We start from the raw sequence: 54,906 nt of genomic DNA on the forward strand, positions 1-54,906 counted from the left end.
TGCGTTCGAACGTGGGTGAGCCGTTGTCCGCGGCGAGCAGCATCGACGTGCCGTCTGCCCCGCCGCCGTCGTTGTTGTCGTCCTCGGTCGGCACGTCCACGGTGCAGGCACTCGTGGCCAGCAGCACTGCCACCCCGAGGGCCGATCCGAACAGTGGCCAGCGCGACCTGCGTCGGCGTTGCATGGTGGTCTCCTTCGTGTCTTCATCGTCACGTGGCGGGAGGGCACCCAGCCGCCGCGTTCGACTGTATGCGCATACATTTCGGTCCGCAACCCGAAGTGGCCGCCCGCCCCGACCCTGCCGCGGCCATGTGGCCCGGCTGCACTCGACGAACGCGCACTTGCCACGTTCCAACTGCGAGCCGACCCAGGGCAAGTGCGCGCTCGACGGCGCGGACCGGGAGACCCCGGCCCGGGGACCTGGAGGAGCGGTCCGGTCAGGCCGGCCGTCGGTGGGGGCCGCAGCTGTCCCGGAGCAGGACCTCGACGGGCAGGACCCGGGTGGTCGGCTCCGCCATCGGCTCATTCAGCCGGTGCAGCACCTGCGCCACGGCGAGCCGTCCGAGCTCGACCATCGGCTGCCGAACGGTGGTCAGCCGCGGTGTGGACACGTTGCTCGCCTCGATCCCGTCGAACCCGGTCACGACCAGGTCCTGCGGCACCCGCAGCCCGGCTGCCGTGAGCTCGTCGAGGACACCGAGGGCGCTCTGGTCGTTCGCGCAGACGAGTCCGTCGAGGTCCTCGAGCAGTCCCTCGGCGAGCAGTCGCCGGCCGGTCTCGCGGCCACCGGCCCGGGTGAAGTCGGAGCGGGAGATCGGGCGTTCCGGGACGCCGAGCCCGGCGAGCAGCATGGCCTCGGTGAAGCCCTCGAACCGGGTCTGGGCGTCGGGCGAGTCCTCGGGCCCGCCGACGAACTCCAGCCGCGTGAGCCGGTGATCGGCGATCAGGTGGTCGGTGAGCGCGACCATTCCGCCGTGGTTGTTCGCGGTGACGTGGTCGTAGACGTCACCCTCGCGGGGCCCGGCGACCACGACCACCGGGAGCCGGCGGGCGATGTGCCCGAGCTGGTCCGCATCGATCGCCCGGGCCAGGGTGACGAGGCCGTCCACCCGCCCGGCCAGCCCCTCCACGACGTTGTGTGCGGCGGCACCCCGCGGGACCGCGATCATCACCGCGAACCCGTGCCGCCAGGCTTCGATCTCGGTGCCGCGGACCACCTCGGCGATGTAGAGGTCACTGCCGGTGTCCACGTGGGCGTCGGCGTCCACCCGCACCTGGACCGGCGGTCCGCTCTCAAGCCGGCGGGCGTCGATCCGGGCGACGTCGTCGAAGCTGGGGAAGCACACGCCGATGGTGCCGGTGCGGCGGGCGGCCAGGCCGCGGGCGCTGCCCGACGGCACGTAGCCGAGCTCTCGAACGACCTCCCGGACGCGTTCGCGAGTGGTCTCCCGGACGGCGGCGGGGTTGCGGAAGTAGCGCGAGACGGTCGCGATGGACACGCCCGCCATCTCGGCGACGTCGTAGACCGTCGGGGTCTTCTCCACCATCGGGCACCATCACCCCCTCAGCCAGGACACGGGCACCGCGGCCATTTGACGATAGCGCGGTGCCCGGTGCCCTACGTGCCCGACAGCACTCGGCTCAGGTGCGATCCGCCAGCTTGGAGGTGTTCTGGGCGGTCTTGATCGTCGCGACCGCGAACTCCAGACCGACCCGTACCAGGAGCAGGGTGATGAACCCGGGGATCCAGCCGAACAGCAACGTGAGGACGCCGAGGACTGCTCCGGCGCCGCCGTCGTCGTCGTAGAAGCCGCCGTAGGGGTCGAAGTTGAAGGCGGACACCACGGCACCGAGCCAGCCGAGCGCGATGAAGACGATCGCGAGGATGAACAGGACCTTCGCGAAGCGGAGGGTGATGTAGCGGGAGAAGCTCAGGTCGAACAGTGACGCGAAGAAACCTGGCTCACGCTGCTGCGGTGCGCCCCACTGGCCCCCGGCCTGGGTCTGGCCGTACGCCTGTCCCTGGCCGTAGCCCTGGGCCTGACCGTAGGGAGCCGCTTGACCGCCGGGCGCCGCGGGTGGCGTCGGCGGGAACTGCTGGGCGGGCTGACCCGGTTGGGCGGGCTGACCCGGTTGGGCGGGCTGACCCGGCTGGGCGGGCTGACCGTACGGCTGTTGCTGGCCGTAGGACTGCTCGTGGGCGGCTGCGGCCGGTGCCTGCGGCGGCTGCTGGCCGTACGACGGGTCGTGGGCCCCTCCGGCCGCCGACTGCTGGCCGTAGGACTGCTCCTGGGCCCCTCCGGCCGGCGCCTGCGGCGGCTGCTGGCCGCCCGGCCCGGACCGGGCTTCCGGCTCCTGGTCAGGCTGCTCATATCCACTCGGCGGTTGCTGCGACATCTGAGTCCCCATCTGATCGACTGACCGCGGATCGGTTGTGTCGGGTTCTCACGCTAGCCAACCGCTGCTGAGTCCGCCGCTCGAGCCGGGCGATCCCGGACTCAGCGACGCGGCGGCTGCCAGACCACGAGCGCACCCGCGGACGAGCGCACGCGGCGCAACCGGGTGCCGAGCGGCACCGCGACGACGTCGCCGCCGGGGCTGGCGTGGAACACCCGCCGGCCACCGCCGAGGAGTTGGTTGAGACGGGCGACCTCGCCCTCGAGCCGCTCGTTCTCTGCCGCGAGCTCGAGGATCCGCTTGATGCCGGCGAGGTTGATGCCCTCCTCCTGGGAGAGGCGCTGCACCTCGCGCAGCACGTCGACGTCACGCTGGGAGTACCGGCGGCCCCGCCCGCTCGTGCGGCGCGGGACCACCAGCCCCAGTCGGTCGTACTGACGCAACGTCTGCGGGTGCATCCCGGCGGCCTCCGCCGCGATCGAAATCGCCAGCACCGGTGCGTCATACGTCGCGGCCATGACCTATCAGCTCCTGGCTGCTGCGGCGAGCCCGGCCCTCGGGTCGGTACCGTCGCTGGCCGCCGCGAACTGTTCGAGGGCGGCCCGAGCGTCCTTGTTGAGGTTGCGCGGGACGGCGACCTCGAGGGTGACGATCAGGTCACCGGTGCCGTTCTTGGTGGCCACCCCCTTGCCCTTGGCGCGCAGCCGTGCGCCGGACTGGGTGCCCGCCGGGACCTTCAGCTTCACGGAGGAACCGTCCAGCGTGGGCACCGTGATGGTGGCCCCGTTGACGGCCTCCGGGAACGTGATCGGCACCGTGATGGTCAGGTTGCGCCCGTTGATACCGAACACCGGATGCGGCTCGACGCGCACCGTCACCACCAGGTCCCCGGGGCTGCCGCCGTTGATGGAGGCCTGCCCCTTGCCGGCCAGACGGATCTTCTGGCCGTCGGTGACACCCGCGGGGATCCGCACGTTCATCGACCTGCCGCCGTCGATGGTCAGGGACACCGTGGCGCCCTGCACGGCCGTGCGGAACGGCAGCGAGGCGGACGTGGTGATGTCCCCACCCTTCTGCGGGGCTCGGAACCCGGCGCCCGCGCCGCCCGGCATGCCTCCGCCGAACAGGCCTCCGAGGATGTCCTCGAAGCCCCCGCCGGGCATGCCGCCACCGTCGGTCGAGTACCTCACCCGGGTGCCGCCACCAGGAGCTCCCTGGTTGAACATGCCCCCGAAGAGATCCTCGAAGCCGCCGGTGTTCGCGCCCCCGGCGCCGGAGGCGAACCGCGGTCCGCCTCCGGCCATGGCCCGCAGCGCGTCGTACTGCTTGCGCTGCTCGGCGTCGGAGAGCACACCGTAGGCCTCGCCGATCTCCTTGAACTTCGCCTCGGCCTTGGCGTCACCGGGGTTCTGGTCCGGGTGCCAAGTGCGGGCGAGCTTGCGGTAGGCCTTCTTGACCTCGGCGGCGTCGGCATCCTTGGACACGCCGAGCATCTTGTAGAAGTCCTTCTCGAGCCAGTCCTGTCCGGTCATGCCTCACCTCCTCGATCGTGTGCTGTCATTCTGGGCCGGTGACCCCTACCCGCGCGGGGCGGATGACGACGTCACCGGCACGGTAGCCCGGCTGGAGCACGGTGGTGATGGTGTCCACCGTGACGTCCGGGCTCTGGTTGTGCATGAGCGCCTCGTGCACGTTGGGGTCGAACTCCTCCCCCTCCGCACCGAACCGCTCCAGAGCGAACCGGGTGGTCAGCGTGCTCTCGAGCTTGTCCGCGATGGACGCGAACGGACCCTCGAGCGCCTGGTGCTGACGGGCCGCGGCGATGTCGTCGAGGACCGGGATCAGTGCCTCGATGACGGAGTGCGTGCCGCGGGTCTTCTCGACCTCTGCCTCGGCGCGGGACCGCTTGACGAAGTTGTTGAACCGTTGGTCCAGGTTGTACAGGTCCGCCTTGCCGCGGGCCACCTGGTCGGCAAGGTCCAACGCCTCGGCCTTCGCCTTGGCGAGCTCGTCATCGCCCGACGGCGCCGTGTCGCCGTCGGCGACCGGCTCGGCAGGCGAGGCGTCCGCCTGGGCGGCACCGCCGTCGGGCTCGACGGCGGCACCTGCCTCGCTACGGACCTCGCCCGTGTTCGGGTCGAGTCGCCGCTTGTCGCGGATGACCGGTTCGGACTCGTTCTCGGGCGTCACTTCTTCTCGTCCTCGTCCACGATCTCGGCGTCGACGATGTCGTCCTCGTCGGCGGCCGGGGCCGCCTCCTCGGCGGCCGGCGCACCCTCGCCCGGGGCGGGGGCGGCGTCGGGCTGGGCGTAGAGCGCCTCGCCGATCTTCTGGCTCACGGCGGCGAGCTCGGTCTGGGCCGTCTTGACGGCCTCGATGTCCTCACCCGCGAGCGCGGCCTTGAGCTTGTCGACGGCGGCGCGCACCTCGGTGGCGACGTCCTCCGGCAGCTTCTCGGCGTTGTCCGTGAGGAGCTTCTCGGTCGAGTAGGCGAGCTGTTCCGCGGTGTTGCGGGTCTCGGCCTCCTCGCGCCGGGCGGCGTCCTCGGCGGCGTGCGCCTCGGCCTCCTTGATCATCCGGTCGATCTCCTCCTTGGGGAGGGCGGACCCACCGGTGATCGTCATCGACTGCTCGGCGTTCGTGCCGCGGTCCTTGGCGGACACGTGCACGATGCCGTTCGCGTCGATGTCGAAGGTGACCTCGATCTGCGGGACGCCACGAGGCGCCGGGGCGATCCCGGTCAGCTCGAAGGTGCCCAGCGGCTTGTTGTCCTTGACGAAGTCACGCTCGCCCTGGAACACCTGGATGAGCACGCTCGGCTGGTTGTCCTCGGCGGTGGAGAACACCGCGGAGCCCTTGGTCGGGATGGCCGTGTTGCGCTCGATCATGTTGGTCATCACGCCGCCCTTGGTCTCGATGCCGAGGGAGAGTGGGGTGACGTCGATGAGCAGCACGTCGGTGCGCTCACCCTGGAGCACGCCGGCCTGCAGCGCGGCACCGACGGCGACGACCTCGTCCGGGTTGACGCCCTTGTTGGGCTCCTTGCCACCGGTCAGCTCCTTGACCACCTCGGTCACGGCGGGCATCCGGGTGGAACCACCGACGAGCACCACGTGGTCGATCTCGGACAGGCTGATGCCGGCGTCCTTGATGACGTTGTGGAACGGCTCCTTGGTGCGGTCGAGCAGGTCCGAGGTCATCTGCTGGAACTGGGCCCGGGTGAGCTTCTCGTCCAGGTGGATCGGACCGTTCTCGGACATCGACAGGTACTGCAGGGAGATGTTCGTGCTGGTGGCAGAAGAGAGTTCCTTCTTGGCCTGCTCGGCCGCCTCACGCAGGCGCTGGACGGCGATCTTGTCCTTGGCCAGGTCCACGCCGGAGCTGTTCTTGACCTGCGTCACCAGCCAGTCGACGATCCGCTGGTCCCAGTCGTCGCCACCGAGGCGGTTGTCGCCGTTGGTGGCCCGCACCTGGATGGTGGAGAAGCCGTCGTCGTCCTTGCCCACCTCGAGCAGGGACACGTCGAACGTGCCACCACCGAGGTCGAAGACCAGGATGAGCTCGTCCTCCTTGCCCTTCTCCAGGCCGTAGGCGAGCGCGGCCGCGGTGGGCTCGTTGATGATGCGCTGCACATTCAGACCGGCGATCTGCCCGGCGTCCTTGGTGGCCTGGCGCTCGGCGTCGTTGAAGTACGCGGGCACCGTGATCACGGCGTCGGTGACGGGCTCGCCGAGGTAGGCCTCGGCGTCCTTCTTGAGCTTGCCGAGCACCCGCGCGGAGATCTCCTGCGCCGTGTACTGCTTGTCGTCGATGGAGACGGACCAGTCCGTGCCCATGTGGCGCTTCACCGACGCGACCGTGCGGTCTACGTTGGTGACGGCCTGGCGCTTGGCCACCTCGCCGACGAGTACCTCGCCGGTCTTGCTGAACGCCACGACGGAGGGCGTGGTGCGCGCACCCTCGGCGTTGGCGATGACGGTGGGCTCGCCACCCTCCAGAACGGCGACCACGGAGTTGGTGGTGCCCAGGTCGATTCCGACCGATCGTGCCATGTTCGTGTGCTCCTTCCGGGCCGCCCCGGTGGGTGCGACCACATCTGCTTGAGTCTTCCGCACTCAAGTTTCCTCGCCGGTCCGAGGTTGTCAAACCAGGGTGGCAAGACTTGAGTCTGTATGGCTCAACTATGGCAGTCGGCGGAGTATTCCCGTCTGAGGCAGAGTGCCCTCCCCGACCCCACCGCCGACGAGTGGCAGCTGAACGAGGCGGTCGAGGCCCCGCACACCGGTGCCCACATGGGATCACGCATCGGCACGCTCCACACGAGCATCGGCTTCCGGGACCTCGGTCAGGGCAGACCCGCCAGCATGACTCAGCAGCGGAAGCCGCCACGGAGTGCCAATAGAACCCCGCCAGATAACAGCGAGAGCCACAGCACTCGATGCTGAGTTGATCCGAGCGCTGGGTCCGGCGTCGGAGGTCGAGCATGGCCGGTCCACCTCCATGCCCCAGGTCAGGCGTGTGCCGCGGTGACCGATAGTGCGACCATCAACACGGCTTCGGAGGTTCCGGCAAAGGCGCCGTACATCCACCGAACGGTGGAGGCGCGCATCAACCCGAGCCCAGACGCTTCGGTCGATGTGGCGGGCTGCAGTGCGCCCGTAACTTCGCAGGATGACCGCCTTGGAAGTCCGAAACCTGCACAAGCGCTACGGGCAGCACGTTGCCCTCGATGACGTCTCCTTCACCGTTGAAGAGGGGGAGATCTTCGGCATCATCGGGCCCAACGGCGCAGGCAAGACGACAACCGTCGAAAGCATCGCCGGCCTGCGAACGCCCGACTCGGGCTCGATCTCTGTGCTGGGACTCGACCCGATCAAGGACCGGGCTGAGTTGCGTGAGCGACTCGGCGTGCAACTGCAGGAGAGCAGCTTCCCAGACGCGATCAAGGTCGCCGAAGCGCTTGAGCTCTACAGCTCCTTCTACCGGGACCCCACCGATTGGCGCGAACTCATGGGGCTCCTCGGTCTCACCGAGAAGCGCAACACGCAGTACACGGCGCTCTCGGGCGGGCAGAAGCAGCGGCTTTCGATCGCGCTCGCTCTGGTCGGCAATCCGAAGGTAGCGATTCTCGACGAGCTCACGACGGGACTGGACCCGCAGGCGAGGCGCGATACCTGGAGCCTCATCGAGCGGGTCCGGGACACGGGCGTGACGATCCTCCTTGTCACGCACTTCATGGATGAGGCGGAGCGTCTCAGCGACCGGGTCGCCGTCATCGCTGGTGGCCGGGTCGCCGCAGTGGATACGCCGGCAGGGCTGATTGCCCGGGCGAGCGCGGGGCAGCAGGTCCGGTTCCGCGTGAGTCAACCGCTGGACAAGAGTGTCCTGACCGTGCTTCCCGACGTGACCGACGTCGAGATCGCCCAGGGCCGCTGGATCGTCACCGGCAACGGACAGCTTCTGAGCAGCGTCGCAGGGGCTCTCGCCAGGGCGCAGGTCGTGGTGGAGGATCTCCGCGTCGACCAGCGCAACCTCGACGACGCGTTCGTGGCATTCACGGGCCTCGCCCCGGAATCCCCAGAACCCTCAGAGCGGAAGGCCGACTGATGCATGCGCTCAGGAAGATGGTCAAGGTCGAGACGAAACTCTTCCTGCGAGACTCTGCCACCGTCATGTTCGGTGTGCTGTTCCCGACGGGACTCCTACTCGGGCTGGGTGCCATCCCGGCACTCAGAGAGCCGTCGCCGGAAACCGGTGGGCTCCGGGCCATCGACGTCTGGGCTCCGACCGCACTGGTGTTCGGGATGGTGATGATCGCCGTGCAGCACGTCCCGGCAGTGATCGCGACTTATCGTGAGCGCGGCATCCTGCGCAGGCTGTCGACCACTCCTGCGCATCCGCGGAGCGTCCTGCTCGCGCAGATAATTGTCGCGTTCGCCTCCGTGGTCGTCTCCGCGGCACTCATGATCCTCCTCGCGTGGGCGGTGCTGGACATCGCGCCGCCCGAGCGGCCCCTGGAGTTCGTCGTCGCCTTCATCGTCGGCTATGCGGCACTGCTCGGGATCGGCATGATCTCCGCAGCCGTGGTCCGAACTAGCAGTGCCGCGAACCAGATCGGCACCTTCCTGTTCGTTGCGCTGATGTTCTTCGGTGGGGCCTTCCTGCCCCGCGTCCTCATGCCCGACTTGCTGCGCGAGGTCGGCGAATTCATACCGCCCGGGCTGCAGGCTCTCACCACCGCGTGGTCCGCCGAAGCAGGCGAGGTCACCGCCACCGCCGGTGGGCAGCCCTTCTGGCTGCAGATTGCCATAATGGCGGGGATCGCAGTGATCGCGAGCGCGATCGCCGCGAAGCTCTTCCGCTGGGAGTAGGTGACGATGACGCGAGATGCCGGGGCCAGTGAGCGCCGGAGTTCCAGTACGCACGCTTCCGCCATCGCGGAAGAAGCGGAGATCGCGAATCGCTCCCGGTTGGCCTGGAAGAAGGAGCAGTTGCGGGTCTGGGACCTGCTGCAACTGTTCACACCGTGGCTGCTGCTGACGATCTCGACGGCGACCTACTTCTCGCGGGTGCTTCCTGCCTCTGGTGAACGCTTCTGGCCCGGGGGCGCCTCCGCCCTCGGGCTGGTCGCGGCCTCGGGGCTGTGGGTGCTGTTCGGGCAAACGCTGCCCATCAGGCGGAGGACGCTTCGGCCCGTGCCGGCGGGCATCTACTTCGTCGGGCTGCTAGCACTGTGCGTCACCCTTATGACGTACTCCGACGTGTTCCTCGTCTTCACCATCGCGGGCTTCTTCCAGGCGTACTTGCTCAGGCCGTGGCCGTTGGGAGTGCTCGCAGTCCTGGCCACCTCCGTGGCCCTCAACGGCTCGGTGATGCGCGTGTGGGCTGACCCGAGCCCGGAGGTACTCGCGGAGTTCCTACTGATAGTCGCCGTGCAGACCACGGCGATCGGGGTGGGCATCCTGCTGACCGCGCGCAGCGAGCCGGAGGAACGCAAGCGGGAGGAACTCGTCGAGCGCCTCGAGGAGGCACTGCACGAGAACGCCGGGCTCCATGCGCAACTGGTCGCCCAGGCCCGTGAGTCCGGGGCACAGGATGAGCGGCAGCGACTGGCCGGCGAAATCCACGACACGCTTGCCCAGGGTCTCGCCGGCATCATCACGCAACTCCAGGCAGCGCAGCGTTCCGCGAGCGTGCAGAACGAGACCGAAGAGCACGTTGCGCGTGCACTTCGTCTCGCGCGCAGCAGTCTGACCGAGGCCAGACGCTCCGTGCAGGCGCTCGCTCCCCAGGAGCTCGGGCGAGCACACCTCCCCGACGCACTGCGCACGTTGACCGAGCGATGGTCGCAGGACCAGGGGATCAACGCGCGCGTGGACGTCACCGGCACCCGAGAGCCACTGAGCCCGGCGATCGAGGTATCCCTGTTCCGGGTCGCGCAGGAGTCGCTGACCAACGTGGCGAAGCACGCGGAGGCCTCGCGGGTCGGTGTCACGCTGTCGTACACGGGCACCGAGGTGCTGCTGGACGTACGCGATGATGGAGGCGGGTTCGCGAACACGGTTGGCGCCGGCTTCGGCCTGACGAGCATGCGCCAGCGGATCAGAGGGGTGGGCGGTCACGTGGAGGTGCAGAGCGCAGCCGGCGAGGGGACATCCGTCAGTGCGCGCGTACCGGCGATCGCCCCCGTGGGCACGAGGTCACGGAAGGAGACGGGCCGGTGATTCGACTACTGGTTGTCGACGACCATCCGATCGTGAGGGGCGGTCTTCGCGACAGCTTCGCGGACGTCGAGGACATCGTTGTGGTCGGTGAAGCCGGGGACGGCGCCGAGGGCATCGACCGTGCGATGTCGCTGGCAGCCGACGTCGTGCTCATGGACCTTCGGATGCCCGAGATGGACGGCGTCACCGCGACCGCGGCCCTGCGCGAGCAGGGCTCGAGTGCCCGAGTGCTGATCCTGACCACCTTCGACAGCGAGAGCGACGTACTGCCGGCGATCGAGGCGGGTGCGATCGGTTATCTCCTGAAGGATGCTCTGCCCGACGAGCTGATGCGGGCCGTCCGGGCAGCCGCGCGTGGAGAGTCGGTGCTGGCGCCGTCGGTGACGCAGCACCTCATGGGACAGGTTCGCAGGCCCGGCGCCGGCACCCTGACCGATCGAGAGAGGCAGGTGCTGCAACTGGTCGCGAACGGCCGCTCGAACCGAGAGGCAGCCGCAACGTTGTTCATCGGCGAAGCGAGCATCAAGACCCATCTCCAGCACATCTACGACAAGCTCGGCGTTCGTGATCGAGCCGCGGCGGTGGCCGAGGGCTACCGCCGTCGCCTGCTCACGTGACGCCTCGCTACTGGCCACCACACGGCAGGACCGACGCGAACGGCATCGAGATCCGGATGGACGACGACGTTCGCAAGGTCGTGGCAGACCAGCCCGGCCGGCGCATCGTGCAGCTCGAAGTCGAGGGGCCCGATCAGGTGCAGCGTGCCCTGCGACCATCGTCTCGCCCAACTCCTTGAGCCGACCTGTTCTCTGCCGCAACTTCGCGGATTCTGGCTCTCGATTGTGGACCCGCACCGGCGTGGGCCGGAATGATCAACTCCGGGTCGGACTACGCTCACCCGAGCCACCATGGTTTGAGGTCGACCAGCCAGTGATCGGCGCAGCGTGAGTGCACGCTCAAGCGACGACGCGGTGCCAGCGATCAGCAAAGTCGTGTTGAGCCGGCCGGGTAACGAGATCGGTGAGGTGTAGGTGCCGACGCGGTCCCCCACGACGTCCCACTGCGCTCCCACGTTCCCCACCTCGGACCAGTTCGGGCGAGAACCTCACCTCACTCCATCCGGCCTCACGGCCAACGGCTAGCGGGACGCCGCGGCCGGCGGTACGGTCGGAGTGCGCTCAGGGCGCCTCCGGTCCGCGGGCAGGGCACAGCCCACCTGATCTGCAACACCAAGAGCAGCCCCTGGCCTCTTTCGCCCCGACGGCGCGGACATCGGGATCGACGCGAAGGAGGGCGTGATGCCCGAAGCCCGATGGAATCTGCCCGACGATCCGAGCCTGGAGTGGCTCAGGTCCCGGGCCAAGCAACTGCGTCGCGCGTTCGGCGATCCCGACGCTGACGAGCATGCTCTGGCAGTTGAACTCGTCAACGCCTTCGATCCGGGCTCACCGAGCGAGGCCATCCAGCTCTCGCGGGCTCAGCGCGTGCTCGCTCGTGCGTTCGGCTTCCCGGGCTGGTCACGGCTGCGCGAGCATCTCGAGACGCTGGGCACGTTCGGGCGACCGATGGCAGCGACCGGCGAGGACGACAGCCCGGAGGACCGTCTGCTGCGCCTCGGCACACTCAACTACACCCAATGGTCCGACGGCTCCGATGCCCGAGCGATGTTGGCCCAGGATCCAACACTGGCGGTAGGTTCCGCGCACACGATGGCCGCCTGCGGGCGTGCCGAGGAACTCGCAGAGCTGTTGCGCGACGACCCGGCACAGGCCGATCGCCAGGGCGGGCCACACCGCTGGGAGCCGCTCCTGTACGCGTGCTACTCCCGGCTCGGGACCGGCGATGCCGTGCGGACGGTGCAGGTGCTGCTCAACACCGGCGCCGACCCCAACGCCGGGTTCCTGTGGCGCCGATTCGCTTCGCCGTTCACGGCGCTCACCGGTGCGCTCGGAGGCGGTGAGCGCGGCGAGCCGCCCCACCGGGCCGCCGTCGCACTTGCGACGACACTGCTCGCTGCGGGCGCCGACCCGAACGACAACCAGGCGTTCTACAACAGGATGTTCACCCCCGACGACTCCCATCTGCCGCCGTTGCTGTCCCACGGTGCCGGACACCCTCATCCGAGCGTGTGGCGCAACCGTCTCGGCGCGGCCTACCCGACGCCCGAGCAGATGGTCGGTGAGCACCTGCGCAGCGCAGCTGAGCGCGGCTACACCGAACGGGTCCGTCTGCTGCTGGAGCACGGCGTCGACCCCAACACCGTCGGCTACCACCCGAATCTCGGAGACCAGACCGCCTACGAGATCGCGGTGCGCAACGGTCACCGCGAGGCGGTCGGCCTCCTGGCGTCGGCGGGCGGGCGCAGCGACCGACTCGACGACTACGACCTGTTGCTGTCCGCCGCGTTCGCCGGCGACACGCGCGGGGTCGGACCGTTGCCAGATCTACCGGCGAGGAGGCCCGATGCCATGCGTCTGGCCGCCGAGCAGCACGGGATCGCCGCCCTGGCCCTCTTGGTCGACCTCGGGTACGACGTGAGCGCACGCGGCAGGTGCGGCACCACGGCGCTGCACGAGGCCGCCTTCCGCGGCGATTCGGCGACGTGTCGGTGGCTGGTCGACCACGGCGCCGACCGGACCGCCGAGGACGAACGCTTCTCCGGCACGCCATCGGACTGGGCCGCCCACGCCGGGCATGAGGAACTGGCCGAGGAACTCAGCGTTTCGTGAACATGGCGGTGGTCGGGGCGATCGATTCGATCCGCTGCTCCAGCTGATCCCGGTCGGGGGCGTCGCGGTCGGCGCCGGCCGCGCCACGTTGCGGGCTCCCGATCCAGGCAGGATAGGGCTGCTGCTCCAGACCCAAGCAAAAGGAATGTCGATGTCCGCCGCCACCATCATCGTGATCGTCATCACGGTCGTCATGAACACCGCGGTAGTGATCGGGGACATCGTGCAGGCCAAGTTCGTGATCGCGAACTCCAGAGAGGTCGGAGTGCCCGACGCCTGGCTGCCGGCCCTCGCTGTTCTCAAGGGGGCCGGCGCGGCCGGCCTCGTCGTCGGCCTTGCAGGGCTTCCGCTGATCGGGATTCTGGCCGCCTCCGGGCTCACCCTCTTCTACCTCACTGCGCTCATCGCGCATGTTCGTGCTCGCGTCTTCCACAGCATCGCGTTCCCGACACTCTTCTTCGCGTTCGCGCTCGGATCCCTCGTACTCCTCTTGGCGGCCTGATGTGCACCCGGACGGGAACGGCTCTCACCCGCGCGAGGGAGGTCTCTCACACTGCCGGGTGAGGCGACCTCCCGACGCGCGGTAGCAGGCTCATTCAGATGAGCGACAAGGGGCAGGCGTCGGTGGTCGACGATGGGGCGGTGTCGCCGGGCTGGGTGCGCGCTCGCCGCATCGCAGGTTTCGGGGCGGCAGGCACGATGTCCTTGTACCTGGCCGTCAAGGTCGCGTGGGTGATCGGCGCGTTCCTCGGCGCGGTGCCCGGGGCGTTCGACACCAACCCGCGTGAGTGGATCGCCCTCAACGTGATCACCGTCGGGATGGCCGCGTTCGGCGTCGCTCTCGGGCTCGCTTTCGCGCAACCGTGGGGAAGACGTCTCCCGGGCCGGTTGGTGATCGGATTCAGTTGGATCGCGAGCGGGTTCCTCGTGTCGCTGCTGCCGTACTCGGCACTGTCGGCGCTGCTGGGCGCGACCGGGGCGGAATCGGGCAGTGGGAGCGATCCGTTTCCGAGGTGGGAGTCGGCGCTCATCATGATCGGCTTCACCGGCATGGCTGTCGGGCTGCTCGTCGCCGTCCCGGTCTACATGCGCGAACGCTGGCCCCGCGCATTCACGGGCAGATCGGGCGGTGGCGAGGTCGCCTCGGCGAGGTCGCTGGCGTTCACGGTGGCAGCGGCCGCGGTCCCGACGTTGCTCTGGATCTATTGGGCAGCGGGCGGAACACTCGGCCTCAACCCCGACGCGCTCGGCCTGTGGAACCTCGACTCGCGGCTCCTGGTGGGGACGAGCGCGGCCTGGGCCGTCGTCGGCGCATGGAGCGTCTGGGCGCTGTCGGGCCGTGCCCGCGCACGTCTGCCGATGTGGCTGCCGATGACGGCGGGCTTCGTGGCGTCGGGCTCGCTCTTCGCCTGGAACGCATGGCGTGTGCTCTGGCTGCTGGTCCCCATCACCGAGCTCGAGCCGCTGAAGTCGCCGGTCGCGGCCGGGATCGAGCACTCCACGGCCATGGTGGCCGGCTTGGCGATCATGGCGCACCTGTTGCGGGCGTATCGGATCAGTGAGCGCGGCGAGCGTTGATCCGTGACGCGCGGTTCCCCCCCGCCCACCATCACAGATGGGCCTGCTCGTTTCCGAGCGATACTGTGAACATGAACCACGGTGCAGGAGCAGGCCGGTGAAAGCCGTCTCCGTCGCACGGCACCACATCTTCGATCTCAAGTACCGCCTCGGCGACCTGAGACACAGCGCGATCCGCGAGGCCATGGTGGTCCGGGTGCGTCCCTCGGCGTTGCTGGTCCTCGCGCCCCACAGCGTCACCCATCATCGAGGGGGTCGCGAGAAGGCCGCCGAGTTCTGGACCGGCGCCGTTGCAGAGAGCGTCGCAGAGGCGTTCGGTGGCTCATTGATCAGTGCCATCGGCTCCCGGGAGGAGACCGAGACGGCAGCCAGCGACGACGCCTTCAACGAACTCGCCAGGCACGTCGTCGGGGCGACCGGAGCCAGTTGGGTCGTCGACATCCACGGCTTGGCAGCGAGGCATCAGGTCGACATCAACATCGGCACAGCGGGCTGCCGGGGTGACAGCGGCGTCACGCGCTTGGTCCAGTCGCTGGAACGCACCTTCGACGTGTCGGTCGACACGCCCTTCGACGGTTCGCCGGGACTGGCGCGGTCCCTGGCCGACAGCACCGGAGTTCGTGGGGTCCAGCTCGAGCTGGGCACGAGGCTGCGGCGGGATGCGGTCACCTCCGCAGACCTGAATGCGCTGGTCGACGGCCTGGCTCTGCTCGTGGCCGACGGCCGCTGAGTTCTGGACTCCCTCTGCCACGAACGACGTCAGAGCTGCCACCGACTCAACCGTGCGGTGCGCCCGGTTGCACCCCGCCAGGTCATTCGTGGCGGCGTCGGTACAGATCTCGAAGCAGTGCGATCTCCGCTCCGTGGTGGATCTGTTCGTCGAGCAGGATCCGCACCACTTCGCCGGCAGTCATGGGTTCCCCCAGGTGACTTGGACGTGGCTCGCCGAGGTCGTCGTCATGCGCACCATCGAGCCACGTCATCAGCGGCTCCCGGCTGGCTCTCCAGTCAGCGAGTGCCTCGACGGCGGTTCCGTGAACAGGCAGGTCGGGAAAGTCTCGGATCCCGGCTCCGAAGGCATGCTCGGTGTAGATCCAGTTGTCGGCGGTGATGTGGACCAGCCGCCACCCGATCGTGGTCACCGGATGAGGCTGTGGCGGGCTGAACTCGTACTGGTAGGTCCACCCGCCCGGATGCTCGGGATCGGCGATCAGGTTCCACGAGTCGGGCACGGGCTCCCACAGCAGCTCGGCATCTGAGAGGCCGACACAGCGTTGCTCCAGCCTGTCAGCGGAGAGCTCCCACGCCCGCCGTAGCAACCGCACGCCGACCTGCCCTCGAGGCTCCACAAGCACCATGGTCTCGATGCGAGCCCCAGGGAAGCAACCAGTGCGTCGTTCGGGTAGGTGGACCTCTGAGTGTGTTCCGACCCGTCGGCGCCGGCAGGCTTATGCACTCGCAAATCGCGGACGTCGCGCCTAGCCTCCCAATGCTCGGCCGATCCGTCGCTGCGATCAGGGAGTTGCCCGAATGACACTGCTCGAGTCCTACACGAGCGACCAGACGGCGCAGGTCCAGCGCGCGCTCTCCGCGTGGTTCCCCGCAGGGACGCATCCCGGAGGCTTCGGTTGGGAATCGGCCACCGATCAGTTGCCGTCCGCCGTCTGCGTCGCTCGCGATGGTCAGGGGCGGGTCGTTGGCTGGGCCGGGCTCGCCGACGGTGAGGGTCGCATCGAGTGCGGACCCGACGACGCGAGCAGCGCCGCGGTGCTGGCGGACTGGTTGGTCGAGAATGCGGGCGGCACCAAGGTGAGCGTTCCGGTGTACCACGCGCGCCCACTGGTCCGCGGTGCACTCACGGCGCGCGGCTTCACGGACGACGCGAACGCCGGTGCCATCGCAGGGTTGGTCCACCCCGCAGGCGACGTGGACGTCGACGTGCCGGACGGCTACCGGATCCGGGCGATGGATCCTGATGAGGACGCCGCCCGTGTGCAGGCACATCGGCGCGCCTGGAAGCCCGCGCGAATGCCCTATCCGGAGGAGATCCGCAGCGGGATTGATCCCGAGGATGAGAGCCGCTTCACCGAGCAGGCATTCTCGGTCATGAAGCGAACCTGGCTGTACGACCGGGAACTCGACCTGGTCATCGAAGCGCCCGATCGCTCACTGGCGGGGTGTTGCACGGTCTGGTTCGATCCCGAGACCGGTTGGGCGGAGATCGAACCGCTGGGAATCGTTCCGGATCACCGCCGGCACGGACTGGCCACGGCGCTGGCCCTCGAGACGTGCCGTCTGGTCGCCGCCCGCGGCGGCCACACCGTCTTCATCAACAGCGCGCCCCTGCCGTACTACCCGGCTCCGTGGGAGACGTACCTGCGAGCCGGCTTCAGCCCACTGGATCGCGGGACTCACCTGACCACGGGTACTGCGTGACGCCGGGCTACGACGAGCTCACGGGAGTCACCCTCGCGCCGACAGGACGCTCCGAGGTTCATCCGTGGTCCGGTGCCAAGCGATAGGTGCGCTTGGACCCGTAACTGGTGAACCCGAGCCGGGCGAGGATCGGCGCGGAGGTGTCCACCAGCGCGTTCACCAGGGCGAGGGTGCAACCGAGGTCCGCAGCGACCGCCAGGCGCGCGGCCGTGGCCGCCCGGTAGGCGTCGCGACGGCGGACCTCTGGAGCGGTGCAGGTTCCCCACAGCCGCGCCACCTCGCCGGCACGCGTGACACCGCCGGTCGCCGCCGGCACGTCGTCGACGTACGCGACGACCTGGAATCCGGTGCGCCGGTCGAGCGGCTTCGTTGCCTCCCGCACCTGCTCGCGCAGCTCCTCGTCCGTCGGCGGGGTGCCGCCCCAGACCCGCGTGGCAACTGCGGTGGCGTCGCGGACGGTCTGCTCGGAGTCGACGAGGGCGCATCGCACCGATGGGTCTACGGCTGTCGGTGGCACAGGTAGGGCCCGTGCCTGGATCTCGGTGGCATCGTGCAACGTGGCGCGGCGTCCGATGAGGAACTCCTTGAGCTCACCCTGGTCATCGGTCACGGTCCACGCGATGGATGCTGCGTCGTGTTCAGCTGCAAGCTCCTCGACCCTGTGCCAGGTGCCCTCGAGATCGGTGCCGGTGGACCATGTCACCGAGACCGAACGAGCCGGCGTCACGACGGCAGTCAGCCGCCCGGGGATCTCGACGAGCTCCGACCCCGGAGGTGCCCACGCCCACTCCTGCGATGCGCGCCTGACCTGTTCGCGTGACCACGTCATTGCCACAGTCTGCAGGTCGCGGGCGAATCCGGGTGATCGAAGATCCCGGCGGCGTCACCGGGCGGGTCCCGATGCGACGCCGAGCAGCATGCTCAACGGCGCGGGCGGCGTGTCATGGCGCTGCTGAAGATCCACCCGGCGGAGGCCGCAGCTTCCGCACCTCACGTAGACGACATGCCCCGACGAGGTCGGGTGCCGCGACTCCGTCGACCAGGCGTGTTCGTGCTCGGCAGTTGCGACTGGGCGATGCGATGGGGATCGGGTCTGGCTGGTGGTCATGAGATCCACCATGGTGTAATGGTCTTATGCATCTCAACCCTTACGGCGAGTATGCGGTCCTGCTCGCGGCCTCCCTCGCCAACGAATGGCCCGCCGACCGCCGCGGGATCGAGGCGAGGACCCGCGCGTTCGGCATGACGATGGCGTTTCCCGAAGCACCGGACGACCACGACGGCGTGCGGAGCGTCATCGACGACTGGCTACGCGTCGTCGACGCCGCCGATCCGGATCGGCGTGCGGAGCTGCTGAACGCGGAGATGGCCGCGGCCGCGGCCTATCCGCGGCTCACCGACCACGACGACGAGGGGTGGCACCTGCACTACCGGGACGACCCCCAGTCCCTCCCCTCGGTCCTGCGAGCCGTGATCAGCGTCGGAACCTCGCTCCACCTCGTCACCCGCGGGATGCACCGGCTCGGGCGGTGCGCGTCCGAACCCTGCACGGCAGTCGTGGTCGACATCACCCGCAACGGGCGGCAGCGCTACTGCTCCGTGCGCTGCGCCAACCGTGCCGCCGTGCGAAGGCACCGCGAGCGAACCCTCGCCCCCTGAAGGACCGGGTCGGCGCCGTCGGCCCCCCGGATCGCGGCAGTCGACGGTCGGGACGTGGTGGTGGAGCATGGCCGATGACGGATCACGCTCGACCGGGGGCGTCGGTCCACCCCGGAGGGAGACCTCGCATGACGGATGAGCACATCGCACTGAGCCCCGCCCAGGTCCTGCAGGTGAGGCATCATTCGGCCGAGGCCCTCGAGCTGGAGTCGATCTGGCAGCCTGGCGAGCCGCCGCCACGGCACTGGCACCCGCACCAGCGGGAGGAGTTCGAGGTACTGGAGGGCGAACTCACCGTGGAGCTCGGTCGGGCCGAGCCCCGGGTACTCGGAGTCGGTCAGAAGGTCACGATCTCGCCCCGCACGCCGCACCGGATGTGGAACGCCGGACCTGGCCAGGCGCGCGCGAGCTGGCGGATCACGCCACCGCAGCGCACGCTCGAGCAGTTCCGGTTCATGGCTCAGGGGACGGCACTGCCGCGGGCGGTGCGGATGCTCTGGGCGTTCCGACACGAGTTCCGTATCGGCCCGGCACTCTGACCGGCCCACCGTGCGGTCAGGCGGTCAGGCGCCGTTCGACCTCCGCCAGGACGGACGCGACGCACTCCTCGGGCGAGGTCGACTCGACGTCGAGGAGGAGGTCACGTTCGAGGCCGGGCAGTTCGCCCTCGAAGTGCCGGTAGACGCGCTCGAGGAAGTCCCGGTCCTTGCTCACCCCGCGCGTGGGATCGCCCTGGGCACGCTCCCAGGAGCGCCGCACCTCCGCGACGAGGACCACCGTGACCACCGCCGTCTGGGCGGGCACTTCTGCGAGCACCCGCGCCACCTCCGCCCGGGACGACGTGCCCTCGTCGACCACGACGTCCAGCGGCACCCGGACCCAGTGGCCGACCAACCGCGCGTGGATCTCATGCGCCCAGTCCCAGTCCGGCAGGGTGGGCAACGCCATCTCGGCGACGGTGTCCAGATCGACGAGCGCCACGGTCCGGCCCTGCTCCCGCAGGCGCTTCGTGACCGCGTGCGCGAGCGTGGACTTCCCGGCCGCGATGGGTCCGCTGATGAGGACAAGTACCTTCGCCGCGTCTTCGGTCACGCGGCCATCCTGCCGGTCCGGGTGGCGGCCACCCCAGGGAATTCATTCGCGAGCGAGCGAGCGGCGGGTCACCGCCTGCGCACGAGCGCCCGTACCGAGATCACGACGCCGGCAGCGGTCCAGGCCAGGAGCACCGCGAGGTCGCGCAGGCTCGCACCGAACACGTCGGAGGCAAGCCCGGCGCGGAGCAGATCGGCCGCGGGCCGGACCGGCAGGATGTCGTGCACGGCCTGGAACCACTCCGGCAACTGGCCGACGCCGAACGTGACCGGCGAGAACAGCAGCACGAAGAACACGAGCACCTGGCTGACCAACTGCGCCAGCATCGGAGGCAGGCTCACCGCGATCGCATAACCCACCGCCGTCGCCATGAGCGTGACCAGGAGCGTGGCGGCGATGAGCACGGGCCAGTCGAACGAGAGGGCGATGTCGTAGCGCAGCGTCGCGACAAGCACGCCTACGGCGACGCTGGGCAGGCCGATGAGCAGCCATACGGTGAGGTCGGCCGCGAGTAGCAGCGGCCGGGCGACGGGCAGCCCGCGCATGTAGGTGAACGTTCCATCGGTGCGGGACCGGGAGACTCCCTGGGGCACCATGACCAGCCCGATCGTGAGCAGCAGCACGGTTGGGGCGCCGGTCGAGAGGAACAGCGCGGTCGCGGCATCGATGTTCGGGATGAGGAATCCGAACCCGACGACGATCCCGGCGGCCAGCATGGCCTGGACGACGATGATCAGCGGCAGCATCGCGCCGATCTGCGCAAGCGTCCAGCGCAACAGCGTGAGGTAGGTGGTGGCGAGGCTGACCTGCACGGGCGCTGGCGGCCTCGGGTTGGCCCGATCGGCGACGGCGTGCTCAGACATGGGCGGCCTCGGTCCCGGTCGATACCGGCTCGGCGTCGTCGACGTCGCTCGAGGTCAGGGCAAGGTAGGCGTCCTCGAGCGTTGCCGGGCCGAGGGCGTATCCGTCGATCAGCTCCCGTTCGCGCAGCGTCGCCGCCCACAGGACGGCCGCGGCGGCGGCGTCCGTCGGAACGGTGTGCAGCACCCGGCGACCGGAGCGAACGGTGCGGCGGGTCGGGAACGGCAACGGTCCGCCGTCGGCGGCCTCGAGGTCGACGGCGTCCGGTGCGTACTGAAGCTCGAGGCACAGGTCGCTGCCGGTCGTGCCGCGCAACCGTGCGGGCGAGCCCGCGGCGACGACCTCTCCTCGGTGCAGGACGACGAGATCGTCGACGATCCGTTCCGCCTCCGCGACGTTATGGGTCACCAGCAGCACGCCGGCACCGGCGTCACCGCGGCGACGCACCGCCTGCCACAGCAACCGACGGCGTGCGGCGTCGATGTCGTTCGTGGGCTCGTCGAGGATCACCAATGGTGTGGGCGCGGCGACGGCCATCGCGAAGGCGGTGAGGCGTCGGATCCCGCCGGAGAGCCCCCGGCCCTCCGGCAGCGCTCGACGGTCGAGCCATTCGCCGATGTCGAGTTCCTCGGCGAGACTCTCCGCGGCCGCACGTGCCGCGGTCGGGGACAGGCCACGGATCCGCCCGGACATCTCGATGGCCGATCGAGGCGTGAGCCCGTCGATCGGTGCCTGGCTCTGGGGCTGGAGGGCCACGGACCGGCGGGCGGTCGCGGGCTCAGCCACCGCATCGACGCCACCGACCCTGATGCTGCCGGCGTCGGGCCTCAGGAGGCCGACCACCTGGGAGACGAGCGTCGTCTTCCCGGCGCCGTTGTGACCGAGCAGCCCGACCACGGCGCCCGGCCGCACGCGCAAGGACACGTCGTCATTGGCCACCACGGCACCGAAGCGCCGGGTCAGGCCGTCGACCCGCAGGACATCGTCGTTCATGGCGCCACTTCCTTGGATACCGTCGGTATTGGAATACTGACGGTATCTGCGTACCGTCGGTACGTCAATCGTCGGATCCCGCCTAGCATGGGCCGATGACCACCGCCCCCCGCTCCCGCCGCGACCAGCAGCAGCAGACCCGGGACGCGCTCGTGGTCGCCGCCCGGGGCGCCTTCGCCGAGCAGGGCTATCACGGCGCGAACCTCGAGACGATCGCGCGAGATGCGGGCTTCTCCAAGGGCGCCGTGTATTCCAACTTCGACGGCAAGGCGGACCTGTTCCTCGCGGTCATCGACGCCAATATCGAGGTGGCGTTCGCCGAGGGAGGCTGGAACGTCGGTGAGCACCACCAGGCATTCGAGGGCGGCCCCGAGGAGTCACACGGCGAGGAGGCCTCGGAACTGATCGCGGGATTCGCACTTGCCACCCTCGAGTTCATCGCGACCGCCGCCCGGGACACGCGCCTGCGCGAGCAGATGGGCAAGCGCATGACGATCCTCGTCGAGGGCTACACCACCGTCGCGGCGCAGTCCCGATCCGAGCGCGACCCGTTGCAGTCCAACGAGCTGGGAGCGCTCCTGGCCGCCCTGGACGAGGGTGCGGCACTGCTGTCCCTCGGCGGCAGTCACGCGATCGACCAGCGTGCCCTGCGCATCGGAATGCGCCGACTCCTCACGCCCGGACCGATCGAGGAGTCGACCGCGGGAGTCGGCGAACCGGCGCTGCACGACGACGCGCTGCGGCAACGGTTCGCCGATGCGATCAGGGCGGGGCACGCCGGTCCCGATGCAGCCGACGAACGTTGAATGATTTACGGATTGGCGACGTTACGTTAATGCCGTAGGGCTTTCGCATTGCGGCTGTGAGGTTAATGCAGGAATTGGACTTAGGCAGTACTGCCTTGCTATACACCGTGGCATTTCGGGTTTACCTTGAGGTTATTCCTGGTTCGAACCTCGCCCCAAGGAGAACGTCATGACCTCGCTCGCCGATCTCCCCTCCGTCACCGAGTGCACGGTGGCAGGCTGCTCCTACAACCACGACGGCTGCCACGCCGCGGCGGTGACGATCGGTGGCACCGGCGTCGACGCGCAGTGCGCCACCTTCATCCCACTCACCACGAAGGGTGGGCTGTCCACGGTGCTCGCCGCAGTGGGCGCCTGCCAGCGCGTGGACTGCGTGCACAACGTCGACCTCGAGTGCAGCGCCCCCGCCGTCCGGATCGGCGCCGGCACCGACCTGGCCGACTGCCTCACCTTCGAGCCGCGCACCTGAGGCACGCGCACGGCCCCCGTGGCCCAGCGCTTCTGTGTGCCCTCCGGCGACCTTCCCACTGTCTCACCGGCGTGACAGCCTTGCACCGAGTCGCTGCCCCATGCGCGCGACCGGACGAGGGGAAGACCGATGCTGAGAGCACTCAACCCGGCGAGCGTGCCGGTGTCGCCGTTCTACGCCCAGGGCATCGAAGTCACTGGGCCACAGAAGCTGGTATTCGTCTCGGGCCAGGTCGGCGTCGACGCGCAGGGGCGGACCGCCGAGGGCATCGCCGCACAGGCAGCCCAGGCGGTCGCCAACCTGGGCGCCGTACTGGCCGAGGCGGGCCTCGGCCCTGAGTCGATCACCAAGATCACGATCTACCTGACCGATCCCGCGAACGTGGAACCGTTCATGGCCGCGGCCGGACCGACCCTCCCGCCCGACCCGCCCGCGACGACCCTGCTCATCGTCCAGGGTCTGGCCGCGCCGGACCTGCTCGTCGAGATCGAGGCCATCGCGGTCGGCTGAACGGTGCTGCCGGCACCTGTCCATCGGGCCGACGCTCGATCGTCATGGGTGTGTCACCACCCACGAGGAAACGAGAGACCAATGCGATACACGATCCTGCTGCACTACTCGGAAGAGACCGACGAGACGCTCGGCGAGGAGGTCATGACCGAGGGCCGACGGGCGTTCTCCGCCTACGCCCTGGCACTGCACCAGGCCGGGGTCCTGCTCTCCGGCGAGGTGTTGCAGCCATCCACCAGCACCACGACGCTGACCACCGTCGACGGTGAGCTCCGGATCCAGGACGGCCCGTTCGCCGACACGAAGGACCAGCTCGGTGGCACGTTCGTCATCGACGTGCCAGATCTCGACGCCGCACTCGAGTGGGCTCGGCAGGCCCCGGGCGTCGCCTGGGGCGCCGTCGAGGTCCGCCCGGGCGCGACCTACGTGCGCGACGGCGGGTGGGAACCGAACGCGTGAACACGACCGAGGCGCGGGCGGCCGCCGAGCGCGCCGCCCGCACCTCCTACGGCCGGCTGGTCGCGATCCTGGCGGCACCCACCGGGGACCTCATGCTCGCCGAGGACGCCCTGTCCGACGCGCTCGAGCGTGCCCTGCGGACGTGGCCCGAGCACGGTGTGCCCGCCAACCCGGACGGCTGGCTCCTTGCCGTCGCCCGCAATCGCCAGCGCGACGTGTGGAAGTCGGCCGCCCACCGCACCAGGGCACCGCTCCCGGCCGACCCGGGTGACACCGCGCCGCTGACGTCGCCGCTGGACGCCCTCGACCCCGACGCCATCGGCGAGCGCCGACTGGCACTGCTGTTCGTGTGCGCGCACCCGGCCATCGACGCGGCGGCCCGCACCCCACTCATGCTGCAGGTGGTGCTCGGCCTCGACGCCGCCAGGATCGCGCGGGCGTACGGGGTGGGCGCGGCGGCGATGGCCAAGCGTCTGGTCCGGGCCAAGCGCCGGATCGCCGACACCCGGATCCCGTTCGCCGTTCCGGGACGCGGTGACCTGGCGCAGCGGCTGCCCGGCGTCCTCGAGGCCGTGTACGGCAGTTATGCGGTCACGCTCACCGGCGGTCCGGAGGAGGCGCCACTGCGGTCCCCGGACTCCCTGGCCGGCGAGGCCCACTACCTCGCCGTCACGCTCGCCACGCTGCTCCCGGACGAACCCGAGGTGCTCGGCCTGGCCGCGCTGATCTCGCTGTCGCTGGCCCGGTCGCCGACTCGGCGGGCGGACTTCGTCCCGCTCGCCGAGCAGGACCCGGCAGCCTGGGACACGGACCTGATCGCCGACGGAGAGGCGTACCTCCGGCGGGCGTCGGCCACCGACCGGCTCGGACGGTTCCAGCTCGAGGCAGCGGTCCAGGCCGTGCACTGCGACCGGCGCCGCACCGGAGTGACGGACTGGCAGGCGCTGCGCACCCTCTACTCGGCGCTCGTGCTGCTCGCGCCGACCCTCGGCGCGCAGGTGGCACTCGCGGCAACGGTCGGCCGCCTGGACGGCCCCGAGGCCGGCCTCGCTGCGCTGCCCGATGGCGCCGACCTCTTCCAGCCCGCCTGGGCGACTCGCGCACACCTGCTCGGCGCAGCCGGGCGCGGCGAGGAGGCCGCGGTGGCGTTCGACCGGGCGGCCGCACTCACCGTCGACCCTGGGACCCGGCGCCACCTCAACGATCGGGCCGCCGAGTTCCGAGGTCCACGCTGACGAGTCCGGCACGGCAGCTCCGGCGGATTCCGCGATCGAGGCCGGCACAGCGTGGCCCGCACTCCCCGAAGGCCACGGTTGCGACTCGGTACCGTGGACCGATGACGACCGAGACCCGCTACGTCCGGCCGCCGCGGGAGACCCTCGACGCGCTGCTCGAGGAGGGATTCCGCGCCGCCGGCGAGAGCGCGCGCCCTCCGGACGCGACCTGGATCGAGGTCGGCTCGAGCACCCTCGTCGTGCTCGCCGGCCGCACCGCCCTGCGCGTCGCGCGCCAGCCGTCCGTTGCCGGCGAGCTGCGCCGGGCCCAGGCCCTCGTCGACGCCCTGCCGGCCCTGCCGTTCGCGGTGCCGGAGTCCACCGGCGAACCCGTGACCATCGACGGTTTCCAGGCCATCCCGACGCTGCTGGTCGAGGGCGAGCCGCATCCGCCGAACGAGGGCGACCCGGAGCCGATCCGAGACCTGCTGGAGGCCGTGCACTCCCTCGACCCCGGACCGCTCCGACCGCACCTGGCGCAGCCGCGATCGTTCATGGGCGGCGCCGACTGGGAGCAGGTGCTGCGCGATCGCGTCGTGGAGTTGCTGAGCCCGAACCTGCAGGACGAGGCCCGACGGCGCATCGATGCCCTTGCAGGTCTCGAGCCTCCGTCGGTGGTCGTCAACCACGGCGACCTCGCCGGCTCGAACGTGCTCTGGCACGACGGCCGGGTCAGCGGGGTCCTCGACTGGGACCTGACCGCCCTGGACGACCCTGCCGAGGACCTGTCCAGCCTCGCGTCCTGGCATGGCTGGGCGCTCGCGCCAGCACTCGCCGATCCCGCCACCGTTGCGCGCGCGGAGGTGTTCCGGCGGTCTGTCGGGTTGCAGCAGGTCGCCTTCAGCGTGCTGCACGACCGCCCGGCGGACGAGGTGGCCCGGGTCGTGGCGCGCGCCGAGCGGCACCTGGCCGCGTGAGCCCACTGGGCCGGCGGACCCGAGCGGCCCGCTCAGCCACCGAACGGCGGCAGCTCGAGGTCGGCCAGCCGGCGCGGGTCGGCGAGCACGTCGATGGCCACGACCAGCCCGTCCCGGACCGTGAACGCCATCACGAACTGCGGCGTCCCGTGCGGTGCGACCACCACCCCGGCGGCGCCGTTGACGAGGATCGGATGCACGAACGGTGAGAGCCGCGACGCGGTGAAGGCCTGCCGCGATACGGCAGCCGGCCCGTGCAGCGTCATCGACATCTGCGGACGGGACCGGCCGCCGTCGGACCGGAGCACGACGTCGGGGTGCAGCACGGCCACCAGCGCGTCGAGGTCACCGTCGCGGGACGCCGCGAAGAAAGCGTCCACGACCGCGCGCTGCGCCCGCACGTCCGGGTCGGGCTCGGTGGCCGAGGCGGCCACGCGCCGGCGTCCCCGGCTCGCGAGCTGCCGCGTCGCGGCCGACGAACGTTCGAGCATCGGGGCGATCTCGTCGAACGGTACGGCGAACATGTCGTGCAGCACGAACGCCAGCCGCTCGGCCGGCGGCAGCGTCTCCAGCACGACCATCAGCGCGAGGCCCACCGAGTCGGCCAGCACCGCCTCCTGCTCCGGGTCCGCTCCGGCCGCCGGCCCGAGCAGCGGATCCGGCACGAGAACGGCGTCATCGAGCCCGTCCTCGCGACGGTTCGTCCGCGCCCGGAGCCGGTTCAGGCAGGTGCGCACCACCACCGTGGTGAGCCAGCCCGCCGGGTTCTCGACCCCGGCCAGGCCCGCCCGCTCGGCGCGCAGCCAGGCGTCCTGCAGCGCATCGTCCGCCTCGGCGAGTGAGCCGAGCATCCGGTACGCGACCGCGCGCAGTCGCGGTCGCTCCCGTTCGAACAGCCCGGTGAGGTCGTCGCCGCCGTCCATGTCACATCCCTTCGTCCGTGCGTGTCACAGAAGTGACCCGCCGCGCCGGCCCGGTGTGACGGCGTCCGAATCCACCACGACCCACAGGAGACCATCATGACCTCCCCGATCCTGCTCACCGGCGGCACCGGCACCCTCGGCCGCCTCGTCCTGGCCCGGCTGCGCGCCGCCGACCACGATGTGCGTGTGCTCAGCCGTAGGCCGCATGACGACGAGCCGGGCGTCACCTACGTGCTCGGTGACGTCGCGACCGGCGACGGCCTCGAGGCAGCGTTCGAGGGCGTCCACACGGTGCTCCACCTGGCCGGCGGACCCAAGGGGGACGCCGCCGCCGCGCAGGTGGTCACGGAGCACGCACGACGTGCCCGGGTCGGTCACCTGGTCGCGATCTCGGTCGTCGGTGCCGACGCGATGCCGCTGCGGTACTTCCGGGAGAAGGCCGGGCTGGAGCGCGCCGTCGCCGCGGCCGAGGTCCCGTGGACGGTGCTGCGCGCGGCCCAGTTCCACGATTTCGTGCTGACGCTGGCGCGGTCCTTGGCGAAGCTGCCGGTCGCACCGGTTCCCCGGATGCGGCTGCAGTCCGTCGATGCGGACGAGGTCGCCCACCGGCTGGTGGACCTCGCCCTCGCAGGTCCGGCCGGCCCGGTGCCCGACCTCGTCGGCCCGGCGGTCTACGACGCGCCCGACGCGGTCCGGGCCTACCTTCGGGCCCGGGGCTCGCGACGCCCGGTCCTCCCCTTCGGGCTGCCGGGCAAGGTCGGCCGCGCCTACCGCGACGGCGCCAATCTCGCGGTCGAGCCGGTCATGCACGGCGAGCGCAGCTGGGCCGACTTCCTCGAGGATCGGGGCGGAGCCGACGCCGTGCCGCAGCCGCCGATCGCCGCGGCCTGACGTCAGAAGTCGATCCGCATGACGACCCGCCGCGGGCTCGGCTCACCGATCGCGACGAGTCCCGCCGCGGCGAACGCTGCGATGGTACCGACGTGCAGGTCCTGCTCGATCGTGCCCGCGGTCCTGGTCGGGTAGCCCTCGAGGGCGCGGGCGCCACGCTCTCGCGCATGGTCGACGGCGGCCCGCACCAGGGCATGGCTGATCCCCCTGCGACGGTGGCCGGCTCGGGTGAAGACGCAGGTCACGGCCCAGATCCCCGCATCGGCGCGATCCTCGTCACGCCCGGTCCACGGCACCCGCGCGACGCGGACCAGCCCGTCGTAGTGGGGGCGTGGTTCGACCGCGCACCACCCGACGGGTTCACCGTCGTCATAGGCGACGAGTCCGCTGGTGGTCTCCGAGCCGGGATTCTCGCACTCGGTCTGCTCCCGCAGCCGGGCCGCGCGCTCGGCGACCGGGAAGTTGGCGAACGCCTCGCCGCGGGCGAGCTTGTACCGCTGGCACTGGCACCGCGATCCTTCGCCGCGGGTACCGAGGATCGCCGCCAGGTCATCCCAGGTTGCCTCGTTCGCGGGCACGATCCGAAGGTCCGTGACCGCTTGGACGGTCCGTGGCATCGCACCGCTCCCCTCGTCAGGACTCGGCCCGCACGCCCGAACCGCTTCCGGCGAGCCTACGCGGGCAGCCGGTACACCGATACGTGGGACCGGGACTCGGCCGTGAACTCCGCACCGGCGAAGTCCGCGTGCCGGCTCTCCAGCGCGAACCCGGCGAGCCGGGCCATCAGGTCCAGCTCCGCTGGCCAGATGTAGCGGTGCGGGCTGCGGCCCAGCGTGGCCTCGCGACCGTCCCCGAACCGGAAGTGGTGGGAGACCACCCGCTGGTTCAACACGTCGTAGGTGTCCAGGCCCACGTAGCCGTCGTCGGCCTGCCACAGCGTGCCCGGGGCACCCGGCGGGAGCTTGCGCAGTTCGGGCACCCACAGCTCGATGACGAACGCACCGCCCGGCCGCAGGTGACGGGCCGCATTCGCGAAGCAGGCGACCTGCTCGTCCTGCGTGAGCAGGTTCGAGATCGTGTTGAACACGAGATAGACGAGACCGTAGTCGCCCAGGCCGGCGTCCGCCGTCGCCATGTCCCCGACGACCACGGGGAGCTCGGCCTCGCCGACCTTGGTGCGCAGCTGCGCGACCATCGGCTCCGAGAACTCGATGCCGGTGACCGGCACGTGCTCGGCCAGCGGGATCGCGACCCGGCCGGTGCCGATCGCGAACTCCAGGGCACGTCCGCCGTCGGCCAGCGCCGCGAGCCGCTCGACGGTGGGGCCGAGCACCTCCGGGGCGAACATGCCCTCGCCGGGGGTGTCGTAGTCGGCGGCCGCGGTCGCGTCCCAGAGCTCGGACTGGGTCAGGTCCTCGATGCGGGTCATGACCGCGATGCTCGTCGCAAGGTCCCTACGGCGTCCAACGGTTTTCGAGTGGGGTCACCGCCGGCGGATCCTGGTCACGCTCGCGGCACGGTTGGGCCACAACTTGGCAACAGCCGTTCCCCGCAGCCCGTTCGGCCCGTACGGTCCCGGTCATGACGCGACTGCGGTGGGGCCTCGCATTCCTTCTCGGCACGCTGCTCGTGGCCGGGTGCTCGAACGCCGGATCGGGATCCGGATCGGAGGGTGCAGGCGGCGATGCCGGCCACCTGTCGGGCGGCGACGGCGGCAGTGTCGCCGAGCAGGAGGCGGCCGACCGCGACATCAGCGGCGACACCCAGCGGCAGATCATCACCACCGGGTCCGCGACCGTGGTGGTCGAGGACCCGGCGGAGGCCGCGGACCGGGTGGCCCTGCTCGCCGAGACGGCCGGCGGCCGGGTGGACCAGCGTTCGGAGCGGGCCGCCGGATCCGACGGGCCGGACTCCCTCGGCTCGGCGCACCTGACCATCCGGGTGCCGGCCGACGAGGTCAACGCGCTGATCGACGAGCTGGACGAGCTCGGCGAGGTCCACGACCTGAACCAGAGCGCCCAGGACGTCACTCAGGTCGCGGTGGATCTGGACGCCCGGATCCTGGCGCTGCAGGCCTCCACCGACCGGTTGCTGCAGATCATGGCGGACGCCGCGGACAGCGGTGACCTGCTCGCGGCCGAGTCGGCGCTGAGCGAGCGGCAGGCGGAGCTCGAGTCGCTGCAGGCCGAGCGCGCGTATCTCGCCGATCAGGTCTCGATGTCCACGCTGGACGTCAACCTGGAAGCGCAGTACGAGCCGACCATCGAGACCGGGGGCTTCCTCGGCGGCCTCGAGACCGGCTGGCGAGCGCTGGTCACGTTCGCGAGCGGACTGCTGGTGTTCCTCGGTGTGATCGCACCTTGGCTGCTCATCGTGGGCGTGCCGGTGGCCGCCATCGTGTGGGTGACCCGGCGGCGGCGCCGGCGGGCGTCCGCGACCACCCCCACCCCCGGGAGCCCGGCGCCCACCGACGGCGAGGCTGCCCCCGATCTGACCTGACGCCGATGTGACACGGCCGGACCGGCGTGGTTGGGTCGCGATATGAACGAACGTCCCCGCGCCGTCGTCGCCGGCGGATCCGGCTTCATCGGTACCGCCCTGATCGCCGACCTGCGCCGCCGCGGCTACGACGTGGACCGGATCGGGCGGTCCGGACCGGACGCCCGCTGGGGCGATCAGGCCGAGATCAACGCGCTCGTCGACGGTGCGGACCTGCTCGTGAATCTCGCCGGCAAGAGCGTCGGCTGCCGCTACCACGACCGGAACCGCAACGAGATCTACCGGTCCCGGATCGAGACCACGCTGGCCCTGCACCGTGCCGTCGGGCGCGCCGCGCAACCGCCCCGACTGTGGCTGAACGCGAGCACCGGGACGATCTACCGGCACGCGATGGACCGGCCGCAGACCGAGGCCGCGGGCGAGCTCGGTGGCGGGTTCTCGGTGGACGTGGCCCGCAACTGGGAGCGTGTGTTCAGCCACGGCGACCTGCCCCGGACCCGCCGAGTGGCGTTACGGATGGCGATCGTCCTCGGCGACGACGGGGCGCTGCCGATGCTGCGCACCGCCGCACGGTTCGGGCTCGGCGGGCCGGAATACGACGGCTGGTGGCTGCCCCATCGCCGCTACCGCGGGATCGGGCCGCACCCCACCACGTCGAGGGGGGTCGATCACCACACAGGTGGGCGGCAGCGGTTCAGCTGGATCCACATCGACGACGTGCTCGCGGCCGTCGAGTTCATCGACACCCGTGCGGACCTCGAAGGTCCGGTGAACCTGGCCGTCCCGGCGACGAGCGACAACACCACGCTGATGGCAGGGCTGCGCCGGGCGGTCGGCGCCCGCGTCGGGCTGCCGGCGCCGCGATGGCTCCTCGAGATCGGGATGCTCGTGCTGCGGCAGGAGTCCGAGCTCGTGCTCAAGAGCCGGTGGGTCGCCCCCGAGAAGCTCCTCGCCGCCGGGTTCGAGTTCCGGCACACCGACCTCGAGGCGGCCCTGCGCGACCTCGCGTGAGCGGGGTCGCGGTGAGCGACGCCGTCGTCGCCCGGCAGCGAGGCGGGTGGTCGCCGTTCACCGTCGCATGCGGCTGCCCTCAGCGCGGCGGCTGGTCGAGCCCCGTGATCAGCCGCTGGTTCGCGGCGATCGTGCGCTCCAGGTCCGCGAACGCGGCTCGCACCTGCGGGGAGTCCGGGTCGTCCCAGGCGATCTCGTCCCGGGCGGCCGCCTCGGCCTGGATACGGCGCATGTGGTCGCGGGCCTGCGCGGTCTGGTCCGCCTGAGGCCCGGCGGCGCCGAGCGCTGACTGGATGTTCAGGGCTGCGGTGGCGGCGTCCCGGTCGGCGCGCAGGTCGTGCAGTTGTGCGGTGGCGTGGTGCAGCTGCGACTCGAGCAGGTCCAGGCGCTGCTCGAGGTGGGTGACCTGGTCGTCCAGGGTCGCGAACCGCGTGCGCAGCGCGTCCCGGCGACGCTCGGCGTCGATCGCGTCGGTCAGGTGTCGCCTGCCGATCTCGTCCTGCCCGTCCGCGACGGCCCGGCGGGCCCGCTCGGTCGCGGCCCGCGCCTCGTCCTCGGCGCGTCCCGCCTGCAGTTCCGTGCGGCGGCGGCTCACGCTCAGGTCGACGAGCGAGCGCCGCGCGGTGGCGAGCAACGCCTGCTGCTCGGACAGGTGGGCCGCGAGCCGCTCGGCTGGGTCCCCCTTGGGGGTACCCGCGCGGCGCACCCGCACCAGGCGCACCAGCCGCGTACGGATCCTGCTCTCAGCCACGGCCACCGGTCCCCGGATCGGGCAGGGCGTCACGATCGGCGCGTCGGTCCCAGGTGCGCAGGGCCTCACCCTCGATCTGCAGCCGCTCGGCGGCGGCCCCCAACTCGGCAGCGGCGCTGTGGTTGCCCATCGCGGACTCCCGCACCGCGGTGGCGAGCCGCCGGTACTCACCGACCTCGCCCGAGATCCGTTCGGTGAGACGGGCCCGCAGCGCCGGGTCCGGCTCGCGCTCGACGAGTCTGAGCCGCTCGTCCAGGCCGGCGGCGACCGTCTCCAGGTGCTCGGCGATCGCGGGCAGCTCCCCGACCGGGCGACCCTGCGCGCCGGCGGCCGTGAGCGCCCGGGTGGTCGCCTCCCGCTCCCGCGCGATCGCCAACTGAAGGCGTGCGCCCTGGCGACCTGCGCCGTCGGACACCACGCTGCGAGCGCCGAGCAGGCCGCGGTCCACCCCGCGACGCAGCGCCTTCGAGCGGCGCACCCGGCGAACCACCAGCCAGAACGCGGTCCCCACGGCCGCGACGCCCACGGCGGCGGTGCCCGCGAGCACCGCGAGGGTCGTCACCACGAATTCGGTGGCAGCGGTGATCGTCTCGGCGGGCATCTGCTCTCACCTCGATCTCGGCCGCTGGGGTGGGGATTCCACTCTACGACGCCGCGGCGGGCCACCCGAAGGCGATTCGTTTCCAACCACGTCCGACCCGCGCCGAGAAGCGGCCAGGATCTGACCTGTTCGGCTCCTAACGTTGTCCTCATCAGCCACCGATGAAGGAGCAGCACATGTTGCGCGGACTCACCACGATCACCTACCTCGCCGACGACGTCGCGGCGGCGGCCCGCTGGTACGCGGAACTGCTCGGGACCGCGCCCTACTTCACCCGCCCCGAGACCGGCGACCCGGCCTACGTCGAGTTCCGGATCGGCGACTACAGCCACGAGCTCGGAATCATGTCCGCCGCATACTCCCCACACCCGCACGGCGAGCCCGCCGGCGCCACCGCGTACTGGGCCGTGGATGACCTCGACGCCGCCGTGGCCCGGGCCCTCGCACTCGGTGCCACGGCCCACGAACCGATCACGACCCGCGGCGACGGCTTCGTGACGGCCTCCGTGGTCGACCCGTTCGGCAACATCCTCGGGCTCATGTTCAACCAGCACTACCTGGACGTGCTCGCCCAGCGCGACCGGACCGACTGACCCCGCCTCGGCGCGAGTGCACCATCAGGCCGGGGCGAGCGCGTGGGCGCGGCCGTCGATGATCTCGACCACCCGGTCGGCGTGGGCGAGGTGGTCCCGGTCGTGGGTCACCATCACGGTGGCCAGGCCGCGTTCGGTCGTGAGCCGGCGCAGCAGGTCAAGGATCGCCGCGCCCCGCTCGGAGTCCAGGGCGCTCGTGGGCTCGTCGACGAGCAGCACGGATGGTTCGTTCATCAGCCCGCGCGCGATCGTGACGCGCTGGCGCTGGCCGCCGGAGAGCTGGTGTGGGCGGCGGCCGGCCTGGGCGGCGAGCCCGACGGCGTCCAGTAGTTCCAGCGCCCGCTCGCCTGCCGCCGTGGGTGACTCACCGGCGAGGTGGGTCATCACCGTGAGCTGCTCGAGCGCGGTGAGGGAGGCGAGCAGGTTCGCGGACTGGAACACGATCCCGATCCGGTCCCGGCGCACCCGGGTGCGCTGCTTCCGATTCAGGCCGACCAGGTCGGTGCCGTCGAGCAGCACCTGCCCGGAGTCGGGGGTGATCAGCGTGGCGGCGACGGCGAGCAGGCTGGACTTGCCGGACCCGGACGGGCCGACGACGGCGGTGAGCTCGCCAGGTTCGGCGTGCAGGGTGACGTGGTCGAGCGCGGTGAGGCGGCCGTCGCCGTCGGGGTAGGTGAGGGTGACGTCGTTGAGGTGCATGGTCATGACAGGTGCTCCGGTTCCGGTGGGTTGGCGATGGTGGTGATGGGGCGGGTGCGCCGCTGCCTACCTGGCGGCGCCGAGGGCGGTGAGGGGATCCACGGTCGCGATCCGGCGCAGCGAGGCGGCCGCCCCGACGAGGCCGAGCACCACCAGCAGCGCCGCGGGCAGCAGGACCGTGGCCGGATCCAGCACGAACGGCACCGCGGTGGCGGCGAGCGCGCCGAGTCCCGCGGCGAGGGCCGCGCCGAGGCCGGTCCCGAACAGCAGCAGGACGAACGCCTGCCCGACGGCGTCGCGCACCAGGTACCCGGTGGAGGCGCCGACCGCCTTGAGGATCGCGATCTCGGGGCTGCGCTGCACGGTCCAGACCGTGAAGAACGCGCCGATCACGAGCGCCGAGATGGCGAGCAGCAGGCCGCGCATGAGCTGCAGGGACCCGTTCTCCGAGGAGTAGGAGCCGATCGCGTTCAGGGAGTCGGCCACGGTGACGGTCTCGGTGCCGAGGGCGGCGTCGGCGGCGGCGAGGTCGGCGGTGCCGGCCCTGATCGCGAGCACGGTCGCGGCGTCCGGTGCGGTCCCGGTCATCGGCCGGTCCGCGTCCGAGATCCAGGCGACGGGCGCGTGGGAGTAGGAGTCCCGCCCGGCGACGGCCGCCACCTCGAGGTCGACGCCGCCCACGGTGACGGTGTCCCCGGCGACCACACCGAGGTCCTCTGCGGCCTGCTCGGCGAGCACCACCTCGCCGCTGCGCACGGCGACGGGCGGCAGCGTGGAGGCGTCGGCGACGGCGAAGAACGCCACGCCCGTGGTGCGCGCGCCGGACTCGGCGCGGGTCATGCCGAGCGTGAGCGGTTCGACCGCGTCCACGCCGGCCACGTCCGCCCAGTCCGCCTGGGTCTGCGCGGGGATCGCGGAGTCGGAGAACGAGATGTCCTGGTCCGCCGCCGGTGCGGCGAACACCAGGTGATCGGCGTCCAGGTCCGCGACGGCCGAGATGTTCTCGCGGCCGAGACCGGCGGTCAGCCCGGACAACAGCACGACGAGCAGGGTGATGAGGGTGACGACGGCGCCCATCAGGGCGAATCGTCCCTTCGCGAACTTCAGGTCCCTGAGGGCTACGAACACGGGGAATCTCCAAGGTATGGCTGGGTGGTGGCGAGCGGCCACGGGTGATCCGGCACGGCCGGTGCCGCCTCGTCGGCGACCTCACTCAGCGTCTCTCCCGGGCCGGGTGCGCCACATCGCTCGCCGGATGGCTTCCCGGACGGCGAAGGTCGGAGCGAGCGATCCAACGTTCGATGGATGCCGGACGAACCCATGCTCCGTACGCTGGGACGGTCATGACGACCGCTCACCGCACCCCCGGGCCCGCCAGCGGCGCGGCGACCCCCGTGCCGTGGCTGCTCCAGCTGTGCCTGCACCTGCTCGTCGCGGTGCTGCTGATCCTCGCCGCCGTGCGGGCGTTCAACTCCGACGGCGGAGCACCTGTCGCGGTGATGGTCGTCGCCATCGTGGTGGGCCTGGTGTACGCGGCCGGTCCGCTGACGTCCGCCGTGCAGCCGGGCACCAGGGCCGCCGGCCTCTGGCTCGGTGCGCTGCTCGTGACCTGGCTGGTGCTGCTGTGGCTCACCCCGGATGCGATCTGGCTGGCGTTCGCGTGGTTCTTCCTGCTGTTGCACCTGCTGTCCTGGCGCACCGGGCTGGTCATGGTGGCGCTGACGGCCGTCGCCGCGGTGGCCGGGTTCGCCTGGCACCAGCCGGCGTTCACTCCGGCGATGGCGATCGGCCCGTTCCTCGGTGCGGCGGTCGCGGTGGCCACCGTGTGGGGGTTCCAGCAGCTGAGCACCGAGTCCGAGCGGCGCCGGGCCCTGATCGCCGAACTCCTGCAGACGCGCGCCGAACTCGCCGCCGCCGAGCGGGAGCAGGGTGTCCTCGCCGAGCGCGAGCGCCTGGCGCGGGAGATCCACGACACCCTGGCCCAGGGCCTGTCCAGCATCCAGTTGCTGCTGCTCGCGTCCGGGCGGCGTCTCGCCGATCACCCCGAGCTGGCGGACGTGGCCGCGCATGTGGAGCAGGCCCGCAGCACCGCCCAGGAGAACCTCGGTGAGGCCCGGCGCCTGGTCGCGGCGCTCGCCCCGGCGGACCTGCAGGGCGGCTCGCTGATCGGGGCGCTGCGCCGGCTGTGCGCCACCACCACCGAGCGCGCCGGACTCCCGGTGGCGTTCCGCCTGGAGGGTGGCCCGGTCGCACTGCCGACACCGGTCGAGGTGGCACTGTTGCGGATCGCGCAGTCCGCCCTGGCCAACACCACCCGGCACGCCGGGGCGACCCGCGCCGCCGTGACGCTGACCGTGATGGACCAGCAGGTCGCCCTCGACGTCGTGGACGACGGCGTCGGTTTCGATGCCGCGGCCCTCACCTCGCCGGGTGCGGACCGCCCGACGCCGGGTCCCGACGGAGGGTTCGGCCTGGCCTCGATGCGTTCGCGGGCCGTCGAGCTCGGTGGCACCCTGACGGTGGAGTCCACCCCGGGGCACGGCACCGCCCTGGCCGTGACGTTCCCGATCGGGACGGAGCGGACCGACCCGGCCACCGCCGTCGGGCCAGAGGACCTACCGACCACCACCGAACCCGCCAACCCGGCCATCGCCGTCGCGCCCGGTGCCGACCACCCGATCGAACGGCCACGCTCGTGATCTCGATCCTGCTCGCGGACGACCATCCCGTGGTGCGCGCCGGCCTCAAGGCCGTCCTGGAGACCGAGCCGGACCTACGCGTGGTGGCGCAGGCGGGCACGGCCGACGAGGCGGTGCGCGCCGCCGTGGATCTCACGTCGTCCGAACCGTCCGGGCTGGACGTCGTGCTGATGGACCTGCAGTTCGGCAACGTGACGACCGAGATGGCCGGGGTCGCAGCCACCGCGCGGATCGCGGCGCTGCCCCGGGCACCCCGGGTCCTCATCCTGACCACCTATGACACCGACGCGGACATCCTTGCGGCCGTCGAGGCGGGGGCGTCGGGGTACCTGCTCAAGGACGCCCCGCCCGAGGAGCTGCTCGCGGCCGTGCGGGCGGCGGCAGCGGGGCAGTCGGCACTCGCGCCGGCCGTCGCACTCCGGTTGATGGACCGGATGCGGGCTCCGGACCGGTCGCTGTCGCGGCGGGAGACCGAGGTCCTCACCCTGGTGGCCGCCGGTCGCTCGAACCAGCAGATCGCCCGGGAGCTGTTCATCTCCGAGGCGACGGTGAAGTCCCACCTGGTGCACATCTTCACCAAGCTCGGTGTGGACTCGCGGACCGCGGCGACCGCGGCGGCGCGCAGCCTGGGGCTGATCAGGCGGTGATCACTGCGCCAACGGGTCGTACCCGACGTTCAGCCACAGGTGCCGTGGGATCTGCTCGATGAACCCGTAGAGCAGGTTGAGATAGGGGTCGGTGTTCTCGGACCGCTGCGCGCCGTAGCTCCAGAGGATGAGGTCGCGACCCTCGATCGTGATGTTCCGGCCGACGGCGTCCGGCTGCAGCAGTCGATGCATCATCCGGGGATGGATCAGGTCGAACGGGAACTGGCCCGGCGGGCCCTGGATCCGCCAGACCTCGTTGAAGGCCGCGGACTCGAACTCGATGTCCTGACCGCCGAAGAACTTCGCGATCGAGGTGCCCGCGCCGTCCGGGCTCAGTTGGATCCAAGGCAGGGGCACCGGCAGCTGCAGGGCGACCACGTGGTGGGTGTGCGTGGTGCTGCTCTTGCCGTTGCTGGTGACGTAGGTGTACGTGAAACTCAGTGCCTGCCGGCCGTGGAAGTCGCCGGTGAAGACCTCCGAGGCGCGTCGGGATCCTCCTCGCCCGAACGGCGGGCTCTGCCACCGTCGCTCCAGGCCGTCCACCCGCGGCGTGTACTGCCAGCCGCGAGCCGCGGCCCACTGGCGGTTCGCGGCATGGCGCCGCTTGTTCGCGCGGTGCACCAGCACAACGACGAGGACGATCAGCGCCATCGGAACCACGAAGACCAGCGAGACGATCCCGCCGGCGAAGATCGCCCCTAGATCCATGCGCTGTCTCCCCTGCCTCTGGTCGTGATGATCGTGTTTCCGGGCCGGTCAGCCGGCGAGCGGATCGTGCCCCACGTTGAGCCACAGGTGCCGTGGGACCCGTTCGACGATGCCGTACAGCAGGTTCAGGTAGGAGTCGATGTACTCGATCCGCTGCCTGCCGTTCGCCCACAGATAGATGTCCTGGCCCTCGACGGTGATCGCCTTGCCGACGGCGTCCCCCTCGAGCAGTCGCTCCATCATCCGGGGGTGGATCAGGTCGTAGGCGAACCGGGAGGAGGCGGTCTTCACCCGCCACGCGTCGTTGAAGGCCGCGGACTCGAACTCGATGTCCTGGCCGCCGAAGAACTTCGCGATCGCCGCGCCGGCCCCTTCCGGGGTCAGCTGTACCCAGGGCAGCTCCGCCGGCAGATGCAGCGACACCACGTGGAAGGGGTGGGTGCTCCTGCTCTTCCCGCTGCCTGTCGTGTAGGTGTAGTTGAAGCTGAGGGCCTGCTCGCCCTGGAATACCCCGGTGAGCACCTCACTCGCGCGTCGGGAGCTGCCCTGCCGGAACGGCGGGCTCTGCCACCTGTTCACGAGGGCGGGGACGGTCGCGGTGTAGGACCAGCCGCGTCCGGCGGCCCAGGCCCGCAGCGCCTCCTGGCGCTTCTTGTTCGCACGCCAGCCGAAGATGGCCACGACCGCGAAGATCACGACGAAGACGATCCAGAACCCGCCCTGGAAGAAGCCTGAGTCCCCTGACATCCGGATCCCTCCTGTTCGCGGTCGTCGGCCGGTGCCGACAAACGTCCAGCAGCGTAACAACGAAAGTTCCGTCGGCCGGCGCGCGAACCGGGGCAGAACTCCCCAGCGGCCGCGTCCCGCCGGCCACCGGTGGAGCACGTAAATGTCTGGCGCACCGGGCGGGAGGAGGTTCACCCTCAAGTCATGGACACCATCGCCACCACGTTCCGGATCAGCGAGGCACCGACGCCCGCTCGTTCCGACGAGACCCCCGACTGGCGGGTTCGCGGCGCCGTCGCCGTGAGCGCCGCAGGTGTGCTCGAGATCCTGGGCAACACCGACCTGGCCGACACGGCCGAGACCATCACCGCCTCGCGCGCCAACCAGAAGACCGCCGAGAAGCACCTGCTCGTCGGCCTCGACGCAGATGCCCCCGACGGCGACCCCGACTCCGTCCTCGGCGTCGCGTGGGTGTACCTGCCGCTGAAGGACAACACCCACATGGCCTTCATCGAGGTCGAGGTCCTCGCCAGGGCGCGTCGGCACGGCCTCGGCGCCCAGCTCTGGGATGCCGCCGTGGTGATCGCGCGCGGTGCGGGACGCACCAAGGCCATGGCCGACGCGGGCATCACCACCGAGCCCGACGCCGATTCCCCGGATGCGCTGGTCCCGCCGACCGGAACCGGCCGCTTCGACAGCACCACCCCCGGCGCCCGGTTCGCACTGTCCCGCGGCTTCACGCTGGAGCAGGTGGAGCGCCACTCGCAGGTGCAGCTGCCGGTGGATCCCGAGACCCTGGTGCGGTACCGGCGGGAGTCGCAGGCGAAGGCGGGGTCGGATTACGACCTGGTCACCTGGCAGGGGCCGGTGCCGCCGGAGTGGGTCGAGCAGTACTGCGTGCTGCAGACCCGGATGAGCACCGACGCACCGTCCGCCGGTCTCGACCTGCAGGAGGAGGTGTGGGACGCCGAGCGGGTCGCCAACCTCGACCAGACGCGTGCGGCGATGGGCAAGATGACCTACGCCACGGCCGCCCGGCACATCCCCACCGGCACCCTCGCCGGCTACACCGAGATCGACACGGCACCCGGCAAGCCGGACGTGCTCTACCAGGAGAACACCCTGGTACTGGCCGAGCACCGCGGCAAGCGGCTGGGCATGTTGGTCAAGGCCGCGAACCTCGAGGTGATCGCCCGCGAGGTGCCGGACGCCCGCCGGGTGCACACCTGGAACGCCGAGGAGAACAACTACATGCTCGACATCAACGTGGCCCTCGGCTTCCGCCAGGCCAGCGTCTGGGCCGCCTGGCAGCTCACCCTCTGAGCCGCCCCGCCCGGCTCGGCCCGCCCGGATCCGCACCAGACACGCCTCCCCGGCACCCGCTGACGTAGCACCCGCCACGTCGAAATCGGACGGTCACGATGTTCGATCTCGACGTGGCGGGTGCTATGTCGACGGACGGGCCGGGCTCCTCGCGGGAATCGCCAGCCGGCGGCCCGGCCGTCACACCGCGGCCGGGCGTACCTCGACGAGGGTCTTCCACGGGTCGTCGAACCTGAGCACGGCGCCATCGTGGCGGCGGTCGATGCCCTGCGCGGCGAGGCGGGCGGCGAGCGCGTCCAGGTCGTCGGCGGTCGGCACCTCGATGCTGACCTGGCCGAGGCCGAGCGAGGCGGCGCGCGGGCCGGCGCCGGCGCTGTTCCAGGTGTTCATGCCGATGTGGTGGTGGTAGCCGCCGGCGGACACGAACAGTGCCTGGGCGCCGTACCGGGCCATCACGTCGAAGCCGAGGACGCCGACGTAGAACTGCTCCGCCACCTCGATGTCGCCCACCTGCAGGTGCACGTGGCCGATGTTGGCGACGGCGAGCTCCGGCTTGGTCAGCGCCTGGTCGGTGAGGTGGGTGCGCAGGTAGGAGTTCGGGTCGAGCGGCAGGGTGGCCATCTGCACGCCACCTCCGGTGGTGCGCGTCCACGCCTCACGCGGGCGGTCCCAGTACAGCTCGACGCCGTTGCCCTCGGGGTCGTCGAAGTAGAACGCCTCGGAGACGAGGTGGTCGGAGGATCCCGTGAAGCTGCGCGGAGCGAACCGGGCGGTGCTGTTCACGGAGCCGGCGAGCCCGGCCTGGGTGTCGAACAGGATGGCGGTGTGGAACAGGCCCGCGTCACGACGGTTGAACTCGGGCAGGTCCTTCTCCTGGCGCAGGTGCATGATCGGCGTGGTGCCGCGGCCGAGAATGGCGCTCGGGCCCTCGTGCGTGATCACGTCGAGGCCGACGCCGGTCGAGTAATAGGCGATCATCGCGTCCAGGTCGCGGACCATGAGGTCGACGACGCCCATGGCGGTGTCCTGCGCGAGCTGATCGTGGTGGGCGATCGTGGTCATGTCTCCGGCTCCTTTAGTTGAGTCTTCAAGTATCTTACTCCGGAGAACGTCGGAGCGCCACAGGTATTCCCGTGAGCCCCGCCACGACCGGTACGCCGAGCACGGCCACGTGCGGACCGGCACGACGCCCACCTAGTCACTTGACCGTCGATCCAGTCCTGAAGAACCGGCTACCTCGACGCCTAGGTGACTGCCTCGACGAGGTCACCACCGACAGCGCCGGCGCCGGCTGACCGGGAACCGCTGGGAGGCGCCGCGCTCAGAGCTCGACGATGCCGGCCGGGTCCAGTCGAAGCCGCACCAGGTCGCCGGTGCCGATCGCGGCGATGCCCGCGGCGACGGCGCGCTGCTCGCCCCAGTCCGGCAGGTCCACCGTCACGGTGGTGCGCCCGCGCGAGAACCCGACGGCGGTGACTCGCCCGGTCAGGCGACCGTCGCCGGCCGAGCCGGACGCTTCCACGGAAGCGCCCGCGCCATCCGCCATCCCGACCACCTCGAGCGCCTGCGGCCCGAGCCCGAGCCGTCCGCCACCGCGGGCCGGCACCACCCGGTACCCGAGGAACGCGGCGACGTCGGCGTCCGCGGGTTCGGCCCACAACTCGGCGGGACTGCCCACCTGGACGAGTTCCCCGGCCCGCATGACCGCGACCCGGTCCGCGACGGTGAACGCCTCGTCGTGGTCGTGCGTGACGTACAGGGACGTCGTCCCGGCGCGGCGGAGGATGTCGTGCAGGTCGCTGGCGAGGCGCTCGCGCAGCGACCGGTCCAGCGCCGAGAGCGGCTCGTCCAGGAGCAGCAGCCGCGGGCGGGGCGCGAGCGAGCGAGCCAGCGCGACCCGCTGCTGCTCGCCACCGGACAGCGTCGCCACCGGGCGCCGCTGGTACCCCGCGAGGCCGACGAGCTCCAACAGCTCGTCCACCCGGTCCCGGCGCTCGGCGGCAGGGATCCGGGCCATCTCGAGCCCGTAGGCGACGTTGCCGGCGACGTCCCGGTGCGCGAACAGCTGCCCGTCCTGGAACATCAGCCCGAACCCGCGCCGGTGCACCGGGACGTCGCGCAGGTCGGCTCCGTCCCACGCGACCCGGCCGGCGGTGAGCGGCTCGAGCCCGGCGACGGCACGCAGCAGCGAGGACTTGCCACACCCGGACGGTCCGAGCAGGGCGACCACCTCACCGACCGCCACGTCGAGATCCACGCCGGCGACCGCCGTCGTACCGGCGTAGCTGACCACGGCCCCGGCGACGCTCAGACCACTCATCAGAACTCCCCCGTCCCTTCGCGGCGCAACCGTTCGGCCACGCCCATGATGGTCGCGGTGAGCACGGCCAGCACCACGGACGCGGCGAGCGCCATGCCGTAGTTCTCCGGGCCCGGCCGCCCGATCAGCCGGAAGATCACCACGGGCAGGGTGGGCCGGTCCGGGCGGGACAGGAACGACGTGGCCCCGAACTCACCGAGGGAGACGGCGAACGCGAACCCGATGGCAAGCCCGAGGGAGCGGATCAGGAACGGTCCGTCCACGGTGAGCAGGACCCGCCACGGCGCCGCACCGAGCACCCCGGCGGCCTCGCGCAGGTGCGGGTCGATGGCGCGCAGCACCGGCAGCACGGTCCGCACCACGAGCGGGATGGCCACCACGGCCTGCGCGATCGGGATCAGGACCGCCGAGCTGCGCAGGTCCAGCGGTGGGTGGTTCAGTGTGATCAGGAACCCGAACCCGACCGTCACGGCCGAGACGCCGAGCGGCAGCATGAACACGGCGTCGAGCCACCACACCGCGCGCCGCCCGAGCGGGTTGCGGGGCCGGCGCGAGACCACGAGCGCCACGAGCGTGCCCATCACCACGGCGAGCACGGTGGCGTCGACGGCGATCCGCAGCGAGTTCGCCGCGGCCTCCCAGACCGTGACGGTCAGCGCGTTGTCCCCACCGGCGGTCCCGAGCGCCGTGTAGTTGCCAAGGCTCCACCCGTCCGGGGTGCGCAGGGAGCGCACGAGCAGGTTCCCGAGCGGGAGTGCGAGCAGCACGATGACGACGGCGCAGGTCACCACCGTGGGAAGGAGGTCACCCCCGGGGCGGCCCCGGTTCCACAGGCGCAGCCGCTGCGCGGTCTGCTCGTCGGCGGGCCGGCCCTGCAGGTCGAGCGCACGTTCGCGGCGCGCGCGGGCACGCGAGAACAGGGCGAGGGACACCCCGACCACCACGAGCTGGACCACGGACAGCACGGCGGCGGTGCGCAGGTCCAGGAACTGCGTGGTCTGGATCCAGATCTCGGTCTCGATGGTGCCGTACCGGGTGCCGCCGAGGACCATGACCACCCCGAACGCGGTGGCGCAGAACAGGAACACCACGGACGCGGCAGAGACGATGGCCGGTGTCAGCGCGGGCAGGGTCACCGTCAGGAACGCCCGCCACGGTGGGGCGCCGAGGGCGCGGGCGGCCTGCTCGGTGCGCGGGTCGAGGCGCTCCCACAGACCGCCGACGGTGCGCACCACCACCGTGTAGTTGAAGAACACGAGCGCCAGGACGATCGCGGTGAACGTGCCGTCCAGGTGCAGGAAGCCGAGCGGACCGCCCTCGGTGAGCAGGGACCGGAACGCGACGCCGACCACCACCGTCGGCAGCACGAACGGCACCGTCACGAACGCCCGCACCAGCGCCCGGCCGCGGAACGTGCGCCGGTACAGCAGGTACGCGCCGGGCAGCCCGAGCAGCACCGCGAGCGCGGTGCCGAGCAGGGCCTGGACCAGGGTGAGCCGGATGATCCGCCAGGTCCTGGGGCGGGCGAAGACCTCCGCGAACCCGGAGAGGTCGAGGGCGCCGTCGGTGGTGAAGCCGCGCGCGACCAGCGTCGCGACCGGCCACGCGAAGAACACGGCGAGGAACGCGAGCGGGATCGCGCCCGCCACCACCCAGGCGACGGCGCTGCGCCGTCGGGCCATGCCGGCCCGGCCCCGGGTGCGCACCACCGTGTTCCCCGTGTCCTTCACGCGGCCGGACATCGACGCGATCCTCAGCCGATCACCGTGTCGGTCCAGGTCTGGATCCAGGCATCCCGGTTCGCGGCGATGTCCTCGGGTGCGACCTCGAACGGCTCGGGCGCGAGCGGTGCGAACGTGGTCCAGGACTCGGGCAGCTCGACGCGGTCGTCCACCGGGTAGACGTACATCTGGCCGGGAATGTCGGCCTGCACCGCCTCCGTGAGCAGGAAGTCGATGAACGCCCTTGCCCCCTCGGGGTTCTCGGCCCCGGCGAGCACCCCGGCGTACTCGACCTGCCGGAAGCAGGTGTCCAGGAGCGCCCCGGTGGGGGCGGAGTCCGCACCCTCGGCCACCTCGAACGCCGGCGACGTCGAGTAGGAGAGCACGATCGGGTAGGCGCCGGCGCCGGTGGACCCGGAGAAGTCCACCGAGTATGCGTCCGACCAGCCCTGCACCACCTTGAGGCCGTTCGCGGACAGGTCCGCCCAGTAGTCGACCCAGCCGTCCTCGCCGAACGCGCCGACGGTGGCGAGCAGGAACGCGAGCCCGGGCGAGGAGGTGGCCGGGTTGGGCACCACGGTCAGGCCCCGGTACTCGGGGGCGAGCAGGTCCTCGAGCGTGGCCGGTTCGGCGATGCCGTGCTCGGTGAACCAGGTGTGGTCCACGTTCAGGCACACGTCGCCTACGTCGATCGGGGTGAGCGAGCCGGCGTCGTCGGCGAGGTACTGCTCGGCGCTGCCGGGTAGGTCCGCGGGTGTGTACGGCTCGAACACCTCGGCGTCGATCGCCCTGCTCGCGAAGGAGTTGTCGACGCCGAACGCGACGTCGCCGAGCGGGGAGTCCTTGGTGAGGATCAGCTGGTTCACGAGGGCGCCGCCGTCGCCGGGGGCGCTGAACTCGAGGGTGTAGCCGGAGTCGGCCTCAAACGCCGTGATCAGGTCCTCGGAGAGGCTGAACGAGTCGTGGGTGACGACCCGCACGACACCGCCGCCGTCGGCGCTCGGGTCGGCTCCGCCGTCGTCCCCGCCGCCGCCGGCGAGCGAACATCCGGCGAGCGCGATCGCGGCGAGGGCGGTCAGCCCCGTCGCGGCGCGACGGCGCCTCACCGTCGCGGGCCGCGGGCCGCGGGATCTACGTGCATGGTGGAACATGTGCGTCCTCCTCAACTGGAATTGAGAAGGGGTCCAAGCGGTGCGTGAACACCACATGGGAGAGGAACTCGACTCCCTTCGCCGGTGCTAGCCGGAGCAGGTTCGAGGGTCTGCGGCGGACCGCACTCTCAGCGCCGGTGGCGCTCCCCTGTCGTTATGGCCCAACGGTACACCGCGCCCGGGTCACCGGTGCCCGGGCGCCGACTCACCGGGCGGAAGCCGGTCCGCGCCGGATAGGGTGACCAGAGCCGATCCGCAATCACCAGGAGTGCTCATGAACGCCCAGAAGATCGTGACCACCGTCGCCGCCATCGCTGCCGGGTTCGCGGCCAACAAGCTCATCTCCCTGGTGTGGAAGGGCGTCACCGGGCACGAGCCACCGACCGGTGACGCGGACGACGGCGAGATCAGCCTCGGCGAGCTGGTCGTGTTCGCGGCGGTCAGCGGCGCCATCGTCGCGTTCGCGCGCACGTTCGCCACCCGGACCGCAGGCAAGTGGATGGCACGCGGGGACATCGAGAAGGCCTGAGCCCCTGCGCTGTGCGGCCCGCTCTCAGCGGTCCGCGTCCTCCCGGGCGGCCCGCAGGTCGTCGGTGAGCTCGTCGACCACGAGCAGGTCGGAGCGCACCTTGCCGGTGCGGTAGCCGGCCCGGCCCACCATGTGCGCCGACACCGGCGCGGTGATCAGCTGGAACAGCACCACGAGGGTGAGCTTCCAGGTCACCTGTGAGGTGCCGAGCGCCAGGGCAAGGCCGGTCATCATGAGCACCAGGCCGAGCACCTGGGGCTTGGTCGCGGCGTGCATCCGGGCGAGCAGGTCGGGGAACCGGGTCACGCCGATGGCGGCGATCAGGGTGAGCAGGCTGCCCAGGACCAGGAACACCGAGGAGGCGACCATGGCAATGTCCGACCAGTTCACGACTCCTCCTCCAGCTCGGCCCGCACCTTGGCATCGGCCTCGGCGATCTCCTCGGGGGTGAGGATGTGCCGCTCCGCTTCGGGCTCCGCGGCCGCGAATCGGGCCAGCGTCACCGACCCGACGAACCCGACGAGCGCGAGCACCATGAGGACGGGCACCAGGTCCACCCGGCCGGACCAGGCGGACAGGATCGTCAGGCAGCCGATGATCGCGGCCACCATGACGTCGATCGCGACGATGCGGTCGAGCATGCTCGGCCCACGCTCGACCCGGCTCATGGCAAGGATGGCCGCCGCCGTCAGCAGCACCCCGCACGTGATCAGCACACCCACGCTCATCGGGTCACCGTCCCTTCACCATCGGTCGGGCGGGCATGGTCGACGGCGGGGGTTGCGTTCGGCCCGTCGCCGCGGCCACGCTTCCACGGCCGGGGCGGCAGGCCCGCCGCGGCGATGTCGGCGTCCGTCGCGAGCGCGTAGAGCACGCGCCGCTCCTGGGCGAGGACGTCGGCCTTCGCCTTCTCGACCCCGCCCGCGGCCGGCACGTCCAGGACGTGCACGTACAGGGTGCCGGAGAGCCGGTGGGCCTCCACGATGATGGAGCCGGGCACGAGCGAACACAGCACCGCGGTCAGGGTCAGGAACAGGTCGGAATGCCCACGCAGCGGCACCCGGATCACGGCGCCGTGCGGGTCGTGACCGAATCGCAGGGCCTGCCGGGCCACCTGCACCGAGGCCAGCACGACGTCGACCGCGAACTTCCCGAGCAGGATCGTGGTGCCGATGACGGAGACCCGGCCCTCGAAGCCGATCCGGGGCATCGGCATGACCGTCATGACGAACAGCCCGATGACCGCACCGGCAAGCACGTTCGCCAGGCTCAGCTCGCCCCAGAACAGCACCCAGAGGATCGTCAGCCACAGCACCATCGGGAGCTTCTCGAGCCACTTGCGTGGTCCGCCCGCCCTCATCCGTCGTCACCCCCGGCCGCGTCGGAGTCACCTTCGCCCCGGTCACCACGGACCAGAACCGAGTCGATGTAGGGGGTCTGCGCCTGCAGGTCCCGGGCCGCGGCGTCGGTGTAGCTGTACAGCGGGCCTCCGATCACGGCGAACAGCACACCGAGGGTGGCCAGGACGGCGGCGGGCCCGAACATCGAGCGGGGCGTGGTGCCCTCGGGGAGTTCCTCGGGGGCCTCCTGCCAGAACGCCTTGTTCCAGGCCTTGACCACCGCGTACAGGGTCAGCAGGGAGGTGAGCAGACCACCGGCGACCGTCGCCAGGGCCAGCGGCGTCCCGAGTTCCAGACCGGCCTGGAGCAGGCCGACCTTGCCGAGGAAGCCTGACATCGGCGGGATGCCGGCCAGGTTCATGGCGGGCACGAAGAACAGGATCGCGAGCGCCGGAGCGAGTTTGCCCAGGCTGCCGAGTTTCTCCAGCGAGGTGCTGCCGCCGCGCCGCTCGATCAGGCCCGCGACCAGGAACAGGGCGGTCTGCACGGTGATGTGGTGGGCGACGTAGAAGATGGCCGAGGACAGCCCGGTCTGGTTCGCCAGTGAGATCCCGAAGATCATGTAGCCGATGTGACTGACCAGGGTGAAGGACAACAGACGTTTGATGTCGTCCTGGGCCACTGCGCCGATGATGCCGACGAGCATGGTCAGCAGGGCAGCCCACATCAGCACCATGTCCAGGGCGCCGTCGGTGAACAGCAGGGTCTGCATTCGGATGATCGCGTACACACCGACCTTGGTCAGCAACCCGGCGAAGACCGCCGTGACCGGTGCCGGCGCCGTCGGGTAGGAGTCCGGCAGCCAGGCCGAGAGCGGGAACACCGCCGCCTTGATCGCGAAGCCCATCAGCAGCATCACCTGCAGGACCAGTCGCACCCCGGGGTCGATGTCGAGCAGCCGCTCGGACAGCTGGGCGAGGTTCAGGGTCCCGGTGGCCGCGTAGATCATCGCGATGGAGATGAGGAACAGGACCGAGGACAGCAGCGAGACGATCACGTAGATCGACCCGGCCCGGATCCGTTCGCCGGTGCCGCCGAGGGTCAGCAGCACGAACGAGGCCGCGAGCAGGATCTCGAAGCCGACGTAGAGGTTGAACAGGTCCCCGGACAGGAACGCGTTGGCGACCCCGGCGGCGAGGACGAGATACGTCGGGTGGTAGATGGCGACCGGGGCGCCCTCGTTGCCGTCGGCGACGCCCTGCGCGAGCGAGTACAGGAGCACGCAGAGCAGCACGATGGCCGAGACGAGCAGCATCAGGACGGACAGCCGGTCTCCGACGAGCGCGATCCCGACCGGGGCCGACCAGCCGCCGACGTTGACCACCTGCGGACCCTGGGTGTGGGTGACGAAGATGAGGCCGACGGCCACGGCGAGGACGAGGCTGAGGGCGGCCACGGAGATCGCGCCCTGCACCCGGGGCCGGCGGGACATGGCCAGGGCCAGGCCCGCGGCGATCAGCGGGATCACCACGGGCAGCGGAACGAGCCAGTTCATGATCGTCGTCCCGTCACGTCGTCGTCCTCGGCGCCCAGCTGTGGCCCGTGGCCGGTGATCAGGGGGACCTCCTCGGTCTCGTCGCGCGCCTCGGCGGCCTCGATGGCCAGGTTGGTGCCGACGTCGTCGGCCCGCTTGTCCACCGCGCCCCGCTCGGCGCGGCGCGCGATCCGGCGGTCCTCGAGGTCGTCCTGCACCTCGTCGTGGCCGTGCAGCTGCCAGCTCCGGTAGGCCATCGCGAGCACGAACGCGGTCAGGCCGAGGTTGATGACGATCGCGGTGAGGACCATGGCCTGCGGCAACGGGTCGGCCATGTCCTCGGCGGGGCCGCTGCCCACCAGCGGCGGCCCACCGGCAGCTCCCCCGGCGATCAGCATCAGCACGTTCACGCCGTTGCTGATCAGGGTGACCCCGATGATCACGCGGGACAGGCTGCGTTCGAGGAGCAGGTACACACCGGTGCCGACCAGCACCCCGACCACGATCGCGAGCGTGACGTTGGGCGTCATGTCGATCACGGTGCACCTCCTCCGGCAAGAGCATCCTCGAGCGGCTGGGCGTCGTCGGCAGTGGAGCGCGGGGAGTCGTGTGCGACGTCCGGCACCGCCCGGCCCTCCGCCTCGCCCTGGCGGTCCACCTCGGCGCCGAGCGAGCGCAGGATGTCCAGCATCAGGCCGACGACGACGAGGAACACGCCGATGTCGAAGAACAGCGTGGTGACCAGGTGCACGTCTCCGAGGTAGCCGAGGGGGATGTCGATCACGACGGACTGCAGCACGACGCCACCGAAGGCGAGCGGCACCGCCCCGGCGCCGGCGGACAGGAACAGGCCGCTGCCCAGGAGCAGACCGGGTAGCACCGGAGCGGCTTCGCCGAGCTCGTACCGGCCGCCGGCCAGGTACCGCACCGTGAGTGCGATGCCGGCCACCAGGCCGGCCACGAACCCGCCGCCGGGGGAGTTGTGCCCGGCGAACAGCAGGTAGACGGCGAACACGAGCATGGTGTGGAAGATCAGCCGGGTGGCGACCTCGAAGATCACCGACCGGCGGTGCGGTGCAAGCGCAACACCGGCGCTGATCCAGCGCCGGTTCCGGGTGCTGCGCAACGGGATCGTGCGGCCCTGCCGCACCAGCGCGTCGTCGCCCGGGGAGTCGCTGGCCCACACCGAGCCGCGGTCCATGTCATGGTCACGGATCCGCTCGACCCGGCCCGCGCGGGCCCTCAGGAAGACCAGGGAGGCCACTCCGGTCGCCGCCACCAGCAGCACGGAGATCTCGCCCATCGTGTCCCAGGCGCGGATGTCCACGAGGGTGACGTTGACGATGTTCCTGCCGTAGCCGTAGTTGTAGGCCTCCTCGGGGAACAGCTCGGCGATGGTGTCGGTGACCCGCGCGTTCGGGATCACCAGCGCCACGAACGTGACGGTCAGCCCGACCATGATCGCCAGGATGGCGCGCCACCACCGGCTCGCCTTCAGCGGCCGGTTCGAGTAGTAGGCCGGCAGCCGGCGCAGCACCAGGATGAACACCACCAGGGTGATGGTCTCCACGAGCGCCTGCGTCAGGGCGAGGTCCGGTGCGCCGTGCAGCGCGAACAGCAGGACCACGCCGTAACCGGTGATGCCGAGCAGCACCACGGCCTTCAGCCGGCGGCGGGCCCGGGCGGTCAGGAACGCCGCCACCGCGATCACGACGGCGACGCCTGCCTGGACCGGGTAGTCCCAGGGCTTCACCGCGCCGATGCGCAGGCCCCCGGCGTAGGCGGACGTCCAGATCATCACGACGGTGGTGAGCAGGATCAGGGCCAGGTACACGGGCAGCGAACCACGCTGGGTGATGGACGTCACGGCGACGGACATGCTGTCCAGCCGGCGCATCGTGCCCCGGTAGGTCCGGTCCGCGTCCGGTCCGACCGAGACCACGTCCTGGACCCGCTCGACGCCCCGACGAGCCAGCATCAGGAGCACCCCGCCGACGATGATCACACCGGTCAGCAGCAGTGGGATCCCGAAGCCGGCCCAGAGGGTCAGGTGCCCGGGTTCGCCCCGGGGGTAGGTGTCCGCGTAGGGCGCGAGCAGGGTCTCCCCGGCCACCGGGAACAGGCCGGCGACGAGGCCGGCGAAGGCGAGCACGTTGGGCGCGATGTAGAGGCCGGTCGCCTCCTTGTCCACCGGGGTGTCCTCGACGCCCTTCTTCCGGGCGAACGCGCCCCAGAGGAAGCGCATCCCGTAGGCGAACGTGAGGATGGACCCGATCACGACGATCACGAGCAGTGCGAACGTCATCGGATCGTCGCTGTGGACGAGCGCCTCGAGGGCCGCCTCCTTGCCGACGTACCCGGCGAAGGGTGGCAACCCCACCATCGAGAACGTGGCGAGCACGCCGGGCACGGTGGCCCACGGCAGGTGCTTGGCGAGCCCGGAGAGCTGGCGCAGATCACGGGTGCCGGCGGCGGCGTCGATGACGCCGACGGTCAGGAACAGCGCCGCCTTGAACATGGCGTGCGCCCCGATGAGGGCGAGCCCGGCGAGCGCGATGGCCCGATCGGCCTGCCCGACCAGGAGGATCAGGAAGCCGAGCTGGCTGACGGTGCCGAACGCGAGCAGCAGCTTCAGGTCGTGCTGCCGCAGCGCGCGGTAGCCGCCGAGGATCATCGTCGCGCCACCGGTGAGCAGGATCATCCACTGCCAGACCGGCACCTCGGCGAATCCCGGGGCGAACCTGGCCACCAGGTACACACCGGCCTTCACCATCGCGGCGGCGTGCAGGTAGGCGCTCACGGGTGTGGGCGCGGCCATCGCACCCGGGAGCCAGAAGTGGAACGGCACGAGCGCCGACTTGCTGATCGCACCCACCAGGACCATCACGATCCCGGCGGTCACCAGGGCGCTGCCATCCAGCGGCGGGTTCGCGATCAGCTCCGAGATCACGTAGGAGCCGCCCTCGGCCTCACCGAGGATGAGGAAGCCGAACAGCATCGCGAGGCCACCGAGGGTGGTCACGATGATCGCCTGCATCGCTGCGCGGCGAGCGCCCTTGCGGTCGAAGTAGTGCCCGATCAGCAGGTAGGAGAACACCGTGGTGAGCTCCCAGAACACGTACAGCACGAGCGTGTTGTCCGTGGTGACGAGCCCGAGCATGGCCCCGGCGAACGCGACGAACACGCCGGCGAACCGGCCCAGGAGCTTCGCCCCGGACGCGAAGTACCAGGCGCAGTAGCCGAGCACGATCGCGCCGACACCGCCGACGAGGATCACCATCAGCCAGGACAGGACGTCCAGCCGGAACGCCAGCGACATGTCCAGCGCCGGGATCCACGAGGCATCCAGCGTCGGACCCCGCCCGTCCAGCACGGCCCCCGTGTTGGCCACCGCCCACACCGCCGCCGACCCGGGCACCAACGCCAGCGGCAGGAACCCCTTGCGACCGAACCGCCGCATGATGGCAGGCGCAGCCACGGCGGCGAGAAGGTGCAAAGCGAGTAGCTGCAGCACGTCCGCTCCTGATCAGTGGGCGTGGTCAGATTGTCAGGTCGAGCAAGGGGTCGCGGCGACGGGTCGCCTCTGGTGAACCGATGTGTGTTTAGGTGAGGACAAAGAAGGTACGGCCACGCACGCCGCCTCTGATTCGAGCGGCGTGATGGTGGGTGGGGACGGTTCGGATACTACCAAGGCGATGGACCCGTTCCGCGCGGCGTCCACGATCTGGGGAGCGCCCGGACCTGCTCGGCTCACGGGTCGACGAGGAACCCGTCGTCGTCGGTGGTCTCGCCGCCGATGGCGTCCAGCAGGGCACGCGCGGCACCTTCCACGAGCGCCGTGGCGCGCTCCCGGGCCGCCAGGGCGGGGGCGTCGAGCGGCGCGGAGTGGTGGGCCTCCGGCTCCGCCGGGAACCACCGCAGGTCGTAGCGGATCACTCCGGAGCGAGCCCAGTCCAGGCCCTCCAGCACGAGCGGCACGGACACCTCCGCCTCCACCTCGACGGCGATCGTGCCGCCGTCGGGCAGTGCGTGGACGGCGCCGTAGGCCTCGGTGGCGGGCTCGGCCGCGAGCGCGTGCGCGTCGAACGCGTCCGCCTCGGCGTGGATCCAGGCCCGCTCGCCCTCGTCCAGGTCCTCGGTGCCGGCGGGCGCGGGCGGCGTGGGTCGGGTCGGCGGCGCCGCGGCGGGCCGCGCGCCCGGGTCCGGGTCCGAGTCCGGGGCGAGATGAAGCGCCACTCCGGGCAGCGCCGGGGCGAGCACGTGAACCAGCGCGTCGGGGTGCAGCCACACCTCGGAGTGCACGGCCAGGTCCACGCCGGGTTCGGGGGTGATCAGGGCGCCGGTCCCGGCAACCCGCACCGCTCCCCCGAGCCGGCGCGCGGCCGCCTGCGCGAACTCGACGACCGCGAGCTCGTGCCCCTCGGGCGGCCCGTCCGCGAACGCGTCAAGGATCCCGCCGAGACCACGCAGGCCCTCGGGCACCGGGTCGCCCCGCTGGGCGGGGACCGTGATCGCGTAGGCCTGGGTGATCTCGGGACCGACTCCGAGGGCGGCCGGGTCCGGCACGGCCCAGGGGCCCTCGACGGCGGCCTGCGGCGTGAGCGCGAGGACGGTCGCGTTCACGCGGCCGGCCTCGGGGAAGCGGCTCAGCACGAGGGCCTCGACCTCGTCGTCGGTGACGTCCGCGCCGAGCAGCAACAGGTGCTTCGACCGGGCGAGGCCGGCGTCGAGAACTCGGGCTCCGCCGTCGGGCATCGTGCTACTGCCCCACGTCGGTGCGGTGGAAGTTCAGGTGCGAACGGGACGCCGTCGGGCCCCGTTGGCCCTGGTAGCGCGAGCCCTGGGCACCGGACCCGTACGGATGCTCGGCCGGGCTGGACAGCCGGAAGTAGCACATCTGGCCGATCTTCATGCCGGGCCAGAGCAGGATCGGCAGGGTCGCCACGTTGGAGAGCTCGAGGGTGACGTGGCCGGAGAACCCGGGGTCGATGAACCCCGCGGTGGAGTGCGTGAGCAGCCCGAGCCGGCCGAGGCTGGACTTGCCCTCGAGGCGGGCCGCGACGTCGTCGGGCAGGCTGATCAGCTCGTACGTGGAGCCGAGCACGAACTCACCGGGGTGCAGCACGAACGGGTCGCCGGCCGCGGCTTCGACCATCCGGGTGAGCTCGGGCTGGTCCTGGGCGGGGTCGATGACCGGGTACTTGTGATTGTCGAACAGCCGGAAGTAGCGGTCCAGGCGGACGTCGACGCTTGAGGGTTGGATCATCGACTCGTCGAACGGTTCCAGGCCGATCCGCCCGGTGGTCAGTTCGGCGCGGATGTCACGATCGGAGAGCAGCACGCGCCCACGGTAGCGCGCCGGGGTGAAGCCCGACCCCAGCACCGGGTATGCTGGGCCGCGCGTTCGGGTCAGCCGGACGCATGCGGGTGTAGTTCAGTGGTAGAACTTCAGCTTCCCAAGCTGATAGCGCGAGTTCGATTCTCGTCACCCGCTCGCAAGGAGATGGCCGCCCGACGAAGTCGAGGCGGCCTTTCTCATGCGAGCGCGGTGCCGAGGATCGGGAGGAGGAGCGCCCGGCGGGGCACGAGCCGGTCGTCATCCCGCCCTCCCCGCGCTCGGTTCGCGGCCCGCTCAGATCCGGCATCGCTGGCCTTGACCTCAATGACGGTTGAGGATCTAGGGTCCGGGTCATGACACCTGTTGACGCGAGAACCAGCCCGTCCATGGACGGGAATGCCTTCGGGCGTCAGGGATTCGGTGCGATGAGGTTGCGCGAGGACACGGCCGCCGATCCTGATCGGGACCCGGTGGCCGTGGTCCATGCCGCGCTTGACGCCGGCGTCACGATGGTGGACACCGCCGACGCCTACCAGAATGAGGAACTGATCGGCCGGACGATTCGAGGCCGTCGTGGTGAGGTGCTGCTGGCCAGCAAGTTCGGGCTGGTCTGGGGCGCCGGCATCGCCGGCAGCTTCGAGGTGCGTGCCGACCCGGCTTACGTACAGCAGGCATGCGAGGCCAGCCTGCGACGGCTCGACGTCGAGGTGATCGACCTCTACTACCTGCACCATCGCAGCGACACGATCCCGATCGAGGACACCGTCGGGGCCATGTCCGATCTGGTCACCCAGGGAAAGATCCGCGCCCTCGGCCTGTCCAACGTGACGGCCGAAGACCTGCGCCGCGCGCACGCGGTCCACCCGATCGCGGCTCTCCAGGAGCAATGGTCGGTGCTGCAGCGCGACGTCGAGACGCAGTTGGTGCCGGCCGCGGCCGACCTCGGGACCGTTGTCGTGGCGCACTCCCCGAACGGTCACGGTCTCATGCACCAGGTG

The 54,906-nt window shown here is 70.9% G+C and carries 59 protein-coding genes, 1 tRNA gene and 1 riboswitch (2 of these 61 running past the window's edge); of the genes, 27 read left to right on the forward strand and 33 right to left on the reverse strand.

The window, feature by feature from the left end; translation table 11 throughout:
- The 7 genes from GKS42_RS24035 to dnaK all read right to left on the reverse strand — a co-directional run.
- On the reverse strand, positions 1–184 hold the start of the coding sequence (locus GKS42_RS24035) for an ABC transporter substrate-binding protein (protein ID WP_154796126.1). Its footprint begins 1,481 nt before the window's first position; the window shows 184 of its 1,665 coding nt (coding positions 1–184); it begins with the start codon at positions 182–184; its stop codon lies off the left edge, out of view.
- Positions 185–437: 253 nt separating this feature from the next.
- Positions 438–1,547, reverse strand: coding sequence for a LacI family DNA-binding transcriptional regulator (locus GKS42_RS24040; protein ID WP_154796127.1), 1,110 nt, complete (start codon positions 1,545–1,547; stop codon positions 438–440).
- A 94-nt stretch (positions 1,548–1,641) separates the two neighbouring features.
- The gene (locus GKS42_RS24045) at positions 1,642–2,397 is read right to left on the reverse strand and encodes a DUF4282 domain-containing protein (protein ID WP_154796128.1); all 756 of its coding nucleotides are present in this window, start codon (positions 2,395–2,397) and stop codon (positions 1,642–1,644) included.
- 101 nt (positions 2,398–2,498) lie between these two features.
- Positions 2,499–2,915 (reverse strand): heat shock protein transcriptional repressor HspR, encoded by a 417-nt coding sequence (locus GKS42_RS24050; protein ID WP_154796129.1) that lies wholly within the window; start codon positions 2,913–2,915, stop codon positions 2,499–2,501.
- Positions 2,916–2,921: 6 nt separating this feature from the next.
- Complete coding sequence (locus GKS42_RS24055; protein ID WP_154796130.1) at positions 2,922–3,929, reverse strand: DnaJ C-terminal domain-containing protein; 1,008 nt, start codon at positions 3,927–3,929, stop codon at positions 2,922–2,924.
- A 25-nt stretch (positions 3,930–3,954) separates the two neighbouring features.
- Complete coding sequence (locus GKS42_RS24060) at positions 3,955–4,587, reverse strand: nucleotide exchange factor GrpE (RefSeq protein WP_232847827.1); 633 nt, start codon at positions 4,585–4,587, stop codon at positions 3,955–3,957.
- Positions 4,584–6,449, reverse strand: a complete 1,866-nt coding sequence (gene dnaK, locus GKS42_RS24065; protein ID WP_154796131.1) for a molecular chaperone DnaK — start codon at positions 6,447–6,449, stop codon at positions 4,584–4,586. The genes GKS42_RS24060 and dnaK overlap by 4 nt, the downstream gene beginning before the upstream one ends.
- A 619-nt stretch (positions 6,450–7,068) precedes the next feature.
- Between dnaK and GKS42_RS24070 the strand changes: the two genes are divergently transcribed.
- The 8 genes from GKS42_RS24070 (at position 7,069) to GKS42_RS24105 (ending at position 15,158) form a co-directional block, all read left to right on the forward strand.
- A complete protein-coding gene (locus GKS42_RS24070) occupies positions 7,069–8,004 on the forward strand; it encodes an ABC transporter ATP-binding protein (protein WP_154796132.1) in 936 nt (311 codons plus the stop codon).
- Positions 8,004–8,768 (forward strand): ABC transporter permease, encoded by a 765-nt coding sequence (locus tag GKS42_RS24075; RefSeq protein WP_210769260.1) that lies wholly within the window; start codon positions 8,004–8,006, stop codon positions 8,766–8,768. The genes GKS42_RS24070 and GKS42_RS24075 overlap by 1 nt, the downstream gene beginning before the upstream one ends.
- Positions 8,769–8,867: 99 nt before the next feature.
- Complete coding sequence (locus GKS42_RS24080) at positions 8,868–10,121, forward strand: sensor histidine kinase (RefSeq protein ID WP_210769261.1); 1,254 nt, start codon at positions 8,868–8,870, stop codon at positions 10,119–10,121.
- Complete coding sequence (locus GKS42_RS24085) at positions 10,118–10,738, forward strand: response regulator (protein WP_154796133.1); 621 nt, start codon at positions 10,118–10,120, stop codon at positions 10,736–10,738. Before GKS42_RS24080 ends, GKS42_RS24085 begins: the two co-directional genes overlap by 4 nt.
- 681 nt (positions 10,739–11,419) lie before the next feature.
- The gene (locus GKS42_RS24090) at positions 11,420–12,850 is read left to right on the forward strand and encodes an ankyrin repeat domain-containing protein (RefSeq protein ID WP_154796134.1); all 1,431 of its coding nucleotides are present in this window, start codon (positions 11,420–11,422) and stop codon (positions 12,848–12,850) included.
- 151 nt (positions 12,851–13,001) lie between these two features.
- Positions 13,002–13,352, forward strand: coding sequence for a DoxX family protein (locus tag GKS42_RS24095; RefSeq protein WP_154796135.1), 351 nt, complete (start codon positions 13,002–13,004; stop codon positions 13,350–13,352).
- 98 nt (positions 13,353–13,450) lie between these two features.
- A complete protein-coding gene (locus tag GKS42_RS24100) occupies positions 13,451–14,428 on the forward strand; it encodes a hypothetical protein (RefSeq protein ID WP_154796136.1) in 978 nt (325 codons plus the stop codon).
- Positions 14,429–14,465: 37 nt separating this feature from the next.
- Positions 14,466–15,158, forward strand: a complete 693-nt coding sequence (locus GKS42_RS24105; protein ID WP_154796137.1) for a hypothetical protein — start codon at positions 14,466–14,468, stop codon at positions 15,156–15,158.
- Between the two features lie 82 nt (positions 15,159–15,240).
- Here GKS42_RS24105 and GKS42_RS24110 read toward each other — a convergent pair whose 3' ends face one another.
- Positions 15,241–15,786, reverse strand: a complete 546-nt coding sequence (locus GKS42_RS24110; protein ID WP_154796138.1) for a DinB family protein — start codon at positions 15,784–15,786, stop codon at positions 15,241–15,243.
- Positions 15,787–15,958: 172 nt separating this feature from the next.
- Here GKS42_RS24110 and GKS42_RS24115 point away from each other — a divergent pair, with 172 nt between their 5' ends.
- Complete coding sequence (locus GKS42_RS24115; RefSeq protein ID WP_154796139.1) at positions 15,959–16,864, forward strand: GNAT family N-acetyltransferase; 906 nt, start codon at positions 15,959–15,961, stop codon at positions 16,862–16,864.
- A 58-nt stretch (positions 16,865–16,922) separates the two neighbouring features.
- Here the strand turns inward: GKS42_RS24115 and GKS42_RS24120 are convergent, their stop codons facing one another.
- On the reverse strand, positions 16,923–17,693 hold the full coding sequence (locus GKS42_RS24120) for a hypothetical protein (RefSeq protein ID WP_154796140.1): 771 nt from the start codon (positions 17,691–17,693) through the stop codon (positions 16,923–16,925).
- Positions 17,694–17,998: 305 nt separating this feature from the next.
- On the opposite strand from GKS42_RS24120, the gene GKS42_RS24125 reads away from it, so the two are divergent.
- Positions 17,999–18,523 (forward strand): CGNR zinc finger domain-containing protein, encoded by a 525-nt coding sequence (locus GKS42_RS24125; RefSeq protein WP_154796141.1) that lies wholly within the window; start codon positions 17,999–18,001, stop codon positions 18,521–18,523.
- A gap of 128 nt (positions 18,524–18,651) precedes the next feature.
- A complete protein-coding gene (locus GKS42_RS24130) occupies positions 18,652–19,062 on the forward strand; it encodes a cupin domain-containing protein (RefSeq protein ID WP_168217973.1) in 411 nt (136 codons plus the stop codon).
- A 16-nt stretch (positions 19,063–19,078) separates the two neighbouring features.
- Here the strand turns inward: GKS42_RS24130 and GKS42_RS24135 are convergent, their stop codons facing one another.
- The 3 genes from GKS42_RS24135 to GKS42_RS24145 all read right to left on the reverse strand — a co-directional run bounded on the left by GKS42_RS24135 (position 19,079) and on the right by GKS42_RS24145 (position 21,469).
- Entirely contained in the window at positions 19,079–19,615 is a 537-nt protein-coding gene (locus tag GKS42_RS24135; RefSeq protein WP_154796143.1) for an AAA family ATPase, read from the reverse strand.
- A gap of 68 nt (positions 19,616–19,683) precedes the next feature.
- Positions 19,684–20,478, reverse strand: a complete 795-nt coding sequence (locus tag GKS42_RS24140) for an ABC transporter permease (RefSeq protein WP_154796144.1) — start codon at positions 20,476–20,478, stop codon at positions 19,684–19,686.
- Positions 20,471–21,469, reverse strand: coding sequence for an ABC transporter ATP-binding protein (locus GKS42_RS24145; RefSeq protein ID WP_154796145.1), 999 nt, complete (start codon positions 21,467–21,469; stop codon positions 20,471–20,473). Before GKS42_RS24145 ends, GKS42_RS24140 begins: the two co-directional genes overlap by 8 nt.
- Before the next feature lie 95 nt (positions 21,470–21,564).
- On the opposite strand from GKS42_RS24145, the gene GKS42_RS24150 reads away from it, so the two are divergent.
- From GKS42_RS24150 to GKS42_RS24175, 6 genes are all read left to right on the forward strand, one after another.
- On the forward strand, positions 21,565–22,275 hold the full coding sequence (locus GKS42_RS24150; protein WP_154796146.1) for a TetR/AcrR family transcriptional regulator: 711 nt from the start codon (positions 21,565–21,567) through the stop codon (positions 22,273–22,275).
- A 169-nt stretch (positions 22,276–22,444) separates the two neighbouring features.
- On the forward strand, positions 22,445–22,744 hold the full coding sequence (locus GKS42_RS24155; protein ID WP_154796147.1) for a DUF1540 domain-containing protein: 300 nt from the start codon (positions 22,445–22,447) through the stop codon (positions 22,742–22,744).
- 129 nt (positions 22,745–22,873) lie between these two features.
- Complete coding sequence (locus tag GKS42_RS24160) at positions 22,874–23,254, forward strand: RidA family protein (protein WP_154796148.1); 381 nt, start codon at positions 22,874–22,876, stop codon at positions 23,252–23,254.
- 81 nt (positions 23,255–23,335) lie between these two features.
- Entirely contained in the window at positions 23,336–23,713 is a 378-nt protein-coding gene (locus tag GKS42_RS24165) for a YciI family protein (protein WP_154796149.1), read from the forward strand.
- A complete protein-coding gene (locus GKS42_RS24170; protein WP_154796150.1) occupies positions 23,710–24,948 on the forward strand; it encodes an RNA polymerase sigma factor in 1,239 nt (412 codons plus the stop codon). Before GKS42_RS24165 ends, GKS42_RS24170 begins: the two co-directional genes overlap by 4 nt.
- A 101-nt stretch (positions 24,949–25,049) precedes the next feature.
- Complete coding sequence (locus tag GKS42_RS24175) at positions 25,050–25,904, forward strand: phosphotransferase family protein (RefSeq protein WP_154796151.1); 855 nt, start codon at positions 25,050–25,052, stop codon at positions 25,902–25,904.
- Between the two features lie 32 nt (positions 25,905–25,936).
- Here GKS42_RS24175 and GKS42_RS24180 read toward each other — a convergent pair whose 3' ends face one another.
- Entirely contained in the window at positions 25,937–26,827 is an 891-nt protein-coding gene (locus GKS42_RS24180; protein WP_154796152.1) for a sigma-70 family RNA polymerase sigma factor, read from the reverse strand.
- Positions 26,828–26,923: 96 nt separating this feature from the next.
- Between GKS42_RS24180 and GKS42_RS24185 the strand changes: the two genes are divergently transcribed.
- On the forward strand, positions 26,924–27,718 hold the full coding sequence (locus GKS42_RS24185) for an SDR family oxidoreductase (RefSeq protein ID WP_154796153.1): 795 nt from the start codon (positions 26,924–26,926) through the stop codon (positions 27,716–27,718).
- 2 nt (positions 27,719–27,720) lie between these two features.
- Here GKS42_RS24185 and GKS42_RS24190 read toward each other — a convergent pair whose 3' ends face one another.
- Positions 27,721–28,335: a GNAT family N-acetyltransferase gene (locus GKS42_RS24190; RefSeq protein WP_154796154.1), complete on the reverse strand. Its 615-nt coding sequence runs from the start codon at positions 28,333–28,335 to the stop codon at positions 27,721–27,723.
- Positions 28,336–28,391: 56 nt separating this feature from the next.
- Complete coding sequence (locus tag GKS42_RS24195; protein WP_210769262.1) at positions 28,392–29,147, reverse strand: class I SAM-dependent methyltransferase; 756 nt, start codon at positions 29,145–29,147, stop codon at positions 28,392–28,394.
- 152 nt (positions 29,148–29,299) lie between these two features.
- Here GKS42_RS24195 and GKS42_RS24200 point away from each other — a divergent pair, with 152 nt between their 5' ends.
- Both GKS42_RS24200 and GKS42_RS24205 read left to right on the forward strand, forming a co-directional pair.
- Positions 29,300–30,217, forward strand: coding sequence for a DUF4349 domain-containing protein (locus GKS42_RS24200; RefSeq protein ID WP_154796155.1), 918 nt, complete (start codon positions 29,300–29,302; stop codon positions 30,215–30,217).
- 42 nt (positions 30,218–30,259) lie between these two features.
- Positions 30,260–31,228, forward strand: coding sequence for an epimerase (locus GKS42_RS24205; protein WP_154796156.1), 969 nt, complete (start codon positions 30,260–30,262; stop codon positions 31,226–31,228).
- 79 nt (positions 31,229–31,307) lie between these two features.
- On the opposite strand, the gene GKS42_RS24210 is transcribed toward GKS42_RS24205, so the two are convergent.
- Positions 31,308–31,979 (reverse strand): PspA/IM30 family protein, encoded by a 672-nt coding sequence (locus GKS42_RS24210; protein WP_154796157.1) that lies wholly within the window; start codon positions 31,977–31,979, stop codon positions 31,308–31,310.
- Positions 31,972–32,580 carry a hypothetical protein gene (locus GKS42_RS24215; protein WP_154796158.1) on the reverse strand — a complete coding sequence of 203 codons (609 nt, stop codon included), beginning with the start codon at positions 32,578–32,580 and terminating at the stop codon, positions 31,972–31,974. The genes GKS42_RS24210 and GKS42_RS24215 overlap by 8 nt, the downstream gene beginning before the upstream one ends.
- 176 nt (positions 32,581–32,756) lie before the next feature.
- Between GKS42_RS24215 and GKS42_RS24220 the strand changes: the two genes are divergently transcribed.
- Entirely contained in the window at positions 32,757–33,173 is a 417-nt protein-coding gene (locus GKS42_RS24220) for a VOC family protein (RefSeq protein WP_154796159.1), read from the forward strand.
- Between the two features lie 24 nt (positions 33,174–33,197).
- On the opposite strand, the gene GKS42_RS24225 is transcribed toward GKS42_RS24220, so the two are convergent.
- Positions 33,198–33,878 (reverse strand): ABC transporter ATP-binding protein, encoded by a 681-nt coding sequence (locus GKS42_RS24225; protein WP_154796160.1) that lies wholly within the window; start codon positions 33,876–33,878, stop codon positions 33,198–33,200.
- A 60-nt stretch (positions 33,879–33,938) separates the two neighbouring features.
- Positions 33,939–35,000 (reverse strand): ABC transporter permease, encoded by a 1,062-nt coding sequence (locus GKS42_RS24230; protein WP_154796161.1) that lies wholly within the window; start codon positions 34,998–35,000, stop codon positions 33,939–33,941.
- A 215-nt stretch (positions 35,001–35,215) separates the two neighbouring features.
- On the opposite strand from GKS42_RS24230, the gene GKS42_RS24235 reads away from it, so the two are divergent.
- Both GKS42_RS24235 and GKS42_RS24240 read left to right on the forward strand, forming a co-directional pair.
- Positions 35,216–36,571, forward strand: coding sequence for a sensor histidine kinase (locus tag GKS42_RS24235; RefSeq protein WP_154796162.1), 1,356 nt, complete (start codon positions 35,216–35,218; stop codon positions 36,569–36,571).
- Positions 36,568–37,218, forward strand: coding sequence for a LuxR C-terminal-related transcriptional regulator (locus GKS42_RS24240; RefSeq protein WP_154796163.1), 651 nt, complete (start codon positions 36,568–36,570; stop codon positions 37,216–37,218). The genes GKS42_RS24235 and GKS42_RS24240 overlap by 4 nt, the downstream gene beginning before the upstream one ends.
- Here the strand turns inward: GKS42_RS24240 and GKS42_RS24245 are convergent, their stop codons facing one another.
- Both GKS42_RS24245 and GKS42_RS24250 read right to left on the reverse strand, forming a co-directional pair.
- Positions 37,219–37,926, reverse strand: coding sequence for a type III secretion system chaperone family protein (locus tag GKS42_RS24245; RefSeq protein WP_154796164.1), 708 nt, complete (start codon positions 37,924–37,926; stop codon positions 37,219–37,221).
- A 48-nt stretch (positions 37,927–37,974) separates the two neighbouring features.
- Entirely contained in the window at positions 37,975–38,673 is a 699-nt protein-coding gene (locus GKS42_RS24250; RefSeq protein WP_154796165.1) for a type III secretion system chaperone family protein, read from the reverse strand.
- Positions 38,674–38,856: 183 nt separating this feature from the next.
- Here GKS42_RS24250 and GKS42_RS24255 point away from each other — a divergent pair, with 183 nt between their 5' ends.
- Complete coding sequence (locus GKS42_RS24255) at positions 38,857–39,975, forward strand: GNAT family N-acetyltransferase (protein ID WP_154796166.1); 1,119 nt, start codon at positions 38,857–38,859, stop codon at positions 39,973–39,975.
- 180 nt (positions 39,976–40,155) lie between these two features.
- On the opposite strand, the gene GKS42_RS24260 is transcribed toward GKS42_RS24255, so the two are convergent.
- The 4 genes from GKS42_RS24260 to GKS42_RS24275 form a co-directional block, all read right to left on the reverse strand.
- Positions 40,156–41,037: a VOC family protein gene (locus tag GKS42_RS24260; protein WP_154796167.1), complete on the reverse strand. Its 882-nt coding sequence runs from the start codon at positions 41,035–41,037 to the stop codon at positions 40,156–40,158.
- A gap of 259 nt (positions 41,038–41,296) precedes the next feature.
- A complete protein-coding gene (locus tag GKS42_RS24265; RefSeq protein ID WP_154796168.1) occupies positions 41,297–42,295 on the reverse strand; it encodes an ABC transporter ATP-binding protein in 999 nt (332 codons plus the stop codon).
- Positions 42,295–44,037, reverse strand: coding sequence for an ABC transporter permease (locus GKS42_RS24270; protein ID WP_154796169.1), 1,743 nt, complete (start codon positions 44,035–44,037; stop codon positions 42,295–42,297). Before GKS42_RS24270 ends, GKS42_RS24265 begins: the two co-directional genes overlap by 1 nt.
- Before the next feature lie 11 nt (positions 44,038–44,048).
- The gene (locus GKS42_RS24275) at positions 44,049–45,167 is read right to left on the reverse strand and encodes a thiamine ABC transporter substrate-binding protein (RefSeq protein WP_154796170.1); all 1,119 of its coding nucleotides are present in this window, start codon (positions 45,165–45,167) and stop codon (positions 44,049–44,051) included.
- 56 nt (positions 45,168–45,223) lie between these two features.
- Positions 45,224–45,327: riboswitch (TPP riboswitch) on the reverse strand.
- Positions 45,328–45,441: 114 nt separating this feature from the next.
- On the opposite strand from GKS42_RS24275, the gene GKS42_RS24280 reads away from it, so the two are divergent.
- On the forward strand, positions 45,442–45,696 hold the full coding sequence (locus GKS42_RS24280) for a DUF4235 domain-containing protein (RefSeq protein WP_154796171.1): 255 nt from the start codon (positions 45,442–45,444) through the stop codon (positions 45,694–45,696).
- A gap of 24 nt (positions 45,697–45,720) precedes the next feature.
- Here GKS42_RS24280 and mnhG read toward each other — a convergent pair whose 3' ends face one another.
- The 8 genes from mnhG to dcd form a co-directional block, all read right to left on the reverse strand.
- Complete coding sequence (gene mnhG, locus GKS42_RS24285; RefSeq protein ID WP_232847828.1) at positions 45,721–46,086, reverse strand: monovalent cation/H(+) antiporter subunit G; 366 nt, start codon at positions 46,084–46,086, stop codon at positions 45,721–45,723.
- The gene (locus GKS42_RS24290) at positions 46,083–46,424 is read right to left on the reverse strand and encodes an MrpF/PhaF family protein (RefSeq protein WP_154796172.1); all 342 of its coding nucleotides are present in this window, start codon (positions 46,422–46,424) and stop codon (positions 46,083–46,085) included. The genes mnhG and GKS42_RS24290 overlap by 4 nt, the downstream gene beginning before the upstream one ends.
- The gene (locus GKS42_RS24295; RefSeq protein ID WP_154796173.1) at positions 46,421–47,056 is read right to left on the reverse strand and encodes a Na+/H+ antiporter subunit E; all 636 of its coding nucleotides are present in this window, start codon (positions 47,054–47,056) and stop codon (positions 46,421–46,423) included. The genes GKS42_RS24290 and GKS42_RS24295 overlap by 4 nt, the downstream gene beginning before the upstream one ends.
- The gene (locus GKS42_RS24300) at positions 47,053–48,591 is read right to left on the reverse strand and encodes a Na+/H+ antiporter subunit D (protein WP_154796174.1); all 1,539 of its coding nucleotides are present in this window, start codon (positions 48,589–48,591) and stop codon (positions 47,053–47,055) included. The genes GKS42_RS24295 and GKS42_RS24300 overlap by 4 nt, the downstream gene beginning before the upstream one ends.
- The gene (locus GKS42_RS24305) at positions 48,588–49,100 is read right to left on the reverse strand and encodes a Na(+)/H(+) antiporter subunit C (protein WP_163543902.1); all 513 of its coding nucleotides are present in this window, start codon (positions 49,098–49,100) and stop codon (positions 48,588–48,590) included. The genes GKS42_RS24300 and GKS42_RS24305 overlap by 4 nt, the downstream gene beginning before the upstream one ends.
- A gap of 5 nt (positions 49,101–49,105) precedes the next feature.
- Positions 49,106–52,084: a Na+/H+ antiporter subunit A gene (locus tag GKS42_RS24310; RefSeq protein WP_154796176.1), complete on the reverse strand. Its 2,979-nt coding sequence runs from the start codon at positions 52,082–52,084 to the stop codon at positions 49,106–49,108.
- Between the two features lie 236 nt (positions 52,085–52,320).
- Positions 52,321–53,325 (reverse strand): hypothetical protein, encoded by a 1,005-nt coding sequence (locus tag GKS42_RS24315; RefSeq protein WP_154796177.1) that lies wholly within the window; start codon positions 53,323–53,325, stop codon positions 52,321–52,323.
- Between the two features lie 4 nt (positions 53,326–53,329).
- A complete protein-coding gene (dcd, locus tag GKS42_RS24320; protein ID WP_154796178.1) occupies positions 53,330–53,911 on the reverse strand; it encodes a dCTP deaminase in 582 nt (193 codons plus the stop codon).
- Positions 53,912–53,993: 82 nt separating this feature from the next.
- Between dcd and GKS42_RS24325 the strand changes: the two genes are divergently transcribed.
- Positions 53,994–54,064, forward strand: a tRNA-Gly gene (locus GKS42_RS24325).
- 269 nt (positions 54,065–54,333) lie between these two features.
- Positions 54,334–54,906, forward strand: the 5' portion of a protein-coding gene (locus GKS42_RS24330) for an aldo/keto reductase (protein WP_210769263.1). The gene runs 255 nt beyond the window's last position; 573 of the gene's 828 nt are visible here — the first part of the coding sequence; it begins with the start codon at positions 54,334–54,336; the stop codon falls past the right edge of the window.

The sequence above is a fragment of the Occultella kanbiaonis genome, assembly GCF_009708215.1.
GTDB lineage: Bacteria > Actinomycetota > Actinomycetes > Actinomycetales > Beutenbergiaceae > Occultella > Occultella kanbiaonis.

What these genes read in the sequence shown, in the direction of transcription:
- GKS42_RS24165 (WP_154796149.1), top strand. Translation starts at nt 23,336, where the DNA reads ATGCGATACACGATCCTGCTGCACTACTCGGAAGAGACCGACGAGACG.
- GKS42_RS24190 (WP_154796154.1), bottom strand. Translation starts at nt 28,335, where the DNA reads ATGCCACGGACCGTCCAAGCGGTCACGGACCTTCGGATCGTGCCCGCG.
- GKS42_RS24110 (WP_154796138.1), bottom strand. Translation starts at nt 15,786, where the DNA reads ATGGTGCTTGTGGAGCCTCGAGGGCAGGTCGGCGTGCGGTTGCTACGG.
- GKS42_RS24140 (WP_154796144.1), bottom strand. Translation starts at nt 20,478, where the DNA reads ATGTCTGAGCACGCCGTCGCCGATCGGGCCAACCCGAGGCCGCCAGCG.
- GKS42_RS24195 (WP_210769262.1), bottom strand. Translation starts at nt 29,147, where the DNA reads ATGACCCGCATCGAGGACCTGACCCAGTCCGAGCTCTGGGACGCGACC.
- GKS42_RS24095 (WP_154796135.1), top strand. Translation starts at nt 13,002, where the DNA reads ATGTCCGCCGCCACCATCATCGTGATCGTCATCACGGTCGTCATGAAC.
- GKS42_RS24235 (WP_154796162.1), top strand. Translation starts at nt 35,216, where the DNA reads ATGACGACCGCTCACCGCACCCCCGGGCCCGCCAGCGGCGCGGCGACC.
- GKS42_RS24155 (WP_154796147.1), top strand. Translation starts at nt 22,445, where the DNA reads ATGACCTCGCTCGCCGATCTCCCCTCCGTCACCGAGTGCACGGTGGCA.
- GKS42_RS24180 (WP_154796152.1), bottom strand. Translation starts at nt 26,827, where the DNA reads ATGGACGGCGGCGACGACCTCACCGGGCTGTTCGAACGGGAGCGACCG.
- GKS42_RS24040 (WP_154796127.1), bottom strand. Translation starts at nt 1,547, where the DNA reads ATGGTGGAGAAGACCCCGACGGTCTACGACGTCGCCGAGATGGCGGGC.
- GKS42_RS24245 (WP_154796164.1), bottom strand. Translation starts at nt 37,926, where the DNA reads ATGGATCTAGGGGCGATCTTCGCCGGCGGGATCGTCTCGCTGGTCTTC.
- GKS42_RS24150 (WP_154796146.1), top strand. Translation starts at nt 21,565, where the DNA reads ATGACCACCGCCCCCCGCTCCCGCCGCGACCAGCAGCAGCAGACCCGG.
- GKS42_RS24255 (WP_154796166.1), top strand. Translation starts at nt 38,857, where the DNA reads ATGGACACCATCGCCACCACGTTCCGGATCAGCGAGGCACCGACGCCC.
- GKS42_RS24185 (WP_154796153.1), top strand. Translation starts at nt 26,924, where the DNA reads ATGACCTCCCCGATCCTGCTCACCGGCGGCACCGGCACCCTCGGCCGC.
- GKS42_RS24220 (WP_154796159.1), top strand. Translation starts at nt 32,757, where the DNA reads ATGTTGCGCGGACTCACCACGATCACCTACCTCGCCGACGACGTCGCG.
- GKS42_RS24305 (WP_163543902.1), bottom strand. Translation starts at nt 49,100, where the DNA reads ATGACGCCCAACGTCACGCTCGCGATCGTGGTCGGGGTGCTGGTCGGC.
- GKS42_RS24265 (WP_154796168.1), bottom strand. Translation starts at nt 42,295, where the DNA reads ATGAGTGGTCTGAGCGTCGCCGGGGCCGTGGTCAGCTACGCCGGTACG.
- GKS42_RS24215 (WP_154796158.1), bottom strand. Translation starts at nt 32,580, where the DNA reads ATGCCCGCCGAGACGATCACCGCTGCCACCGAATTCGTGGTGACGACC.
- GKS42_RS24125 (WP_154796141.1), top strand. Translation starts at nt 17,999, where the DNA reads ATGCATCTCAACCCTTACGGCGAGTATGCGGTCCTGCTCGCGGCCTCC.
- GKS42_RS24260 (WP_154796167.1), bottom strand. Translation starts at nt 41,037, where the DNA reads ATGACCACGATCGCCCACCACGATCAGCTCGCGCAGGACACCGCCATG.
- GKS42_RS24075 (WP_210769260.1), top strand. Translation starts at nt 8,004, where the DNA reads ATGCATGCGCTCAGGAAGATGGTCAAGGTCGAGACGAAACTCTTCCTG.
- GKS42_RS24105 (WP_154796137.1), top strand. Translation starts at nt 14,466, where the DNA reads ATGGGCCTGCTCGTTTCCGAGCGATACTGTGAACATGAACCACGGTGC.
- GKS42_RS24315 (WP_154796177.1), bottom strand. Translation starts at nt 53,325, where the DNA reads ATGCCCGACGGCGGAGCCCGAGTTCTCGACGCCGGCCTCGCCCGGTCG.
- GKS42_RS24175 (WP_154796151.1), top strand. Translation starts at nt 25,050, where the DNA reads ATGACGACCGAGACCCGCTACGTCCGGCCGCCGCGGGAGACCCTCGAC.
- GKS42_RS24115 (WP_154796139.1), top strand. Translation starts at nt 15,959, where the DNA reads ATGACACTGCTCGAGTCCTACACGAGCGACCAGACGGCGCAGGTCCAG.
- GKS42_RS24275 (WP_154796170.1), bottom strand. Translation starts at nt 45,167, where the DNA reads ATGTTCCACCATGCACGTAGATCCCGCGGCCCGCGGCCCGCGACGGTG.
- GKS42_RS24120 (WP_154796140.1), bottom strand. Translation starts at nt 17,693, where the DNA reads ATGACGTGGTCACGCGAACAGGTCAGGCGCGCATCGCAGGAGTGGGCG.
- GKS42_RS24205 (WP_154796156.1), top strand. Translation starts at nt 30,260, where the DNA reads ATGAACGAACGTCCCCGCGCCGTCGTCGCCGGCGGATCCGGCTTCATC.
- GKS42_RS24250 (WP_154796165.1), bottom strand. Translation starts at nt 38,673, where the DNA reads ATGTCAGGGGACTCAGGCTTCTTCCAGGGCGGGTTCTGGATCGTCTTC.
- GKS42_RS24300 (WP_154796174.1), bottom strand. Translation starts at nt 48,591, where the DNA reads ATGAACTGGCTCGTTCCGCTGCCCGTGGTGATCCCGCTGATCGCCGCG.
- GKS42_RS24280 (WP_154796171.1), top strand. Translation starts at nt 45,442, where the DNA reads ATGAACGCCCAGAAGATCGTGACCACCGTCGCCGCCATCGCTGCCGGG.
- GKS42_RS24130 (WP_168217973.1), top strand. Translation starts at nt 18,652, where the DNA reads ATGACGGATGAGCACATCGCACTGAGCCCCGCCCAGGTCCTGCAGGTG.
- GKS42_RS24045 (WP_154796128.1), bottom strand. Translation starts at nt 2,397, where the DNA reads ATGTCGCAGCAACCGCCGAGTGGATATGAGCAGCCTGACCAGGAGCCG.
- GKS42_RS24270 (WP_154796169.1), bottom strand. Translation starts at nt 44,037, where the DNA reads ATGTCCGGCCGCGTGAAGGACACGGGGAACACGGTGGTGCGCACCCGG.
- GKS42_RS24050 (WP_154796129.1), bottom strand. Translation starts at nt 2,915, where the DNA reads ATGGCCGCGACGTATGACGCACCGGTGCTGGCGATTTCGATCGCGGCG.
- GKS42_RS24055 (WP_154796130.1), bottom strand. Translation starts at nt 3,929, where the DNA reads ATGACCGGACAGGACTGGCTCGAGAAGGACTTCTACAAGATGCTCGGC.
- GKS42_RS24160 (WP_154796148.1), top strand. Translation starts at nt 22,874, where the DNA reads ATGCTGAGAGCACTCAACCCGGCGAGCGTGCCGGTGTCGCCGTTCTAC.
- GKS42_RS24090 (WP_154796134.1), top strand. Translation starts at nt 11,420, where the DNA reads ATGCCCGAAGCCCGATGGAATCTGCCCGACGATCCGAGCCTGGAGTGG.
- GKS42_RS24290 (WP_154796172.1), bottom strand. Translation starts at nt 46,424, where the DNA reads ATGAGCGTGGGTGTGCTGATCACGTGCGGGGTGCTGCTGACGGCGGCG.
- GKS42_RS24225 (WP_154796160.1), bottom strand. Translation starts at nt 33,878, where the DNA reads ATGACCATGCACCTCAACGACGTCACCCTCACCTACCCCGACGGCGAC.
- GKS42_RS24200 (WP_154796155.1), top strand. Translation starts at nt 29,300, where the DNA reads ATGACGCGACTGCGGTGGGGCCTCGCATTCCTTCTCGGCACGCTGCTC.
- GKS42_RS24145 (WP_154796145.1), bottom strand. Translation starts at nt 21,469, where the DNA reads ATGAACGACGATGTCCTGCGGGTCGACGGCCTGACCCGGCGCTTCGGT.
- dnaK (WP_154796131.1), bottom strand. Translation starts at nt 6,449, where the DNA reads ATGGCACGATCGGTCGGAATCGACCTGGGCACCACCAACTCCGTGGTC.
- GKS42_RS24070 (WP_154796132.1), top strand. Translation starts at nt 7,069, where the DNA reads ATGACCGCCTTGGAAGTCCGAAACCTGCACAAGCGCTACGGGCAGCAC.
- GKS42_RS24295 (WP_154796173.1), bottom strand. Translation starts at nt 47,056, where the DNA reads ATGAGGGCGGGCGGACCACGCAAGTGGCTCGAGAAGCTCCCGATGGTG.
- GKS42_RS24100 (WP_154796136.1), top strand. Translation starts at nt 13,451, where the DNA reads ATGAGCGACAAGGGGCAGGCGTCGGTGGTCGACGATGGGGCGGTGTCG.